The sequence below is a fragment of the Legionellales bacterium genome (assembly GCA_026125385.1).
Taxonomy (GTDB): Bacteria; Pseudomonadota; Gammaproteobacteria; order JAHCLG01; family JAHCLG01; genus JAHCLG01.
Genome location: JAHCLG010000006.1, coordinates 57,672 through 112,294, shown reverse-complemented (window position 1 = coordinate 112,294; position 54,623 = coordinate 57,672). Strand labels below are relative to the sequence as shown.

Sequence of the window (54,623 nt, the reverse complement as noted above, 5' to 3'; positions counted from 1 at the left end):
TATTACCATAACCAAAACACTCCCGATTAAAAAAGCCCCAAGGTGAATTGCTAGTGGTATCTTCAAATTGCGATAAATTTAAAGAATGCACTATGGCATTTTCTTTAAAAACAGGATTGGGTTTATTTATAGCTCCCTGAATACTCTCATTAATCATGTTGCAGCATTGATCTGAAATTACCCATTGATTTTCTCGGTACACTAATCCTAAAGCTACTTTGAGAAAATCTGGATACTTAAAAAGACCAGGGATAGCTTTTAAGATAACCACATCGGGATCTAGTTGAGATAGTGCTGATGTAACAATTGGATTATTATAGACATAATCGTGCGGAGTAGGATCGTGGACGTCTGGTGGATTTATGAAATAAGGTATAATCCTAATTTCGCGTGATGTATTGTCATCACCCAAAGTGAAATTAATCGTGCATTGCTGGCAATATTCGCGAATAAACGGATCAGCGGTAGTTTTTTTTGAGGAATTGTCAATTGAGTTTATGTTCTCTGGATTTTGTGGGTAGGCGTTTTCAAATTCATCTACACGTATTTCTGTTATTTTAGCGCCTAATACTTTTCTTAATCGTTGCACAACAACAGGAGCAATGCGTAGTCCATGTGGAAATGACTCACCCATCATAGCTAGATCTCGACTTTGATCATATCCTAAATTAAATGCTGCATAAATTTTATCAAGCTTCTCTAGAGTAACGTCTGGAGAAATTCCATTTTTAGTAATTCCAAAATGATTAGCTCCAGTTATGGTAAGTGTAGAACAGTTCGGAAATATTAATAGTGGAAGTAAAACATCGACACCTGCAAAAGGATAATATACATTTTTTATTGCGTTATACTCGCATCCTGCTTCAGCAAGTGTTTTCCATATTGCCTCAAAGGGTTTTTTTCGAGCTGCATTCTCTAAATTTTCATCATGTTGAAGATTATTTGCTAGAGTTACCAAAGAAATAGCAGATTGAAGTTTTTTATTATAGATTCAGAGGTGGCAGCCATAGTATTCTCATGATTATATTTATAATTTAGCAAAAGAGATTCAACAAAGTGATACCGCTCATCTTAAATTTAATTTAATCGATGAGCGGTATCATTAAATTTAATTTGCGCCTTCCACTTCTTGGATTTTACGCAATTCTTCACGCATCACTTTACGCATGACTTCTTCCATTGATTTCACGCCATTTTGCATGTATTCGCGCAATGCTTGATTAATACGCGATTGATAACCGCGAGCGTTAGGCGATAAACTGCGAAACCATTCTAAGACATCGCGATCGATGCGAATGGTGATGCGTTCTTTCGTGTGCTCCTGACGTTTTGCCGCATGAGCAGTAGAGTGTTGTTGCAATTGATTGTTTTCCATATTACATAAGTCCCCTTAAATTTTAAACAATATCCCTAGAGCGTTAACAACTTCATTCTGCTGGCCGTAGCTCATTGATTTTTGTGCTCCATTGCTCATTTACGCGGTGTAAACTGCGCGCTGGTGTGCAAAAATCAATGAGCTATGTCTCAGCATAGCGAATTATTGATACGCCGATGAATGCGTGGCTAGCAAATTCTAACAACGCAATTCAATTTTCGATTCAAAGACTATCTACAAATCAGTTTTGGCATTATCATTGCCCAGTGATGCAAAGTTTATTTGCCTCACAGCTTGCTAGTGTACTGACTTATTTTGCAAATGTCTCTAGTTTTTGTTAAAAAAAATGAAATTATTTGTAAAAAACGTCAGAATTGTACACTATCAAAACAACAATGTCATGCATTTTTATGCAGATAACACGATTGTTTTTTTATTATACAGTTTGAAGATAAGTGTAGGGGAAATATCATGAAGAAACTACTGAACATTGCTTTAATCAGTTTAGCTGGATTGGGTTTAGCGGGATGTGCTGGCATTACCAATCAGGACGTGGGAACACTTACTGGAGGTGCGTTAGGGGGTGTATTGGGTAATCAAATTGGTGGCGGAAGTGGTCGTGTGATTGCAACCATTGGTGGAACCTTATTAGGCGCCTATTTAGGAAATCGCGTGGGTGCAAGTATGGATGAAACGGATCGTTTAGCCATGGAACGCAACGTGCAAACTGCTATGAATAATAATCAAGCTGTCGCATGGCAGGGTGATAAAGGTAATCAGTATCGTGTGGTGCCGGGTAATAACGCTTACAATCAAGGCGAGCGTTGCCGCAATTACACCATGTTTGCAGATATGGGTGGACAACGCCAAAAAATCCATGGCGTGGCGTGTTATCGTCATGGCCGTTGGGAAAACGTATCTTGATGTTTGAGTCTAATAAATAAATGAAAACCCAGCATTGCTGGGTTTTCTTTGTGGTGAAGGTATGGCAAAAATTCAAACGGCGTATGTGTGCAATCACTGCGGTAGTAAACATTCAAAATGGCAAGGGCAATGCTCCGATTGCTCAACCTGGAATAGTTTAACCGAAGAAACCACGAGCAAACCAAATTCCACATCGCGTTTTAATCATTATGCAGGCAGTGAACACGCGGAATTAATGGCCGTGGCGGAAGTCGATATTACCGACGATCAAGTGCGTCTATCTACGGGATTAAGTGAGCTTGATCGGGTGTTAGGTGGTGGATTAGTTGCAGGATCGGTAGTCTTATTGGGCGGTGATCCTGGGATTGGAAAATCCACTTTATTATTACAAACGCTAGTGCAATTAAGCGCGCAGCATAAAGCCTTATACATCACCGGCGAAGAATCATTACAACAAGTCGCAATGCGTGCGAAACGCTTAGGGCTAAATGCCAATGCGCTAAAATTACTTACCGCTACCAATGTGGATGTGATGATAAGCTTAGCTCAAGAATTTCGACCTCAAGTAATGGTGGTCGACTCCATTCAAACGATTTATAGCGAACAATTATCCTCCGCTCCCGGTTCGGTTAGCCAAGTCCGAGAAACCGCCGCGAGCTTAGTGCGTTTTGCTAAACAATCGCAAACGGCGTTGTTTGTAATTGGCCATGTGACTAAAGAAGGAGCGTTGGCAGGTCCGCGGGTATTGGAACATATGGTGGACACGGTTTTATATTTTGAAGGCCAAGGTGATAGTCGTTATCGTGTGGTACGTGCCGTAAAAAATCGGTTCGGTGCGGTGAATGAATTAGGCGTATTTGCCATGACCGATGCTGGATTGCGCGAAGTGAATAATCCTTCCGCGATTTTTTTATCGCGTGGACAAAGTGAACGTTGTGGCAGTGTGGTGATGGCAACCTGGGAAGGTACGCGACCGTTATTAGTTGAAGTGCAAGCGTTAGTCGATCAAAGTCATATCGCCAATCCACGGCGAGTTTGCGTGGGCATAGAACATAATCGTCTGGCGATGTTGCTTGCAGTGTTACATCGCCATGCCGGTATTGCAACTTACGATCAAGACGTATTTGCAAATATTGTGGGTGGCATGCGTATTCAAGAAACGGGGATCGATTTAGCATTATTAATTGCCATTGTATCGAGCTTACGCAATAAACCATTACCCAAAGAATTAATTGTGTTTGGTGAAGTGGGTTTAACCGGAGAAATTCGTCCTGTGCAATGCGGACAAGAACGTTTAAAAGAAGCGCAAAAATTAGGTTTTACCCAAGCCATCATTCCACTCCAAAATGAAACTAAAAAAATGCTTCCCGGCTTAACCGTTCATGCCGTTGCCAATTTAAGTCAGGCATTATCGTTATGGAAAAATAACGAACTTGAGTCTCAAAATTGCAGCAGGGATGACGAAAGTTTTATAAAAGATTGAATATCTTAAGTGCTGCAACAGTTTGACAGTTGAGATTTATCGCACATTCGACCGATAATTTTTTCGCTGAACTCAGTATGATTCTACTCGCGTTACGCACTATTAAATCGCTCTACGCTGATTTTTAGCAATCGGTTATTCTGTGTTTACGACAATAAAAACGGAGAATAACCATGACCCACACTACCGTCTCTACTTCAACACCAGTAACTTCTAAGCAAACTCCTAGTTTTGATAAAAGCGAATTCGTTGAAATTTCTCTTGAGGAAGAAAATACTAAACAGCAAGATATTTTTCCAGATTCTGCTTGGTTTGAAAATGGTCGAATTGTTAGCTCGCTGAGCACAACCACCTTAGGGAGTTTAAATAACAGTTCGAGTTCATCGACAGCTTCGTTAGAATGCGGAAACTCGCAAGTAATTGGTGTGGATGTGAGTGGCAACGTTGAAGAAACCAGAAAAAATCCAATTTATTCTCAAGAAGATTTACGCTTTCATAAATTTATTCACCAAGTAAAATTGGTTCATTTGGATCAACTATTTGGAGATGGTTATTCGGCTGAAAAAGAATTAGTGAAACTAGCAGCAGAAATTTTTACTCATGCACCAAAAGACAATATTCCAAAACGATTTGCGAAAAAAAGCGAGCTTAAAAATAATTTAATCATTTTACATGGTTTTAATTATATTGCTGAAATTAGTGCCCATAGCAAAAATAAACCATTTTACTTAGAAGACCCTTACTTTCAATTATTAATCGCTAAAGCAAAATTAGCGGTTTGGCTAAATCAAGTAAAAACAAAATTTTGGCAGACTGACCATAATGTAAGGTGCATTGAAGAAGTTCAACAAGCGCTGCTAACATCGTATACGAATCAAGAGATACAAACCAATTTAGATACCCTAGCAACCAATTATCAATCACGTTTTCCCGTGCTCGATTCGATTGTGCAAACACTTAAACAATGGTGGAATAATTGGTTTGAATGCTTATATAAAGTTAATCCTGAAAAGCAAAAACCAGAATGTATTGTTGAACTTGAGCAAGAGAATTTTTTAACAAAATTTGGGTTCGCTGGTGTATAATCAACCAGTGACTTTTCACTAGGTAATTCTAACCATGCCGATTTTAACATTTGAATACACAGATAATTTAAAAATTGCGGGTAAAATACGATCGTTTATTCTTAGAAACGCATCGTATTTTAGTCGAAGAAATTAAAACCGATTTAATAACGTGTCGTTCAGCTATTGTAAAAACGTCCGATTATCTGATTGGTAATGGCGATATCAACAATGCCTATATTATGTTGCGTATTCAAATACTCCCCGGGCGATCGGATGAGGTTAAAAACCGTACGGGAAAACGATTACTAGAAAAAATATATCGAGATTTTGCTGATGAAATTAAGCTGTGCACGACGCAAGTTCGTGTCTATCTAACCGAGACCGAGAAACAGCATTATTATGGACTGGAATAGTCAATATCCAAGAATTAAATCCTGAGGCTGATCGGGAATGGATTTTAAAATAAAAAGCTAGAATTTTTGAATCACATACTCTACCCATCCCGATTCTTTTATAGCTGGATTGCCATAATCTAAAATTATATCTGATAAATGTAAATTCGTTCCTGTTAAATAGTAACTAAAATCTTCTGTTTTTCTGTATACTTTAGTAGGGTATTTATAAATAAAATGGTTTTCCTGGTCATTGTATTTATCTATCCATGTTGCAATTCCTTGCTCTATCTGATTTAAATCATAACTTGATTTATAGGTGAATTTTTTATCTTGATAAATAATTTCTGCTTCATCCGATGCTTCCCAAGCGTCAAGGTGATAATAGCTTAGTGAGGCTAGTCCATTTTTAGATAATAGTGATGAAAGCTTTTGAAAAAAGGTTTTTATTTGATCTTCTTGAGTAAGTAAGCAAAAAGAATTATAACCAGCTATAATTCTCGAAAAAGTTTTTCTGGATTTGAATTCTAGTACATCACAAACATGATTTTTTTTCTTTGGTAATAATATACTTTTTGCAAGGTTAGGCTCTAACTCTACTGTTTCAATATCAATACCATTCTTTTTTAAAAAATTCGATAACCTTCCATATCCTGCAAAAAGTTCTAAAGTTTGATGTCCTTTACAAAATTCCAAATAATAATTGAAATCTTCATCAAACTGTTGGCTATGAATTTTATATAATTCCCAGCTGTTTGCATAATGATTATCCATTAATACTACACCTTTTATATGAATTGATTACTAGGTGGTGTTGACAATTCTACTCTGCTGGCTGTTTCTCGTTACTTTTTTGTGTTCCTTTGCTCATTTACTTTGTGTAAATTGTGCTAGTACTCAAAATCAACGAGCTAAGTTAAGCTATAGCGAATCATCAACAAGCTCTAGTGTTCAAGTCTGTCATATTCTTTCAGCCACTAACCGCAATCCATCTAACGTCAACCATGTTTCAACACGATCGATGTATTTAGCATCTTGGGCAATTTTATTGGCAAGCCCTCCTGTGGCAATGGTAATGGCATTGGGTAATTCTGTTTTTAATTGTTCGATTAAAAAATCCACCATGCCTAAATGTCCTAGTACTAAACCGGTTTGCATGGCGCTGATGGTATCGTTGCCGATGATTTTTTTAGGTCTAGATAATTCAATGGTGGGCAGTTGTGATGTTTGCTGTGTGAGGGCAAAGCTCATGGTTTGCAATCCGGGCGTAATGGCGCCACCTAATAAAATGCCAGGTTTTTCTACGCACATTAAGGTCGTAGCGGTGCCAAAATCGACAACAATACAATTTTGCTGACACAGGTGATATGCTGCTACCGCATTGGCGATCAGATCGCTGCCAATAATCGACGGTGGATTAACTTTTATGGCAATTCCACTATCGCTTTCATGGGTAAGAACATGAGGTTGTCGCGAGGTGCGGGTTTCAATCATGTGTTTAATAATAGGAGTAACTGGCGGCACCACACTGCTGATAATAATTTGCTTGAATTGCTGGAAATGCAAATTGGCTTCATGAAATAATTGGATGAAGAGAACGGCATATTCATCTGGCATGTAATGATGATGCGTGGCAATTCGCCACTGACGCAACCACGTTTTTTGATCGTGCACGCCAAATACAATATTGCTATTACCAATATCAATCGCTAATAACATTTTTTTATCCTGGGTGAAACATGACAACTCAAACGAAACAGTATTGTAATTGGATTTTGATTTTAATTGCCAGTGGTTTAGTGGGATTTTTTTTTCAAGATTTTTTACCTAATGCTATTGGGAATTTTCGTGAAGTTTCTTTTGCCCACCCGCAAAGCTTAGTGATTGGTAAAACTTTGGGGATAGCACTGGGGTTATTTTTTACCAGTTTATTGCTATATTGGCTTACTTTAAAATTCTTTCACGGTTGGTATCAGCGTTTACACCAACAATATCCTTACTATATTCCTTGGCTACTTTGGGTATGTATTACCTTTATTGGACTGAGTCATCATTTTGGATTTTCTTAGCAGGCACATTCACTGTTAAAAAAGAATGGCCTATCCATTTTAAAGGGATACTCGCGGTAGGCTTGCAGCATTTTATTTATCAGGAGCTTCGCATTTTTAGCGCGAAACTTCTGTTTGCATTTCCCCAACTTTAGAACTATTACTAGTATAGGGGTGGATGAAATTAGGGAAAATAGCATGACCATCGGAAAATTTTGCCGTATAAGCTTAATTTGCTTACTCTTTCTATTTAGCATCAATCTCAGTTTTGCAGGATTCCTCGGCGCATTTGGCAAATGTACCTGGGTTATGCAGGGTGATGAAGATCCTCAAGGCTATTATTATTTATGTGAAAATGACACGCAATGGAACGCAGCTTCAGTATGGGCTACAGCAAGTGAATGCAGTGGCAATGCGGTCGTGAATGAAGGCACCTATAATCTTTATTTTTGCAACAATGGAAATTGGCAATACACGAAAAATACCTATCCGCCTTGTTCGTGTATTGCCGATTAGACCGTGTTGATCTGAATTTGATAATGTTAAATGTGTTTTAAGGCGTCATCCAAATCACGGCGCAAATCGTCGACATCTTCAATTCCCACGGATAAACGCACAAAATTATCAGCAATGCCTAATTGCTCGCGCGTGCTTTTGGGCACAGACGCGTGCGTCATGATAGCAGGGTGATCAATTAAACTTTCCACCCCACCCAAACTTTCCGCCAGGCTGAATAATTGACAATGTTCTAAAAAGCGTTTGCATTGAATGATATCCGCTTTTAAGGTGAATGAAATAATGCCACCTGGTGTTTTCATTTGTGATTTTGCCAATTGAAATTGCGGATGATGCTCTAATCCAGGATAAAACACTTGTTCAACTTTGGGATGATGTTGCAACCATTCAGCGAGTTGTATTGCATTTTCTGCGTGACGTTGCATGCGGATATGAAGTGTTTTAACACCCCGTAACGCTAAAAACGCATCAAAGGGTCCTGCGATCGCACCAATGGAATTTTGTAAAAATCCCATTTTTTCGATTAATTCTGCATTATTTCCAACCACAGCAATGCCACCGACCATATCAGAATGGCCATTAATAAATTTCGTGGCAGAATGCATGACAATATCAAAACCGTAATTTAAAGGTTGTTGATTATAGGGAGAGGCAAACGTATTATCCATGACAGAAATTAAGTGATGTTTTTTCGCAAATTCCGCTAAACGGGATAAATCAACAATTTTTAATAAGGGATTCGTGGGGGATTCTACCCACAGCATGCGGGTATTAGGTTTGATGAAATCATCAAAATTTTCATCAGATGTGAGATCGACAAAACTAAATTCCAAACCGCTAGAACGTTGACGAACTTTATCGAATAAGCGAAATGTACCACCATATAAATCATTCATCGCGATAATATGATCACCAGAATTTAATAATTCTAAAATCGTTGCCGTTGCCGCCATGCCCGAAGCAAAGGCAAAACCGGCTTTGCCATTTTCTAATTCGGCGATGCAACGTTCATAGGCCATGCGCGTGGGATTTTGGGTGCGTGAATATTCGTATCCTTGATGTTCACCTGGACTTTTTTGCACATAGGTTGAGGTCGCATAAATCGGTGGCATGATAGCCCCCGTGCTCGGATCCGGTGTTTGACCGGCATGAATGGTTTTGGTATTAAAATGAGTGGGCTTATTCATGAGTGTTTCCTATTAATTGTTGGCGGCGTAAATGATTAATTAAATCGATAGCGGTAATTAATCCTAAAAATTGATGATTATCCATAATCACAATGGCTTGATAATGATTAAACATCGGTAATAACACATCAATCGAAGTTGTATGAGGAGCAATACCAAAATCGCGCATCATAATTTCTTTAGCTGGTGTCGAAAATGGATGTCCGCTATATACAGCTTGCAAAATATCGGCTTCACAAATTAAACCTAAGAAATTTTTATTGTCCATAATCGGTAATTGTGAAATTCCATACGTCATCATGTGCTTGTGTGCGGTTAAAATGGGTTCTTCAGGACCAATGGTGGTGGTAGCATGTTTATGATAGGGGCGTGCAATAATATCGCGTAAATCACCATAACTATCGCGCTCAATAAATCCCTGATTCCATAACCATTCATCATCAAACATTTTTGATAAATATTTATTACCGGTATCACAGGCGAAGGTGACGACACGTTTGGGTTTTGTTTGTTCGCGACAATATTTTAATGCTGCGGCTAAATGCGTGCCGGTGGAGGAGCCGGCTAAGACCCCTTCTAGGCTTAATAATTCGCGACCGGCTAAAAAGGATTCCCGATCAGTAATCGTATAGGCTTTGGTAACTAAATTTAAATCGCAAATATCCGGCACAAAATCTTCACCGATACCTTCTACTAACCAACGTCCTGGTTGCGAAGCAATTCCTGAATTAACAAGACTTGCTAAGACAGAGCCTTCGGGATCGGCTAAAATCATTTCTGCTTTGGGGGCATGTTTTTTGAGAAAACGGGCAATACCCGTAAACGTGCCAGTAGATCCCATGCCATAAACCACCGCATCAACCCGATGATCCAATTGTTTCCATAATTCAGGTGCTGTGCTTTCTTCATGTGTTAACGGATTTTCAGGATTTGCAAATTGATTGATATAAAAACTATTAGGTGTTCTAGCGGCGATACTTGCAGCTAAATCTTGATAATAATCAGGGTGGCCTTTTTCCACATCCGAACGCGTCGTGATGACTTCAGCACCCATCGCGCGTAAATGAATAATTTTTTCTTTACCCATTTTGTCGGGCATAACGATTAATAATTTGTAACCTTTTAAGCGCGCCACTAAGGCTAAACCTAAACCGGTGTTGCCGGCGGTGGCTTCGATAATTGTTCCACCGGTTTTCAGTGCGCCGCTTTGTTCTGCTTTTTCGATCATACGTAAGGCAATGCGATCTTTGATTGAACCACCTGGGTTATAATATTCGAGTTTTAAAAATAATTCGCAGCAACCCGTGTTTAATTGATTTAATTTTAAAATGGGCGTATTGCCAATCATGTCTAAGGTATTCTGATATATTTTCATAATGATGTTTCCAGACCAGCGATTGAGATATCCGCATTTTAGCAAGATTTAAGAGAAAATGTATAAAATTGCAAGCGTCGTGAAATTGTCAGGATAGTTAGAGAAAAAATAGCAGCAAATCTTCCAATTCATGATAGGATATTGACACAATTTCTCAGTTACTCATTAGGAGTCTCACATGGATTTCGGGATTGTTGTCTTAATTCTAGTTGCTCTGGCGATTATTGTGGTCTTTATGGCTGTCAAAGTGGTACCACAAGGTTATCAATACACCATCGAACGATTTGGAAAATTCACTCATACTATTACCCCGGGTTTAAACATTATCGTGCCGTTTTTCGATCAGATTGGGGCGAAAATGAATATGATGGAAACGGTACTGGATATACCTTCTCAAGAAATCATCAGTAGCGATAATGCTCAAGTTCGTGTCGATGCCGTGATATTTTTTCAAGTAGTGGATGCCAAAAGTGCCGCATATCGTGTCAATAATTTAACCTATGCTATGCGTAATTTAGTCATGACTAATATTCGTACGGTACTGGGGGCAATGGAAGTCGATGCTATGTTGTCACAGCGCGATAATATTAATTCTCGTTTGATTGTGGTGGTGGATGAAGCCACAACTCCTTGGGGCGTCAAAGTAAATCGCATCGAAATTAAAGAAATTAGTCCCCCACAGGATTTAATCGATGCCATGGCCAGACAAATGAAAGCAGAGCGCGAAAAACGTGCGCGTATTCTGGAAGCCGAGGGCGAACGCCAATCCGCTATTTTAAAAGCAGAAGGTTTGAAACAATCGGTTATTTTAGAAGCTGAGGCTGCCAAAGAAAAAGCTTATCGCGAAGCAGAAGCGAGAGAACGAACAGCGCAAGCCGAAGCAAAAGCTACTAGCATGGTGTCCGAAGCCATTGCCCAAGGCAATGTGCAAGCGATTAATTATTTCGTCGCACAAAAATACGTGGAAGCAATAAAAGCTGTTGCTACCGCAGATAACCAAAAATTAATTATGTTGCCCTTAGAAGCAACCCACGTATTAGGTTCATTGACTGGCATTGCTGAAATAGCCAAAGCCACTTTTGCTAAATAAGGATAATCATCATGCTTTGGCAAGTGATCGATCAATTTTTACAAATCTTATCGTACTGGCATTGGTCAGGGCTCGGTGCAGTATTACTGGTGTTAGAATTAGTCACAGGGAGTGGATTTCTATTTTGGATTGCGTTATCTGCTCTCAGTACGGCGATTTTAACCTGGCTTATTCCGAGCATGACTTGGCCGCTACAATTATTATTTTTTGCCATTTTTAGTATTGTGGTTGCGGTGGGATGGTGGCGTTATTTAAAATCAAATCCATCCTATACAGAAGATCCCACGTTAAATCAGCGCAATCTCCAATTTATTGGTAGAACGTTTATTCTGGAAAATCCAGTGATCAACGGCATGGGTAGTATTCGAGTAGACGATAGTCAATGGCGTTTTCGTTGTAACCAAGATTTACCTGCAGGATCAAAAATTTTAATCGTTGGGGTAGATGGAGTATTTCTGATTGCCGAAGCAGAACACCACTGAGACTATGTTACTGACTGCGAAAATAAAGTGGCCTACAGTCACTTTATTTTTTTGTGGCACCTTAGTCTGTTTATTAGGCTTTGCAGGATTGGTTTCTTGGTATATTTTATTTTTTAATCAACCTGATTCCACCTTTAATTTTTTGGCACTCTACGATGGCACGTCACTCGGCTTCATCATTAGCGGTTTGGCAATTTTAAGCAGTGCTTGGCAACAATGGCGGATCAGTAATTTACTAGCACTCATTTTATTAACATTAAACATACTGGCATTATTTCGTTATTTTTTAAGTTTATCTCCCCATATTAATATGCTCTTCGCCTTAATTACCACCGGCGCATTACATGAAGCGATTCTGGGGCCTGTGACTACTTTGCCTTTTATTTTTACGGCTTTTGGCTTGCTTTATTTACCTTTAATCAGTAAACGCCAAGAAAATTCTATTTTTCTGGGTATTTTGGGCGCATTAATTATCGCCTTAGGATTAATTAAATTTTTGGGCAGTAATAATAATATTTTAACATTTTATGGTTGGGCGCATATTCAATTCACCGAAATTGCTACTACCATTGGATTTATTATCTTAGGGGTGGCGACGATTAGTTGTGCTTGGCATCGTGCACTGATTGGTGAAAGTCCAATTATTCGTTATTTACCGATGATGATTGTCAGTGTTGTTATTTTTTTAACGTTATTACTTTGGCAAGCCTTGATTAGTCAGCGAGGCAGTAATATTCAGCGCATGATTAAAATCCAAAGCGAAGGTGTTCATAATGAAATTATTGCGCGCATGCAAGCGCGAGTTCATGCCTTAGAGCGCATGGGACAACGTTGGGAAATTCGCAGCTATATTCCAAAAAGTGAGTGGCAAGCCGATGCGCGTTCGGTGATGGCAGATTATCCAGGGTTTCATGCGATTGAATGGGTGGATAGTAATTTTGTCGTGCGCTGGATTGTGCCTGAAAAAGAAAATCAAAAAATTATTGGCTTGAATGCCACGTTTGAAAAAGAGCGCGGTAATGCGTTATTGAATGCACGCACCCGTCAAAAAATCATGATGACGCGTCTGGTTGATTTACTCCAAGGTGGCAAAGGTTTTATTATTTATGTGCCCATTTATCGCAATCAGCAGTTTGACGGTTTTATGTTAAGCGTGATTAAACCCCAACCGTTATTCGATGATTTATTACCGCCAACGATTGCATCAGGTTATAACCTTGCGGTTTTTGAAGGGCAGCAAAAATTGTATCAGCGGGGCGACTCCGATCAAAAATTACAAAGACGATGGTCGCAATGGGTTAATTTACAACTCTATGGCGTCGAATGGCGCATTGAAATTTGGCCAACCCCTAATTTACTCGAATTAGAAAGTTCCGTCTTACCTTCTATAACCTTAATTATGGGATTAATGATGGCATTATTGTTAGGGCTTGCAATTCGATTTGCACAATTAGCTCAAAGTCGTGCACGACAGTTAGAATTATTATATGGCGATTTAAAACGAGAAATTAAAATTCGCGAACAAGCAGAAGAAGCCAAACAAGCCATGGAAGCCGTATTATTACAAAGCCAAAAATTACAAGCAGTCGGAACCTTGGCTGGTGGAATTGCGCATGATTTTAATAATATTTTATATTCCATTTTAGGCTACGTGGGTTTAGCACGAGAAGATGTTCCTAAAGATTCAATGACCTTTCGTAATTTAGGTAAAGTTTTAGAAGTGGGTAAACGCGGACAAAAATTGGTGGATCAAATTCTTTCTTTTTCTCGCCGGCAAAGTTATGAATTCAGTGTTATTTCATTAAATACGGTACTTGAAGATGTGATGACCCTAATCAAACCCACTTTACCTGCCACCATTAGTTTGCATATGGAAATTGATCCAAAGCCTCATTATATTTTTGGCAACTCCAATCAGCTAGAACAAGTATTTGTGAATATAATTAATAATGCCGTCGATGCGATGAATCGCAGCGGTGCAATTTCAATTCGTTTAACCCTAGTCCAAGCCAATGAATATTTTTTATCGGCGCACCCCGATTTGGATGCCACGCAATATTATTTATTAGAATTTAAGGATGATGGCTGTGGCATGGATTTGCCGACACAACAGCGGATTTTTGAACCATTTTTTACAACCAAAGAAGTCCATAAAGGAACCGGTTTAGGAATGGCACTCGCTCATGGTATTATTCGGGATCATAAAGGTGATATCATAGTCGAAAGCGAAGTGGGGGCAGGGACCACTTTTTATCTTTATTTACCCTGTTATGAAAAAAATGGAGATCATCAAGATGGCATTGATTCTATTAGTTGAAGATGATGAGTTTGTAAAAGATATGTTAAGCCAAGTGTTAGCTCGCGATGGCCATGAAATTAAAACCGCCAGCGATGGCGAAGAAGCCTTAAGCATTTTGCAAACCTGTAAACCAGATGTCTTAGTCACCGACATCATTATGCCGAAAAAAAGCGGTACGGCCTTAATCAAAGAAGTCAAAGAAAGTCATCCCGATTTAAAAATTGTGGCTATTTCTGGCGGCGGACGTTCCGATCCAATTGGTTATTTAGATTTATCGGAAGAATTGGGCGCCGATATTTCCTTTGCTAAACCCGTCGAACCTAAAGCGTTATTAATGACGATTACGTTGCTGACGATGAATTAACATGCGCCCTGCGACAATCATTCATTGGTTCCGCCAAGATTTGCGTTTAGCCGATAATCCGGCGTGGGTAGCGGCAACGCAAACGAAGCTTCCCATCTTGCCCATCTATATTCTAGATGATATGAATAGTGGCGATCATGCCATGGGTGCCGCAAGTCGCTGTTGGTTACATGAATCGTTACATGCATTAAATCGATCGTTAAATAATCACTTAAGTGTGTTTCGAGGTGATCCACTCACTATTTTTTTAGAATTATTGCCAAGCTATGATGTAAAAAAAATTGTCTGGAATCGTTGTTACGAACCCTGGCAAATCGCGCGTGATAAGTTGCTTAAAAAAAAATTATTAGAATTAGATATCATAGTGGAAAGTTATAATGGTTCTTTATTATGGGAGCCTTGGGAAATTGTTAAAGCGGATGGCACACCTTATAAAGTCTTTACACCCTTTTTTCAACGAGGCTGTTTAAATGCCATTCCACCACGCAACCCTTTACCCGCCATTCAGCCACCACAAATTTTAACTGCGCCAACTGCAGCGACGACGATTGCTGATTTAAAGTTATTACCGAGTAAACAGTGGCATAAAACCCTATTATCGCACTGGCAAATTGGCGAAACTGCGGCCTATCAAAAACTCCATGAATTTTTAACGTATCGCGTGCAAAATTATAAAGAAGGGAGAGATTTTCCGGCGTTAGAAAGTGTTTCTGGATTATCTCCGCACATTCATTTCGGAGAAATTTCACCTCAACAAATTTGGTATGCAGTTAAAGCGCAAAAAACCAATGAAAATACCCAGCATTTTTTACGAGAATTGGCTTGGCGCGAATTTTCTTATTCCTTATTATATTATTTCCCAAATTTACCTACCGAAAATTGGCAAAAAAAATTTAATGATTTTCCTTGGGAAAGCGATCCTCACAAGCTTAGAGCATGGCAAAAAGGCTTAACCGGTTATCCTTTTGTCGATGCGGGAATGCGGCAATTATGGCAAACAGGATATTTGCATAATCGTGTGCGGATGGTGGTGGGATCATTTTTAGTGAAAAACTTATTACAGCCTTGGCAAGCTGGTGAACGTTGGTTTTGGGATTGTTTAGTAGATGCCGATCTTGCCAATAATAGCGCGAGTTGGCAGTGGGTCGCTGGCAGTGGTGCGGATGCTGCACCTTATTTTCGAATTTTTAATCCCGTCACTCAAGGACAAAAGTTTGATCCTAATGGTGTTTATACCCGACATTATCTTCCCGAATTAACGCATTTACCCGATCGCTATTTATTTAATCCGTGGGAAGCACCTCAGAGTGTGTTAACACAAGCTGGAATTATTCTCGGAAAAAATTATCCTTACCCCCTTGTCGATTTAAAATCTTCCCGCGAAAAAGCCTTACAAGCTTACCAAAAAATTAAGTAGCCTGGAACGGAGCGTAGCGGAGATCCAGGAACCCCCAAAGTTAAAATCCCATATCTCAACATAAAATCAAAATTATATTATATTTTTATGTTTAATATAAACGCGGAGCAGGTAGCTTGGATCGAAGTTTTAAAATTTCATCGATCCTGGATCTCCGCTACGCTCCGTTCCAGGCTACGGCTACGCTCCGTTCCAGGCTACGGCTGCGCTCTGTTCCAGCCTACGTGGAATAATTCAGCCAGATGGGAATGACTCTTTGTAAATACTCCATGAATTTCCAGAGTCCCACGCGATATTCGCTATTGCCAAATTTATCGATGCATTTCTCAGGATAAGCAATGCCAACGCCAAATAATCCTGGAGCAAGAATTCCGCACGTTTCGTGATAGCGTAATGCGGGAAAGCCTGTAATTTCAAGCTGACGCGGTTTAAAACCCACGGCATAAATCACTTTGTCACACGGTGGTAAATGCTGTTGAATAGTTTGCGGAGAAGAATAGATTCGTTGAATATTTTCAGGTAGCTTGCCATCAATATGGGTGCGTGCCCACTCGGCGGTATCGCCTTTTAATCCGGTGTTGTCGAATAAAACACTGCCATTTAAGTTTACGGCATAACGCAATGGACTTTGATAAAAATTAATAATTTTTTTAACAGCAAATTCATGCAAAATTCTCAAGGCTAAAATGGCGGAATGTGATGAACCAAATACTGCCACAGTATCTGTTTTTTGCAGTTGTTGTGATAATTGTTGCTGATTAAATAAGGTTACCAAAGAAATTTCTGGAATAGCAGGATTATCTAACGAAATCGGATCAGCCCCCAGACTTAAAATAACATTTTTTGCTAAAAGCGTGGTATTGTCTAACTGAATATGCCAAAGACGATTTTCTAGAGCTAATCTTTTGACAAACGCATAATGATGAGGAATTGTTTTTAATAATGATTGAGTAATCGCCTGTAAGGGTGGATAGGCATCTCGTAAATGACAGGTCTGTTGTGGATTTAATGAAAATAAAGAATAATTTTTATCGAGATTATTAAATTCAAAGTGACGAGCAGCTTTTAAAAAATCAATAAATAAAGATACTTTGGTATTGCTTGGCACCTCACCCCACAAACGCCCAAAATCTCCTACTTGAAAATACGGATCTATCCACAGAATTTTTTCGGGATGAATATTATGATCCAATAATTGACCTACTGCCGCGATTCCCGCAGGTCCTGCACCAACAATCGCCCATTCGTATTCTGTCATTTAAATTTATTCCCTCATGCGAGCGTAAACTAGACATTAAAGCGAAAATGAACAATATCGCCGTCTTGCATAATATAATCCTTACCTTCTAAACGCCATTTGCCAGCCTCTTTAGCACCTTGTTCGCCTTGATATTGAATAAAATCCGCATAGGCAATGACTTCGGCACGAATAAACCCTTTCTCAAAATCTGTGTGAATTTTTCCTGCTGCATTGGGAGCGGTATTACCGATATTGATAGTCCAGGCACGGACTTCTTTAACGCCCGCCGTAAAAAATGTTTGTAAATTGAGTAAACGGTAAGCCGCACGGATCACGCGATCTAAACCAGGTTCAGTTAAATTCAAATCGCTTAGAAATATTTTTTTATCTTCCTCATTCAATTCGGCAATTTCGGCCTCAATTGCCGCACATACGCTCACCACTTCAGCTTGTTCAGTTTCTGCAATGTTTTTAACGATGTCTAGATAGGGATTATTTTCAAAACCGTCTTCATTAACATTGGCAATATATAAGGTGGGTTTTGTGGTTAATAAATGTAGAGGTTTTAATAAGGCGATTTCTTCTTCATTTAATTTTAGTGAGCGTAATGGTTGTGCGTTATTTAAATGATGTTTAGCTTTTTCTAAACAAGCCTTGAGCGCTAATTGTTCTTTATTTCCACTTTTGGCATGTTTAGCCGCTTTTAATAAAGATTTTTCAATCGAATCTAAATCCGCAAGACATAATTCAGTTTGAATAATTTCAATATCACGTTTAGGATCGACATGACCACTGACGTGAATAATATCGTCATTTTCAAAACAGCGAACGACATGGGCAATCGCATCGGTTTCGCGAATATTCGCTAAAAACTGATTGCCTAAGCCTTCGCCTTTGGAAGCGCCGGCGACTAATCCTGCAATATCAACAAATTCCATACTCGTTGGAATAATTTGTTGTGGTTTGACCAGTGCGCTAATTTTTTCTAAACGCGGATCGGGTACAGCCACCACCCCCACATTAGGATCAATGGTGCAAAAGGGATAGTTAGCCGCTTCAATGCCTGCTTGAGTTAATGCATTAAATAACGTGGATTTACCGACGTTCGGTAATCCGACAATGCCACATTGAATGCCCATGATAATAGCCCTTCTTAAATTTTAGAATGTAATTGTTGCATCGCGTGTTCGTGTTTACCTTGCACGAGTAATGGAATTAAGGGTTGTGCTAAGCTCATCGCGTCATAAATTTTTTCTTCTTCTGCTTTACTGGGTCGGCTTAAGACATAATCGATACCTGAATTTTTTTGAGTGGGTTTGCCAATGCCGATCCGCAGGCGATAAAAATGTGTTGAATGAAGTAAATCAATAATGTGGCGTAAACCATTATGTCCACCATGACCCCCATTGGGTTTAAAACGAATGATGCCGGGATCTAAATCTAATTCATCATGAACCACTAAAATGGCTTCAGGAGGAATTTTATAATAATGCGCAACAGCCAATACCGCTTGACCACTTAAATTCATAAAGGTATTTGGCATTAAGAGTAAACATTCTTGTTCTGCGATGATAGTTTTTGCGAGGAGCCCAAAAAATTTTTTTTCAGCATGGAAGGTGGTATGGTATTGATGAGCTAAATTATTTAAAAACCACCAACCTACATTGTGGCGTGTTGCTTCGTATTGAGGGCCTGGATTTCCCAAGCCCACAATTAAACGTGTTGGCGCCGACACTGAGCACCTTAAGCGTTAGGATCAGAAGGGGCAGCCGCTGCATCCGTAGATTCAGCTTTTTCAGCACGTGGTTTATGAATGGTTACCACAGGTAAATCGTTACCTTGATTGAGTGCTATAAACTCAACGCCTTTAGGTAAAGTTAAATCAGATAAATGCAGAATACGATCGAGTTCGAGGTTAGAGATATCGACTTCAATATATTCTGGTAAATCTGTTGCCAGACAGATGACATCGGCACTTGAAAGCATGTGCGAGACAATTCCGCCACCTTGCTTTACACCGGGTGCTACGTCTTCACCAGTGAAGTGCAAGGGTACTTGCATGGAAATTTTTTCTGTTGCTGAAATGCGTTGAAAATCCATGTGTAAAATACGAGGTTCGCTAGGATGACGCTGCAATGCTTTGAGCACAACTTTTTCTGCTTTACCATCGACGTGTAAATGCAAAATGCTGGAATATACCGCTTCACTTTCTAAGGCCTTAACCACTTTATTGTGTTCGAGGGTAATGTTATGTGGATTTTCAGTCCCACCATAAATAATTGCCGGCACTAAATTATTTAAACGACGCAGACGGCGGCTCGCACCTTTCCCCACATCTTGCCGGCTAGTTGCATGAAATTCGAATGCCTTTGCCATAATGTTTCTCCAAAATTAAGATTAATATTACTGCCAGCGCGACCACTGACAAAGCGCGCTATTATAACACCCGCAAAAGGCTAATCAAGAAACATTTCACTGACGGATTCTTCTTCGTTTACTCGACGAATGGTTTTAGCTAGCATCGTGCTTAAAGAGAGACAACGAATTTTAGGATGTTGCAGTGCCGCTTCCGATAGAGGAATGGTATCGGTTACCACTAATTCGTCTAAAGTTGATTGGCTTAAATTTTCGAGCGCTTTCCCTGATAATACTGGATGAGTAACATAAGCGGCGACACTGGCAGCGCCATGTTTTTTTAAGGCATCAGCAGCATGACACAAGGTTCCTGCCGTATCGACAATATCGTCGACCAATAAACAATTACGTCCTGCAACATCTCCGATAATATTCATGACAACGCTTTCATTGGCACGCGGACGACGTTTATCGATAATGGCAAGTTCGGTATTGTTTAACCGTTTAGCGATGGCTCGGGCACGCACGACGCCGCCAACATCGGGTGATACCACCAGTAAATCTTGATAATTTTTTTGCTTGATATCTTCAAACATCACCGGTGTGCCGTAAACGTTATCGACTGGCATATAAAAAAAACCTTGGATTTGATCGGCGTGTAAATCAACGGTGACCATGCGACTAATGCCTACCGATGCCATTAAATCTGCCACAATTTTTGCGCTAATTGGAACACGCGCTGAACGAATGCGGCGATCTTGCCGCGCATAGCCATAATAGGGAACCACGGCAGTGATGCGAGCAGCAGACGAGCGGCGTAATGCATCGGCCAATAACACGAGTTCCATTAAATTATCATTCGTGGGAGTACAGGTGGGTTGAATAATAAAAATGTCGTGTCCACGCACATTCACTAAAATTTCTATATCGATTTCACCATCACAAAAGCGATCAACGCGTGCTTTACCAACAGGGATTTGCAAATGATTTGCAATGGCTTGAGTGAGTTGTGGGTGGGCGTTGCCACCAAATACCATCATTTCTGGCACGGTATACCTCGTTTTTTTAATGGTGGCTGGGGTGCCAGGATTCGAACCTGGGTATGCAGGGATCAAAACCCTGTGCCTTACCGCTTGGCGACACCCCAATATTGAGACTTCACATTATAATGATTTCTTGCCATAAGCAAAGTCAAAAATTGGCGAAATTTGCAAACTTTCGACGATGACCGTTTTTAATGTTGCTGGTGCTTGCTTGACAACCTGTGTTGCTAAATCCAAATCCGTTGTGTGAGCAAATACCGTTGCACCAGAACCACTTAACATTGCATTCGGAATATGCGTAGTTAACCAGGTTAGTGCTTGCGCGACTGCTGGAAAATGTTGGCATACGACCTGTTGCATGTCGTTACGACCCTGCTTCGGCAGAGCGCGTATTTTGCAAGCAGTTGAGTCACGTGTCAATGAGGGATCGCGATAAATTTTTTGAGTTGAGATTTCTACGGCGGGGATCGCCAAAACAAAATAACGATGTGGCGTGGTAAACGCCGTTAATTTTTCCCCAATGCCTTCGACCCAAGCGGTTTGCGCGAAAATGAAAAATGGTACATCAGCGCCGAGTTCTAAACCTATTTTTTGTAATTCATCATGGGTTAATTTTAATTGCCACAGTTGGTTTAAGGCCACTAATGTGGTTGCAGCATTCGAACTGCCGCCACCCATACCACCACCAATGGGAATATTTTTAGTGAGGCGAATAAAAATTCCGCCGGTGATGTGAAAGCGTTGTTTTAATAATGCCGCAGCACGATAGATTAAATTTTGCGGATTCACCAAACTTGCAACATTCGACTCCACAATAATTTCATCGCTATCCCGTTTTTCAAAGTGCAAATCGTCGCATAAATTCACTAATTGAAAAACCGATTCCAGTAGATGATAGCCATCGGGTCGTTGCCCGAGAATATGTAAAAATAAATTTAATTTTGCCGGTGATTTTAATTCGATCATTAACTCATTGCCCATTGATGAATAATGAGTTTTACCCGGACATTACCATTATTTAAATTTATGCGACTGGGTAAATCCAAGCCTTTGACATGCGTGTAAGCTAAATATTGAATCATCCATCCATCTTGTTGCAAGGTTTGCAAATGACCAAATCGATCAAACTGTTGATCACCTGGATTTAACGGGGCTGGAATACCGCGCACCCAATACACTAAATTTGAAATGGGTAAATGCCAACCCATTTGTTCCGCTAATAATACTTCGGGTGAATCGGCGCGAAATGTTCCGCGATTATCTTTTAAATAAATTGCGCCGGGTTGGCCTTGGAGTAATACCGAATTTGCCCCTAAAGGACCTGCTAATTCAATGGTAAAACGGTTGTTTTGTTGTAACCAGGCGTAATTTGCATTAAATCCTTTATTATTCGGAGCCACCACACCCAATGCACCATTAATTCGCCAGGCTGTTAGCATTTGTAATTGGGCTTCGCGGGTAGCCCAGTCCATTGGTTGCTGAGTTTTTTCGGAAGAGGCGGGAATAATCGCACAAGCACTTAAACACAATGCCAGAATTAACGCTAAACCTAAACGCATGGTAATTTTCCTTTGCTGAATTATCGAGGATATTTTATTAGAGAAACATGCAGGCACACTTTAGTCAAGTTAAATTATTGTGTTATGCTGCGCTTTTTTTATCATGGGTAAAAGGTAGTAAGATTTTGTCATTAGCAATATTTGATTTGGATGATACCTTGATTCAAGGGTCATCTGATTTTTGGTGGGAACAATTTTTAGTAGAGCGCGGTGTACTAAACGCGAACGATTACAACGAAGCTCACGCTTATTTTCAACAAGAATATCTGGCGGGGCGGTTGGATATTTTTCAGCGCCAAGCGTATTTTTTAAATTCGCTGAAAGGGGTGGAGTACTCGCACTTAATCGCTTGGCGTGATGAATTTATGCAAGAGTATTTGCCTCGTATCACTTTGAAAAAAGCGCATGATTTATTAAATTATCACCGCGAACAAAATCATACCTTGTTGATTATTACGGCCGCCAATCGATTTATTACCGAGCCCATTGCTCAGCATTATCACGTTGAACATTTAATTGCAGTAGATGCTGTGGTGAATCATCAAGGGTTCAGTGGAGAAATTATCGGTGTTCCGAGTTTTCGTGAAGGTAAAGTCACGCGCTTGCAGAAATGGTTAACGGAGTATCCGCACCTCACACTGACGAATAGCTATTTTTATTCCGATTCGATTAACGATTTACCTTTATTGGAATTAGTAACCCATCCTGTGGTAGTCGATCCGGAGGAAAAATTGGATTTAATTGCGCAGTTGCGGGAATGGAAAAAAATCAGTTTGCGAGGGGTATAATCTTCGTTTCTGGAAAAATGGGGGAGTTTTATCTTAGTGCGAAACTCCTATTGTAGTTAATTCGAACATACAATCCTACAACTTTTCTAGATAATTGCCAGTTTCTTTGTGCGAGATATCTCAAAGAAGTATCAGAAGTAGTGGGAAAAAATTTTCAGGATATCGAGTTGTTTGGCTGGCAAAATACCATAACCTACTAATATTTTATCAATATTCCTTTTTGAATGGCTTCAAGACCTATATAGGGGCGGCAAAAATTGCTCAGCAGTTGCTATTTTTATTGAAGGGAGTTTGTTAAAGTTACCTTGCCACTTCAAGGAAGGGTAAGGAAACACCTCCAGCAATGGAGAGCGATACAAGGATTGTGAGGCAAGGAAGCGATTTTGGAATAAGGATGTTCTAAAATCAATTGTAATAAAGCACTCTTGCTGTAAAAACCCGCTCACACACAGAGCGGGTTTTTTTATGAGTAATATTTTTCGTTTATTTGATCCTCATTTTTGTATACACTTGCCTCGTTATTGGCTGATTAACAGGTATCATGAATGAGTTTTTGGGTTATTGGCTTAAGTCATAAAACTGCGCCCGTGGCGATTCGCGAACGTGCTGCTATTTTGCCTCACGTTTGCCATAGCGCACTCCAGGAATTCATGTCGATCCCCACTGTCGAAGAAGCCATAATTTTATCGACCTGCAATCGCACCGAATTTTATTTTTATACAGCAGGTCATGTTACCCAAGTTATTACTTGGTTGCAGCATTATCTCCAATTACCTCATCAATTTTTAAGTACCTATTGTTATCAATATCAAGATGCAGAAGCCATCGAGCATCTGATTGCAGTGGCCAGTGGTTTAGATTCAATGGTAATGGGTGAACCGCAAGTACTAGGACAATTCAAAGAGGCCTATCAATGCGCAGTTGAGACCGGCACAGTAGGTTCGCAATTAAATCATTTAATGCAATTTATTTTCAGCGTGAGTAAACATATTCGTTCGGAAACAGATATTGGAAAACGTTCAGTGTCCGTGGCTTCTGTGGCGATGGATGTGATTAAAGAGTGGTATTCTGATCTGAGTGAACTCGAAGTCTTATTAATCGGCTCTGGAAATACGATTGCCACAACAGCCCGTTATTTTCATGATCATCAGGTAAAAGCGCTCACGATTGCTAATCGCACCACCGATCATGCGCATGTCTTGGCAAATGCGGTAAACGCACGGGTGATCAGTATTAACGAAATTCCCTGGCAAGTAAAACAGCATGATTTAATTGTCAGTGCTACTGCGTGTCCGTATCCTATTTTAACCCACGACATCATGGCAACTGTGGGTGCTACTTCTCAACGTCAACAGGTTTTAATGGATTTAGCGGTGCCGCGCGATATTGAAGAATCAGTAGCGCAATTACCCAATATCAAATTATTCTGCTTAGATGATTTACAACAACGTATCCAAGAAAATAAACTTTCTCGCGAACACGCCGCCAATATTGCCAAAGAAATTATTCAACAGCGTGTGCAAGAATATCTGGAGTGGAATCGCTCTCTAGAAACAGTGGCCACCATCCGTGCTTATCGTCAACGCTTAGAAACTCTACGCGATCGTGAGATTGAACAAGCCTTGCGTCTAATTGCGCAGGGTAAAAATTCAGAAAATATTATTCGTAATCTGGCGTATAATTTAACGAATAAATTTTTACACACTCCCACAACACGTTTGCGGGATTCGGAACAATTAGGCGAAATGAATTTACTGGCTGCCGCCAGTCATTTATTTGATTTAGACACCACCACTCATTAGTTACATTATCATGAAACCCAGTATCCAATTACGTTTAGAACAATTACTCGATCGTCATCAAGAACTCAGTGCACATTTAAGTGATGCCGAGGTTATTCAAGATCAACAGCGTTTTCGTGAACTCTCGAAAGAATACGCGCAACTTGATCCCATCGTTGATACTTTCCAACGTTATCAACGCACGCAAGTAATAATCAGCGAAAATAAATTGCTGGGAGAAGAAGCCGAGCCAGAAATTCAGCAATTAGCAGCCGAAGAATTACCTGTTTTAGAGGCCGAACTGGAAAAATTAGAAATTCAATTACAATATTTTTTATTACCCAAAGATCCTAACGATGAACGCGGGGTGTTTTTAGAAATACGTGCCGGGGCCGGTGGCGATGAAGCATCGATTTTTGTCGGCGATTTATTTCGCATGTATTCGCGTTATGCGGAAAGCCAACGTTGGCAAGTGGAAATTTTGAGTAGTAGTGCAGGTGAGCATGGTGGTTATAAAGAAATTATCGCACGCGTAGAAGGTAAAGGAGTTTATTCGCATTTAAAATTTGAATCTGGCGCGCATCGCGTGCAACGTGTGCCGGCCACGGAATCTCAAGGACGTATTCATACCTCAACTTGTACGGTGGCCGTGTTACCTGAAATTGAAGAAATCGAAGCAATTGATCTAAATCCTAAAGATCTACGAATTGATACGTATCGTGCTTCGGGTGCAGGCGGTCAGCACGTTAATAAAACAGACTCCGCCATTCGCATCACTCATTTACCCACTGGAATTGTGGTAGAGTGCCAAGACGAACGCTCTCAACACAAAAACCGTGCGCGAGCGATGTCTTTGTTACAAGCGAAATTACTCAATCAAGAACAAACGAAGCAACGCCAAGAGCAAGCAGAAAAACGCCGCGATTTAGTGGGCACTGGCGATCGTTCAGAACGCATTCGAACCTATAATTATCCGCAAGGTCGCGTGACTGATCATCGCATTAATTTAACCTTATACAAATTACCTGCAATTGTTGAAGGCGATTTAGATGCGATTATTGAACCCTTAATGCACGAACATCAAGCTGATTTACTGGCTGAATTTGATAACGAATGAGTAACACCATCCAAATCCTATTAACTAAACTTACGCAACAATTTTTAGCCATCTCAACCTCACCCCAACTCGATGCCGAATTGTTACTGAGTGCAGCTTGTCAAAGTGATCGGCTTTTTTTATATCGTTCACCTGAATATGAATTAACGGCGTTGCAATATGAAATGTTGATGCGATTAGCAACACAACGTAGTCAGGGTATACCTATTGCTTATTTATTAAAAAAACAAGAATTTTGGTCAATGCCATTGATGGTTAACCCTCAGGTACTCATTCCTCGCGCCGATACAGAAGTTTTAGTAGAAACAGTATTAGCAACCTTAGAAAAAAATCAAGCGCTCACCCTCTTAGATGCGGGGACAGGCAGTGGTGCTATAGCCCTCAGTTTAGCAAAAGAATGTAAAGAATGGACGGTTTTCGCCAGCGATAAATATCGTGCGGCCATCAACATTGCGAAATTCAATGCCACACAGCAAGCATTATCCAATAGTTATTTTTTGGCGATGGATTGGTTAACCGCATTGGCTTTGAATTCATTGGATGCTTTAATCAGTAATCCTCCTTATATCGCTGCTGATGATCCTCATTTAGCCCAATTAACGCATGAGCCTTTGCAAGCTTTAGTCGCTGAAAATCATGGGTATGCCGATTTAATCACTTTAATCAATAGCGCAAAATATTATTTAAAAAACTCCGCTTGGATATTTCTCGAACATGGCTATAATCAAGCACAACAGGTATATGAGTTATTAAAGGCAGCAGGTTATCAACACATTCAACAGCAAGTTGATTTGCAAGGTATCGTGCGAGTTACTTATGGGCAATGGCTAGGATAAATTATTGCAATGAAAGAACAATCACGCACTGTTCAATTACCGCGTCATCTCGTGCAAGCAATATTTACTGATATTCAAACTCGGGCTAATGCCTATGGTTATCTGACTGTTGCCAATCATCATTGGCAACGCGTGATGCCACTCGCAATCCCTTCATTAGAAAAAATTACCCGAGAATTATGGCTTAATACACTGGCACCCGAAGAAAAAACACGAGCAATTTATTTTGCTAGGCAACATCACGAAACACTTTCTCCCAACCTCATCTCGCAGTTATTGGCGCTGGACTTAAGCTATATTTTTATGGTCGATGTTTCTATGCGAGGTGTGTTAGAGCTGTATGGATTTGAATTAGCTACCCAAGAATGGTGTGCTTGTTCCTTAGTCGAAGAATGAAATTTTGCCCGCAATTTTTTTTCTAAGCAAAATGGTGCAAATTAAATGATTTTAGTATAAATTAGCTTTTTATCAATCAGGACTGTAATGATTACGTCTTAACCTGGTGGGAGAAACCAAATGCCTGCGAAACCAAAATCCGCAACGAAAACTAAGACGAATAAAAAAACTGCAAGCGTAAAAGCCAAAAAAGCCACTCCAACCGTTAAAAAAACGGCTGCTAAAAAAGTGGTAAGCAAGAAAACCACGGCAAGCGCAAAAAAAACCGTTAAGAAAGCCACGGCGCCAAAAAAATCGACAGTTACTAAAAAAGCAACTTCGTCAAAAGTAACCAAAGTAGCTGCAAAAAAATCCGCTAAACCTGCTGTGAAAAAAACAACGCCATCAACGGCTAAAGCCGCGACAACTCAGTCGACAAAAGTCGCTGCCAAAGCAAAAGCAAAACCAACCCCTGTTACTGCAAAAAAGGCGCCCGCAAAAAAAGCGCCAGCAAAAAAAGTAGTCACCACCGTTACGAGTAAAAAAGCAGCCGTAAAACCTGCTAAACCTCAGGCGGTGACCACCAAAGCTGCTGCGGTAACAACGATGAAAAAAGGGAAAAGTCCATTGAAAAACGAAACTCAAGCACATGATGAAAAAGTCAATAATGTTACTAATCTTTCTACCTCAGCGCGTGGCTCGGCGGTAGGACCCATTGATTTTGATCCTTATCCGTTACAGGACGGGGAAGAATATATGAACGAAGCGCAATTATTGCATTTTCAAAATATTTTACGCCGTTGGAAACAAGAACTTTTAGAAGAAGTCGATCGCACTGTGCTGCATTTGAAAGACGATGCTGCCAATTATCCCGATCCTAACGATCGCGCTACCCAAGAAGAAGAGTTTAGTCTCGAATTGCGTACGCGCGATCGCGAACGTAAACTCATCAAAAAAATTGATGAGACGCTCGGTTTAATTGAGCGTGAAGAATATGGTTATTGCGAAATGTGTGGAGTAGAAATTGGTATTCGCCGTTTAGAAGCGCGTCCTACTGCTACATTATGTATTGATTGTAAAACCCTAGAAGAAATTCGCGAAAAGCAATTAGCGAGTTAAGCGATGAATATTCTTGAAGCCATAAAAGGGCGCGCCTCATGTCGCGCCTTTTTAGCAAAGCCTGTTGATCGAGAAATTATTCACGCCATTTTGGAGGCTGCGCGTTTTGCACCTTCAGGTACGAATACTCAACCTTGGCAAGTAGCGGTTGTAACCGAGGGCGCTTTGCAGCGAGTGAGTGCCGCCATCTTGCAAGCGCATCAACAGCAAACCATGAACCCCGATTATCAATATTATCCTCGTGAATGGTTCGACCCTTACAAATCGCGACGTTTTGCTTGCGGAATGGCGCTGTATGGCGCGCTTAATATCCAACGTGACGATAAACTGCGTCGTCAACAAGTTTGGGAATTAAACTATCAATTTTTTGGTGCGCCCGTCGGATTATTTATTTTTATCGATAAACGTTTAGCCACCGGATCGTTTATGGATACTGGCATGTTTATTCAAACGATTATGTTAGCCGCGCGAGAATTTGGTTTGGAAACGTGTCCGCAAGCGGCATTGGCTGAATATCCAGATGTTGTTCGTCAACAATTGCAATTAGACGATAACACGATTATTTTATGTGGAATGGCGTTGGGATATCCTGATCGTGCGCATGCTATTAATCAATATCGTACCCAACGCGAAGAAGTTGATCATTTCACGCTCTGGTATAGCGAATAATTTTATTGTAATAACGCTAATGATTCTTCACACCATTTTAAGCGCGCTTCAAATTGTGCTTCACTGGCATTTAAGGTAATTAACCAATAGGTTAATTCGCTTTGATTATTTTGTTCCTTTTGGGCTTGTTGTTTAATGGCATGTAAACGTCTTAATAACTGTTGTAATCGCTCACGTTCTTGTAAAAGATGTTGAGTATTTAAATTTTGCTGAGCATGATGCCCAAAAAATAATTTTAATAACAACTCGTCACGTTGCGGGCTGATCTCGCTGTGCGTGGATAACCAATGGTGTAATTCTGCTTTGCCAAATTCAGTAATGGTATACACTTTACGTTGACGTTTACCACTGGATTGATCTAATTCGCAGGTGACCATTTTTTCTGTGATTAGTTGATTTAAAATGGGATAGAGCTGGCCATTACTTTCAGACCAAAAAAAACTATTGTATTTTTCGATCATTTTTTTTATGTCATAACCAGACATCGGCTGATGGGATAGTAATCCTAAAATTGCATAACGCGTTTTATTGACACGTGCCATGGATACAACCTTATTTTTTTTTATGAAGTCTTTAGAATAAAGCGATTATCAGTAACTGTCAAAAATTTAAGCATGTATTATTAAAAAAAACCGTGTTATTTTTAATTTAAAGCATAAATTTTACTAAACGCTCGCTTGTTTTTGAGTGAATTAAAAAAAACTAAAAAATAAAATGGAAAACCAATAGGTTTTCTAGAGTGTTGTTAACGCTAACTTATTTTTATTTTCAATTACGATTTTGCAGGAAAAAAATTTTATTTCTCTGGTAATGACTCCAAAAAAAGTACTTGTAGTCAGTTTTAATGACAGGATCTCATTCATCAATGTATCGCGTGGGATCGGGTTGATTGGCTTGTTGAAATCCATTGCGGCGTAGTACGCAAGAATCGCAACGACCACAGGCGCGTCCCTGATCATCCGCACGATAACAACTGACAGTTAAACTATAATCTACTTGATGTTGTAAACCTAATAAAATAGTTTGTGCTTTTGTGAGATGAATTAATGGGGTGTGAATCGTTAGTTTATTTCCTTCGATAGCATTTTTTGTGGCAAGGTTTGCCATGTTTTGCACGGCTGCAATATATTCAGGGCGACAATCGGGATAGCCAGAATAATCGATAGCGCTCACTCCAATAAAAATATCATTCGCGCCAATAACTTCTGCATAAGCCAGCGCAATACTAAAAAAAATGGTGTTGCGAGCGGGAACATAAGTGTTGGGAATGGTTTGACTGCCGCTAAAATCCTCTACCTTGATGGTTTGATCGGTTAAGGCTGAGCCGCCAAATTGTCCTAAATCTAATTTGAATACGCGATGTTCATTAATTTTATAAGCGGCCGCAATACGTTCTGCTGCAAGAAATTCACTGCGATGGCGCTGATTATAATCAAAGGTTAAGGTATAACAATCAAAACCCTGATGATTTGCTAGAGCTAAGCACGTTGTGGAATCAAGACCACCAGAAAAAATAATTACCGCTTTTTTATTTATCATGGTTTTACCTCAATCAAAGAGTTTAAACAGGCGCTTAGACTAAGGTGTTTACAGCAAAAATGCAAAAATTCTATAACACTTTCTAATGAATATATGGGATAACAAGATTGGAGACTTTGAACAGGCTCTTAATCAGGAGTTTCGCACTGGTGCGAAACTCCTGTTAATGATGAGTAGCCTTTCAAGATGCTTATCGCATCTTGAAAGGCCCTAGATATATGATGACTGAGATCTTTCATGAAAACCAAAATATCAACTCGCTCGGGATTTGGCATCCCAAGAGAGCAAGAACTGTTTTTAGCACACCGCAGGTTCTTCAGCAGTGGATAAGTCTAAGGCTTGATTGAAATGATAGCGAGGATATTCCTGCTTAATTTCTTGCAAATATTGACGAAAATCATGCAGGCTTTGCGAATAATGATCATCAAACATTAATAGAAGATCGCCCGGAATAAAAATATCATCATCACCAATCGCTTGATATAAACGTGTAATTTTATCGCGGATCATCGAGTGAAACATTTCATACCATCCTACTTTTGGTAATTGCGTGTCATGTTCGAAAGCACCGCTCATGTAATGTTTGACTGCGTTATTAATTACCTCTTGTTGGCTCATCGGCATAATCGGAGGACGTTCGCAGGGAAAGGGATTATTAAATAATTCTTGTTGAGTTAATGCGAGTTGCGCAATATACCCAGCAATTAAAGGTGATAATAAAATACCGTCGCGATACGTTCCAGAGGCTAATATTAAATTTTCCATGCTGGTGGCGCCAAAAGTTGGAAACGTATCAAAAGGAACAGGACGATTGCCGACTTGAATTTTCACAATCTGACTTAAATGATAATCCTGATTAATTTGTTGGAGTAGACATTGTAATAAGAAATGTAATTGCGCGGGTTTGGGTAAAAACGCCGGGCAACTGGCAACATTATTGGTACTGCCTAAATATAACAAAGTATCACTGCGCGGTACCACATGCAGTCCACAAGCAAATGATCGGTTAGGCGTGCGGATCACGTGTTGAATATCGACTTTGGGTAATGATAATAATAATGAAATTCCTACACCGTAAAATAAACGTGGCACTCGTGATTTTAATACAGGAATTTGATCGATTAATGTTTGAGTAAATGCACCCGCCGCAAAAATATATTGATTACCGCTATAACGATTACCTTGAAAATCTTCTACCGCAGTGATCTGATAATGTTGATGATGAACTTTAGCGATTTTTTGATTGAAATAATGAATGTTAGGATGTTGGCTAATAATTGTGTGTAAATTATTCATTAACTCATGCGCATCGATCGAATTTTCATTGGGGAGATAAACTGCATTAAAAGGTCGGCTATCAGTAACCGGATTTATTCCCGGGATCGCATCAGCTTTCATAGTTTGATAAGGTTCTCGATACTGATTTAGTAGTTGGATCATCGCATCGTAATTGTCGTTATCGAGTAAACCTGATTTAGCATTTAGCATTACAAACGTACCATGGCGTACGGTTTGAGGCTGAGCTAAATGATGGTTGAGACGATCGAGCCATTTTCCCCAGAGACGTTGGGCTTGTAAGGAAAGTTGAAATTTTTCATGTTGTGGGCGATAGCGCGTACACAGCGCGCTGACTTCACCAAAACATCCGAGCATAGCACCCGCAGCTTGCGTGGCGGAGCCTTCGTAATTGTCGGGGCCAATCATCGCAATGTGCAAATTCGAGTTTTGCGAAATTAATTCAAACGCAATCGAATGTGCGATAACGCCATTTCCCACGATAATAAAGTCAAAATGATTCATCTTAGCCATCCTTTAAAGATAAATTGGCTAACATGGTTTGGCAATCTGTTGCAGACTCTTGGGGATGTAGTCTTGCCAACAGTATACCCAAAATTTGTGCTTAAGCGAAAGCTTAATCCGATTTTTTTTCGGGGGATTCGTAATCCGGTTGCGACTCGGGTTGTGCCAGGATAAATGGTTCTAAAGATAAACAATGTTGATAAATGGCTTGAATGCGTGGATAGGGGGTCATGTCCACCTTAAATCGCTCGGCATTGTACACTTGAGGAATGAGGCAAATATCGGCAACCGTGGGTTCATCGCCATAGCAACAGTATCCAGCAGGGTGTTTGTTCAATAGTGTTTCTAAACTGCTGAAACCAAGCTCAATCCAATGGTGATACCAGGTATTTTTTTGTGCTGGGGATAAGGTTAATTCTTCACTGAGATAATTTAATACACGAAGATTATTTAAAGGATGAATATCGCAGGCAATAAGCTGGCTATAATTGCGCACGAGGGCGCGTGCAGCAGGAGTGTTGGGGTAGAGTGAAGGTTTAGGATAGCATTCTTCTAAATATTCAATAATCGCAAGCGATTGACTAATCACAGTACCTTCATCCACCAGCGTTGGGATCAAGGCCTGCGGATTTAACTCGATAAACGCCTGAGTATGTTGCTGGCCGCCGTTTTTAGTCAAATGAATGCACCGCAATTCATACGGAATTTTTTTCAACTCGAGCGAAATTCGCACACGATAACTAGCACTTGAGCGATAGTAACTATAGAGTTTTAACATAGCCAAGCCCCTCTCTTTTCCGCTTTAATAGCAGTTTAAATGGTTGATTTTAGTGACGTAATTAAGAATCAGGAAAACATAAGCGGTGAGAATGATAACAAAATTATTGCAAATGAGCGCAAAATTTTTGTGCCTACTAGATAAGCGTACAGAAGAGTTTGGTGCGCAAATGGTTACGTTTGGCATCTTTGGCGTAATTAATTATCCCTTGTTTTACATTTTATGGCCTCATCTGGCACCGCATGACTACACTAATTTTCTAATTCGCATTGTGGCAGCCTTGGTTTGCGTGCCTTTAATTTTTAAAGATTATTGGCCTCTTGCTCTCAAGCGTTATCAATCTTTGTATTGGTACTTGGTATTATTGTACTGTTTACCTTTTTTCATAACATTTATGCTCCTAAAAAATTTCACGTCAGCCACTTGGCTTACGAATGTTATGGTGGGTTTATTTATTTTAATCATGTTGGTTGATTGGGTAAGCGCCATTGTATTACTCGCAATAGGCGTGATCCTAGGCGTTTTTGCCTATCATCTTACGCAAAATCCTCATTTTTATTCTTGGGATGATTATATCGGACCAGTGTCGAGTTATTTATTTGCTATTTTAATCGGGGTTATTTTTTCGCGAAATAAAGAAAAACTACAGCGCGAAAAATTACAAGCGATGTCCGCTTTAGGCAGTCGAGTTGCGCATGAGTTAAGAACACCGTTATTAGCAATTAAAGCAAATTCTGTTGGCGGAGCGCGCTATTTGCCTAAATTATATCAAGGGTATTTAAAAGCAAAAGAAGCACAGCTCATTGTGCCTGAGATACGTGAAGATCGTTTGCAATTATTAGATGGCTTGTTGAATAACATTACCGATGAAGTGAATTATGCAAACACGATTATCGATATGCTCCTAGTGAATGTGCAAAGTCGTCACCCTACACGTGTTGACACAAACACTGAAAATTCTATTCAAGATTGCTTACAAGAAGCCTTAAGGCGTTTTCCATTTGTGAGCGAAGCGGAACGTAAGAAAGTGGTTTTGCGAACAGATTACGATTTTAACTTTAATGGCTCTAGAATTTTATTTGTTCACGTTATTTTTAATTTATTAAAAAATGCTATTTATTTCCTTACCAAAGCAGGTAAGGGTGAAATCTTGATTTGGGCACAAGCAGGCAAACGCGCCGATGAACTACATTTTAAAGATACTTCCGTTGGAATTGCACCGGAAGAATTATCGAAACTTTTTAGTTTATTTTATTCAACTACACCCAATGGTACTGGCATCGGTTTATCCTTTTGTAAAACCGCCATGCATTCTTTGGGCGGAGGTATTCAATGTCGTTCAGAGTTAGGAGAATATACTGAGTTTATTTTATCGTTTCCACGTAAAACTCGCGATCTTAACTTAGGGCGAATTGAAAATTATCAGCCACAGCAGGTGTAAAGTTTTTAAAAATAATTCTTCTTGATTTATTTTTAGAATAAGCTTGCAATAGCAATAAACTCGGTTTATGGTAACTCAGTTTAGATGCGGCGATAATGAAAATAACGTTCGATTATTTACATTTAATTTATAAAAGGGATTGTAACTCTATGAAAAACACCTATATACCAGCTTGTTATTTTCCGTCAACCATTGTCTTTGTTGATGATAACCAAGGATATTTAAACAGCTTAAGCTTAATCTTGGAAGATAATTTATCCTATAGCATGTTTGAATCGCCCAAGTTGGCATTGGCGGCTATTCAAGCGCGCCAAGGTTCTAGTCATATTGCAGAAAAAGTATTAAAACGCGATGAAACGGAATTTGATTGCCCAATCAGCGGACATACTTTGCATTTAAATTTAAATGCCATTTACCAAGAGGTCTATAATCCTAAACGTTTTGCTGAAATTTCGGTAGTGGTTGCTGACTATGCCATGCCACAAATGAATGGTTTGGAGTATTTCAAAGAAATTCATCATTTACCGGTGCAAAAAATCATGCTAACCGGGCAAGCAGATGAATCGATTGCTGTCCAAGCCTTTAACGATGGCATTATCGATAAATTTATTTTGAAAAGTCATCCAGAAGTTGGCGAGTTATTAAATCACACGATTAGTGAATTACAATATAAATATTTCCAACTTTTCACGGAAAGTGTCGTGAATTCATTAACAGCAGAAGCGGCGTGCTGCTTAAACGATCCGTTCTTTGCCGAATTTTTTCAACGTATCATCCGCGATCGTAAAATCGTTGAATATTATCTCGCTCAAGCACCTGGTACTTTTTTATTATTAGACTCTCAAGGCCATGTTTCTTGGTTAATTGTAAAAACTGCTGCCGATCTACAAATGTATAAAGAATTAGCCACGGAATACAGTGCACCGAGCAGCGTTATCGAAGATTTAAATCATGCCCGTAAATTCCCTCATTTTTGGAATCCACGCCATTTTTATAATGTGACAGGTCATGCCTGGGAAACTTTTATGATCGATGCCACTAAATTGCAAGGTCAAAAACAAGATTATTATTACGCGATTGTAAACGATCAACCGGCAAGCGATGTCGATCCTAGCCGCATCACTTCTTACGCCGAATTTTTAACGAACTATTAATGGCGTGGTGGCAAAAATCGCTCTGCCAATTGCTATTTTGGCTGGGAGCAGGAATTAATATCGTACAGGCATCACCGCAACAAACGGTTGCTGAAATAGTGGATCACTATCAGCAACCGTTTTTAGGTGTTGTTGTTCAAGATATTACTTCAAAACAAACGTTGGTTAATTTGAATGGCTTTCATTTATTTCAACCTGCCAGTAATTTAAAAATTTTAACCGCTACAGCGGCATTAATCAGCCTTGGCGATCACTATCGATTCCATACTCAATTATTATCCAGTATTGCTATTAATGCTCAGAGTCTTAAGCAGTCTGTTTTTAGCGGTGACATTATTTTAAAATTCGATGGCGATCCGTCGTTAACTCGCGAAAATATTTATCAACTCTTGGTTGAATTAAAAAATCATACTATTCAAGGTAATTTTTATATTCAGACCGATCGTTTTGGCTCAAAGGGCTATGGTCCCGGTTGGATGTGGGATGATGAAAACAGTTGCTTTTCTGCTCCTGTTTCTAGTGTGATTATCGATCGAAATTGTTTTCCACTCACGTTAAAAGCTGGCGTAAACGCACCTACCATTAATGAATTTCGTTATCAATCGTATTTTAAATTTAGTAATCAGGTACAAATGGTTTCCACTCACGATGCGCTCTGTCCTTTGGATCTATCAGCAACCCGCAATAATGAATATACTCTTAGCGGTTGTATGTCTCCAAAGCCCAACGAAATGGGTTTAGATATCGCGATAAAAAATCCTGCATTATTTGCAACCCAATTGGTGCGTGATGATTTAATTAAATTACATATTAATTTAACTGGAAAAATCATTAATCAATCTGTTAATCGCCCACTCTATTTATTCAAAGAACATGATTCTGCGCCATTAATGGATTTAATTACCACAATGCTAAAAAAGTCCGATAATTTATACGCCGATAGTTTATTAAAAACCTTAGGGGCAAATTATTTTCATACCTCGGGTACTTGGGAAAATGGCGTGCTTGCAGTTAAGAAAATCTTAAGCAAAAATATCGGCTTGGATTTCAAACACATTGCAATGTATGATGGCGCAGGTGGTTCACGTTACGATTTAATTTCGCCCGCCGATTTAATTCGAGTATTGGAATTTGCTTATCATAATTTAAATCAACATAATGAATTTATCGATGCCTTACCCATCAGTGGCATGGATGGCACTTTGCGAGGGCGCATGCAATCTCCCGAAATTCGTTCGCGGGTAAAGGCCAAAACCGGAACGATGAAAGGGGTGTCAAATTTATCGGGTTATGTTTTCACTCACAATAATCATGTCTTAGTATTTTCTATTATGATTAATAATTTTGTCGGTAAAACTGCTCCCATGCGTGCGCTGGAAGATCGTTTATGTCGCTTAATGGTACAGTGGTAACAGTATCAATTTTGAAAATGACTTACTAACAAACTCCCCAGCGTTTGACAGCAGGAGAGCAATGATTATTTCCGCTGAAAAGATATATCATTTTAGCTGTTGATGTTGGCACTGCCATGATAGCGATATTTATTCATGTGTTGTTGTAAATTTTGAATTTCTTCAGCATTTAAGCGGGGTCCAAATTTCATGACGACTTTACTTGCCGCAAGCGAGGCAATATCACCGGCTTGTTCACAAGTAAAACCACTATTTATCGCATATAAAAATGCTCCCGCATACACATCGCCAGCGCCGGTGGTATCGATAGGGGTTGTTTGATAAGCAGCCACCTCAATAAATGCTTGACCATCAAAAACAATCGATCCTTTATAACTATTGGTGATGACAAATTGCTGCGAAAAATCCAGTAAGACTTTTTTAGCAAGATCAATCGAGGATTGATGAGTAAAAATCATGGCTTCATCGGCATTACAAAATAATAAATCCACACCAATTTCAAATAATTGATTAAATTGATCGCGAAAATAACGACACATATTAGGATCGGATAAGGTTAAGGCAATGCGAGTATGATGCTGTTTAGCAATTAATGCCGCTTCAATGACGGCTTCCCAAGCACTGGGTGAAGCCGTTAAATATCCTTCGATATATAAATAATTGGCATTTTTAATGGCGTCTCTATTTAAATCTTCTCGAGAGAATTGTTCGGTAATTCCAAGAAAAGTACTCATGCTGCGTTCAGCATCGGGAGTAATTAATGCTAAACATTTTCCAGTCACGCCTTTGGGTCGAGTATGATCTTGCCAATTGTGATGGACACCTTTTTCTTGTAAATCTTGAATATAAAAATTACCCGCATCATCATTGGCCACGCGGCAAGAATAAAAAACTCGATTGCCTAATTGTTGAATTAATACTGCAGTGTTGGCAGCTGAGCCTCCACAAGCTTTAACATGCTTAATCCCATCTAATTCTTCTAACAAATAGCGCTCGCGATCGCTATCGATTAATGTCATCACGCCTTTTTCAATTTGCGCGCGCTCTAAGGTGAGATCGGTAATTTCAAATTCTAAATCGAGTAGAGCATTACCTAATACACAAGCATCATATTGATTCATGAAATTAGTTCCTTATAGTTTTGCCATTTCAGCAAAAGTCGTCTCAGCAGCATCGAGGGTATCTAAAATATTTTGTTCGCTATGAATACAAGACATAAAACCCACCTCAAAAGCCGATGGTGCAAAATAAAAACCCTTTTTAATCATGCTGTGAAAGAAATAGCGGTAATGATTAATATTACAGGCCTGCACATGATCAAACGTATTAATCACAGAGTTATCTGTGAAAAATAAACCAAACATACTGCCGATTTGCGTGCATTGAAAAGGGATATCAAAATATTGCGCGCGTTGCATTAAACCATCGGTTAACTGAATGGTTTTATTTTCTAACTCGGTAAAGAAACCGTTGCGGCTGATTATTTCCAAGGTTTTTAAACCTGCCGTCATCGCCAAGGGATTACCGGATAAGGTACCGGCTTGATAAACAGCACCCAGTGGGGCAAGAGAATCCATGATTTCGCGACGACCACCCACCGCACCCACGGGCATCCCTCCACCAATGACTTTGGCAAATAAGGATAAATCAGGTCGCACATTAAAACGGTGTTGTGCGCCGCCTAATCCTACGCGAAAACCAGTCATCACTTCATCAAAAACGAGTACGCTGGAATAGTGATCACATAATTCGCGCAAGCCTTCTAAAAATCCAGGAACAGGTAAAACACAATTCATATTGCCTGCCACGGGTTCAACTAATACAGCCGCAATATCGTTGCCATAGTGTTCAAATAATTTAGTCACCGTGGTTAAATCATTAAAATTAGCCAGCAACGTGTCTTCGGTAACACCGTTTGGAACGCCGGCAGAATTCGGCACGCCAAAGGTTAATGCTCCTGAACCCGCTTTTACTAATAAAGCATCGGCATGTCCGTGATAACAGCCAATAAACTTAATAATTTTATTACGCCCCGTATAACCACGTGCTAAACGAATGGCAGTCATTGCAGCTTCGGTACCCGAATTAATCATGCGAATTTTTTCAACGCTTGGGATCAACTCAACGATTTTTTCAGCCAAGCGAATTTCAAGTTCAGTGGGAGCGCCAAAACTGGTACCTGAATGAATGGTGGTAATCATAGCATCGACTACTTCAGGGTGAGCATGACCTAAAATTAACGGGCCCCACGAAGCCACATAATCGAGATAACGGTTATTATCTACGTCGACTAAAAAAGCGCCTTCACCATGGTTGATGAAAATAGGATTGCCGCCTACACCGCCAAATGCACGCACGGGCGAATTGACGCCAGCAGGGATAACTTCACAGGCTTTTCGATATAATTCGATAGATTTTTCAAACACGATGGTCTTGCCTCTTACTTACAAAAAGCCAACTATAGGCTAAAAAAGTAGAGAGTCCAAGTGCTTTTTTGACCCAGAATTAATAGACAAACGCGCTTAGAGTCTGTTCAAAAACGCCCATCTAGGTCATAAATTACTGATATTCTCTACTCCGGTGCGCAAAAATCAACGTTTTCTAACCCAAGTTTGGAGATTTTGCACAGGCTCTTAGCGGGCGTTGAGGTGCGGCTACCTCGCTAAAACCAGACAAGGTTTCCTAATAATGGTTTCCATGATTTAATTTCCAAAAAACGGAAGCTTAACATTGGAAATCGGTAGTAAGTAATTCACTGAAAAAGGAAACTTGCCATGACTAAACTTTTCCCGGCGGGCATTGCTTTTGGCGATGCGTTTTATGATCGCTTGCGTGAATGCAAAGCATTAATCGCGGCGATGGAAGAGGGACAGCATACGGTGTTAGTGGCTCCGCGTTGATTCGGCAAAACGTCATTAATAAAAAAAGTTATCGACGATAAAAAATATCCTTAAATATTGTGTTTCAATCCCACCGATAAACCCTTTAGTAAGCATTTTTTAATGAGGGTGAACTTACCCCAAAGCACGGTAAACGTGCGCTTGATCTATTACAAGAAAAAGATTGGGTCTGTTATTTACACGATCACTATGGTGTGCTTGACTCAACTTATAAATATTATTTGGATAGGTTGGGTTGGGGTATGTTTATAATTATTCTATGCTGAAGTTTAATAACCTAGTTAAATATAATTACTAAAGAATGTTGCAAGAGAGTTTTTTAGAGGATTCTTGAGCAGCATTATTATTCAAATTATTAGCAATATGGCTCGCCAAGGTATTAAACCCATCAGGAGTTAAATAATAATTAAACGGAATGTGTCAGCGGAAATGAGACAAAATTTGACTTGAGATAAGAGCAAAAATTACACCATAAATTCCCCCTGTTGTAAATAAGATTTTTCATAACCATCGCTGGGCGGATTAATATAAACGGGCTTTAATTTTTTTAATGTGGGTATTTTGTTATTAAAGCGAGCAGGATTATTTTCATAAGCTTGTAATAATACCTTATATCGATTTTGCAAAATAGGCTCAGCTTGTCCACGGTGCACGCTGATCGGTTTTAAAAATAAAATACCAGAATGATAATGTTCATTGTTATACCATTGGAAAAAATCCCTACAAAATTTTTCTGCGTGCGCTAATGACTCAAAACGCTCAGGAAATTGAGGGCAATATTTTAATGTTTTAAACTGTGACTCTGAAAAAGGATTATCATTACTGGTATAAGGCCTGTTATGTGTTTTTGAAACACCGATTTTATCGAGTAATGTAGCGACGGTCTGTGAACGCATGCTAGGGCCATTATCAGAATGGATCGTTAATTGTCCTGGTTGTATCCCGTATTTTAAGGTGGTTTTTTGGATTAATATTTTTGCAAGATGTTGGCACTCGCGTTCAGCCAACATCCAACCGACAACATAACGGCTAAAAATATCGAGAATGACGTATAAATGATAATATTCCAGTCGATTAACGCTTAAACATTTGGTGATGTCCCACGACCAAACTTCATTAGGCCGTGTGGCAATCAGCTCGGGTTTCACAGCATCTCGATGGCGCCGCTGTTGACGTCGGTCGTTGGACCCACCGGCTTGCAATAAAACCCGATACAGGCTGCGGATTGAGCCAATATATTGCCCCTCATCCAGCAAGGTATAAAAAACATCGTAGGGGGTACAATCCATAAATCGTTCGCTATGCAATACATCCAAGATCGTTTGCCGCTCTTCATCACTCATCGCATTATGTGGTTTTAGCGGTGCGTTTGTTAGCGGTTGCAAATTGTTTTCTTGATTTCGATAAAGCGTTGCCCGTGATATTTGCAAGCTATCGCATAATGTTGTCAGTGCAATCTCTTTTTGTGTTGAAAGTTGTTTAATGTAACTCATGATTTCGTCTCGCTCTCTTCGTGATTGAGGACGTTCAGTGAAAGCAATTGCGAGACTTTTTTTTGAATATCAATGATCGCTTCTGCTTGCGCCAATTTCTTTTTAAGTGCCGCAATTTCACGCTCTTGTTGCTGGTGTAACAAAATTGATTTGGGTGTTTTTTTAGTCACGGATCGCCCATTGTGTAATTGCTTTTTCCAAGTGCTGATCCTAGAGGAATATAAGGCCTCTTTGCGCAGTAATGCACCTCGGGCTAAAGCGTTATCACACGCATCATAAGCTTCTAATATTTTTAATTTATAGTCCGTACTAAATTTGCGGCGGGATGAACGTCGCGGCACTTTTACTTGCACATCAGCAATGTCAGTCGGTGTAGTTTGTGGCGCCGCCGCTGATGTTTCGCCTTGCGGCCTACGGCCTTCAGGCAAAACATCAGCAGTTTGAGGAAAGTCCTCTTCTTGTGCCAGTGTTCGTTTTTTTGTGGTCATTTTTCATTGTTCCTTACCACCCTACAAAGTTCTTATAATCTTAACGGATTTTTGTCTCACTGGCGCTGGCACAGAGGGAAATGCGAAATTTTTTTTCTTTAATTGGGGTCTTATAGTTAATGAATTAAATAGTGATACCATATGATCTCTAACATTGTTTCTTTCAATATCCTCTAGAGAGCCAGAGACAGAAATGCAGTATTTGTGTTCCGTTCTAGTGCTATTAATTTTTTCAATCGAAATGTAATTGATGTGATTAGGAAAAATAATTCTATTTTCATCCGTATATTGTTCCTGCATTGACTGACAAATAAAAGCACATAATTGATCTTGGATTTTTTTTAAGTTGGTATTCATTGTTTCTCTCATCTACTCATACTAAAAAAATTAGACAGCCTCAATATGCTGGGCAATTTGGCGTTGGGAAAATTGGAGAATTTTTTGTTTGATCGTTTCAGGATGCAAACCATTTTCTGCTAAGAGTTCGTGAGGATCGCCATGTTCAATAAATTCATCGGTTAAGCCGATATTTAATACGGGAACTAAACATTTTGTTTTAGCCAGCACTTCATTTACTCCACTGCCAGCGCCTCCCATCACGGAGTTTTCTTCAATGGTGACGATTAAATCGTGAGTTTTGGCAAGATGAATAATTAATAATTGATCGAGTGGTTTAACAAATCGCATATTAATTAACGTGGCATTTAATTCTTCTGCGATGGGAATTAAGGGATAAACCATCGAGCCAAAGGCGAGTAGGGCAATTTTTTTACCTTGACGTTTAATTTCGGCTTTGCCAATGGGGAGTTCACGCATATTTTTTTCGATGGCAATACCAGGCCCCGTTCCGCGCGGATAACGCACGCAGACGGGTGATGATTGTTTATAGGCTGTATAAAGCATTTGTCGCATTTCATTTTCATCGGCAGGTGCCATGATCATAATATTGGGAATACAGCGTAAAAATGCTAAATCAAATGCGCCGTTATGGGTGCTACCATCGCCCCCCACAATTCCTGCTCTATCCAGTGCAAAGACCACCGGTAAATTTTGCAAAGCAACGTCGTGAATGAGTTGATCGTAGGCGCGTTGTAAAAAGGTTGAGTAAATCGCCACAATCGGCTTTTTGCCTTGACAGGCTAAGCCCGCTGCTAAAGTTACACTATGTTGTTCAGCAATGGCGACATCCATATAGCGCTCGGGATACTCTTGGGAAAATTGAATTAAATCGGAACCTTCGCGCATGGCAGGTGTGATTCCCACAATCCGTTCATCAAGCGCAGCAATATCACACAACCATTGTCCAAAAATATTAGAATACGTAGGTGCAGAAGGTTTGCTGGATTTTTTTTCGCGCTGATAAAATCCAGGTTTTACCGCATGATATTCAATTGGATCGCATTCAGCCGGATAATAGCCTTTACCTTTTTGAGTAATCACGTGCAATAAGCGTGGGCCTTTTTTATGTTTTAAGGAACTGAGTACGGTTAAGAGTAAATCAACATCATGTCCATCAATGGGACCGCTATAATCAAACCCTAAGGCTTCGAATAAATTACCCACGCCTTCGGTCATTAATTCTTTTACTTGAGACTCCGTGTGTTTCACTAAGTCACGCATGGGGCTTGGCATGAGGTTTAATATCTTTTTGCCATGCTCGCGCAATTTCGCATAAGTGGAGCCACTGAGCATTTTAGTAAAATGTTGTGAAAGCGCACCGACATTATTGGAAATAGACATATCATTATCGTTTAAAATCACGATTAAATTCGCATCGGTGTGGCCTGCATGATTTAAGGCTTCGAAGGCCATGCCGGCGGTCATGGCGCCATCGCCAATCACGGCAATAGAGTGGCGTTCACTTTTATCGAGTTTAGCGGCAATGGCCATGCCTAAGGCGGCACTAATTGACGTACTAGAATGCCCAACGCCAAACGCATCAAACTGACTTTCTTCGCGTTTAGGAAACGGCGCAAGGCCGTGCGTTTGGCGAATGGTCGAGAGTAATTCTTTGCGCCCCGTTAAAATTTTATGAACATAAGCTTGATGACCCACATCCCAAATTAATTGATCAACGGGCGTGTTAAACACCGTGTGCAGAGCCACCGTTAATTCAACGACGCCCAAACTTGCCGCAAAATGCCCACCGCATTGATTTAAACTGGTATAAATCCATTCGCGAATTTCAGCGCATAAGGCGGGTAGATCGGCACGCGAAAGGGTACGCAAATCGGCTGGGGTGTTAATAGTATGTAATAATTTAAATTGCTTAGGGTCCATGATAATTAACGGTCATTACTATAATAAGTTGCACATGATCGATGATTTATTTAGCGCTTGCAAGTATTAATTATCGCGCTCAATAATAAACCGACTTAATTCTCGCAAACGATCAGCTTGTTCATCGAATAAGTTTAATGCGTTTAAGGCCAGATCGATCGCCTGTTGCGCTTTATTTTTCGCCTGTTCTAATCCCAGTAAAGCAGGATAAGTCGCTTTATGTTGAGCTTGATCTTGCCCAATGTGTTTGCCTAATAATTCGGTATTACCAATCACATCGAGAATATCATCTTGAATTTGAAACGCTAAGCCAATGTATTGGCCAAATTGCAAGAGCGTGTGTTGTTGTCGCGGATTTAACGTGCTGGTGGCTAGCACCATTTCGACACAGGCCGATAATAACGCGCCCGTTTTACGGCGGTGCATGTCTTCTAATTCGCTTAGGGATAAAATTTTCCCAGTAGCGGCAATATCAATTGCTTGTCCACCTACCATGCCAGTCGTATCACAGGCGCGGGTTAAAATTTTTAATAACCGCAAATGAGTTTCTGGTGTAATACTGGGATGCTCGAGATTCGTTAAGACTTGAAACGCTAAGTTTTGGAGAGCATCGCCGACTAAAATGGCGGTGGCTTCGTCGAATGCTTTGTGACACGTCGGTTGGCCGCGACGCAAATCATCGTTGTCGATGGCAGGCAAATCATCATGAACCAGCGAATAACTGTGGATCAATTCGATGGTTGCAGCAATCGTGTCCAGGATATCATCATTGGTGTGAGTCACTATGCCTGTGCAATAGACCAGAATAGGGCGTATGCGTTTGCCATTATTTAATACCGCGTAACGCATGGCATTATGTAAACGGGAAGGGCTGGAGTGAATAGAGGGCAAAAAGCGATCGAGGATCTGATCAACCCGTTGGATCAGGTTATGGCGAAATTGCTGAAAATCACTCACTCGGGGTTATCCTCATCGGTAATAAATTCTTCCAGGAGTAATTCGCTATTTTCTTCCATTAAAATTTGAACTTTTTGTTCCGCTTTCGTGAGCGCATCTTGGCATTGGCGGATAAGTTTTACGCCCTGCTCAAAATTTTTGAGCGATTGCTCCAACGATAAATCACCCGCTTCCATGGTTTCAACAATATTTTCGAGTTTTTTCAAACTGGCTTCAAGGTTAAGGCTTGTGCTCATGGCTGCGAATGAGTCCTTCAACTAAAAAAGATAGCCACCAGTGTAACGCAGGATGAGGGAAGATGCTATTTTTAATAAAACCTTAAGCTTATAATGATACAATTCGAACAATATTAATAAAAATCGTTGTAGAATTTTCAAGGATTTCTTCACGCTCAGATGGAATATGCTTCAACTTAAGGAGTTGATTTATGGCTTATGAATTTTATCCATCGTTCTTTCACGATATCAAACTCACCCAACAACAACAGCTTTGGTGGCTAAAATACCTTGAATTATTACGCACTCAATCGAGCCAGCAGCAAGCCGTCCGCGAGTTAACGGCTGCAATTTTGCGTGAAAATCTTTATATTCAAGAACGTAATTCCAAATTGGCCATCGTGGTTGCCGGTCGCTGTTTGCGAGAATTCAATTCTCAACACGAATTAAATCAATATATTCATAACCTAACACGCCAAGGTCATTCGGGAGATGATGCCGCGTTGAATGTGGTTACACATGCTTTAGGCTATCAAACCATCACTCACCTCATGAATGAAGCACTCCCACCTTATGCAGGTTTCACCCAAGAAAATTATCACGGATTACGTATTGATGTGGGTTGTTTTGGGACACAAAGCCGTAATGTGCAAGAAGGTATTGGCCGGCATTGGGAATTAGTCGTCCACAATGATCAAGGTCAACGTACTACACTTCCAAATGCAGGTGGCGGCGATTGCATGTTTCATATGCTAGCGCAACAATTTCAACAGGATGAAATGCGGGTGATGCAAGGATTACAACAAGTAGCCGCGCCTGTCGCAACGGTTCCTTCTCAAAACTCTATCCGTAATGCTAGCAATGCGGTGCTAGAAGAAATTGAAGAAGCGCAGACAACGAATCCGGTCGTGAGTAGTTTAGTCGATACGTGGCTTAAAACTGTCGAAAATAATCCCGTGGATCGCTTTGCCTATTTATTATTTTATGCGGCTACTGGCGATTTAAATCTCAATAATCCAGAACATTGGCATTTAGTGACCGATACGATTGATCAGATGAATTCCACTCAAGCCTATGAAACGTTTATTCGCGCACTACAATCGAATAGCAGTATTATTCATACGGACGAAGGTATTCAGTTGGGTCAACAACTACTCGGTAAAATGACGAAATCCCAACAATTAGTGTGCTATGAATATATGGGCATGCTTAACAGCCGCACCCAATCGCAATTCAATAAATACACTTCTTGCTCGCTTGAGAGTGGGGTTAATAATCATTCACCTTCAATGACAGCGGCAGCAGGGTGAACATCGTTTTTGGACAGTAGAGTTTGCTCTCCATACAGTTTGTTATAACCTTGTAACATGAGAATCTATCCAAAATCATTCTTTGTAATAGAGAGCCAAAATAGTTTTAATCATTGGGTTTAGTATTATATAACTGTTATCGCAGTGCTTTTCTATGAATTCTCCGTCTATTAATCCGCTTAAGGCCTGAGAGATATGAGAGCCCCCTAACTTCAAATCAGCGATTGCCTTTTTGCCAGTGAGTGCTTGATTATTACCTGATGCAATATAGATAAGCACGCGGATTTGTGTCTGATTTAATGCATTAAGGCTTCCAAGAATCACCGCGCGGGAGTTTATCACCATAGAACGCCAAGTATCTTCGATCTGCTCTATAGAGGGAATAGTATTATGACGCCATATTCTATAACACAGTAAATTCATATAATAAGGGTGCCTTTCTGTCAGAGAAAAAATTACGGCCAATAACTTATCTGATAATCTTTTCTTCCATCTCTTCATGGCCAACTGATTGAGATGATTGGTATAGGCCATTTCATCAATTCGTTCTAAATGCAGTTGTTCACACAAATGATAGAGCGGTCTATCTTCATTATTAAACATGTCATGAACTAAATGATGCCGACTTCCAGCGAAAATAAAACATAAATTTTTAGCTTTTTGTGCGACATGTCTAATGGCACCTTCAATTGCTCTACCGGTTTTCATTTGCCCGATAATTTGGATCTCATCAATAAATAAAACCGCTTTTTTATTCTTTTTATTAAGAAGTAACTCGAGCGCAGTAAGGGCATTCAATATATTTGCCGCTGGATCGGTATCATCCTGTAGCGCGATCTCTATTCCAACCCCAACCAATGACACCTTAAGTGCGCTTGTTCTTTTTCGTAATGATTCATAGAACACCTCGAGCTTCGACGTGGCGGATCCTTGAATTCGGTTAATTATTTCTTGTATCCCCGAAAATATTCTAGATTGAACATGGCGTTCATCTGTGGCAACAAACAAGTCAGCGTTGCCATAAATAAACTGATTTTCGTTAACGACCCAATGAACGAGACTGGATTTTCCGTATCTGCGAGGTGCGACAATAAGCGTGTGCCTTATGTGAGCGATGCTTTGCTTAAGCTCACTCCTTTCCTCATCTCGGTTACAAAAGCCTTCCTCTTCCACTAGGCCTGAGGGGAACCATTTTTCAAAATTAAGGATATTCATAAGATTATAATATCAATAAATTAGATTCATTTCAATATGATTCATAAAATAGTAATTCATAAATAAGTGAATCGCCGGTGTTGCGCAGCACTAGTGGTTAAGCTCGAGCTTCTTTAACCGTTCTGTCGCCCCGCAATCAATCCAGGAAGGAGTAGCGCACTGAAAGTGCGAAACTCCTGTTCAAGTCACACCCGCCATTTTAGCTAACTGGGCTTGCAATTGCAGGATAGCTTGTTCCATTTCGCTTACTCGTTGTTGTTCTTTAGCCACCACATCTGGGGGAGCGTTATCCACAAAATTTTTATTGTTTAATTTTGCGCGCGATTTTTCTAAATCTTTTTCAATTTTTTGAATGGATTTTTGGAGCCGTTCAATTTCCGCTTGCGTATCAATCAGACCAGCTAATGGAATTAAAATTTCCATTTTTCCCGCTAATGCCGTAGCAGACGGTGGTGGAGTTTGATTTTTTTCTAAAGGGGAAATATCAGTTAATTTAGCCAGACTTGCTAAAAAGGTTTGATAGTGTTGTAAACGGCGAAGATCTTCTTCGCTGCATTGATTCAATAACACCGTTATGGGCTTGGCGGGTGAAATATTCATTTCGCCACGAATATTACGAATGCCTAAAATAATAGCTTGGCACCAGGTAATATCACCTTCTGCAGCTTCATCGAACAAATCCTCAGAAGTTGTTGGGAAAGATTCCAACATTATGGTTTCACCTGTTGCTTGTGTGAGATTTTTCACTTTTTGCCAAATTTCTTCGCTAATAAAAGGCATGATAGGATGAATTAATTTTAAGATTTGATCGAGTACGGTAAGCAAGGTGTGACGAGTTCCGCGCTTTTCTGCAAAAGAAATATCGGCATGAGTTAATACCGGTTTTGATAATTCTAAATACCAGTCACAAAATTCGTTCCAAATAAATTCATACAAGGTTTGCGTGAGCAAATCAAACCGATAACTTTGAAAATAATCATGCACGTTTGCAATGGTGTGTTGTAAACGCGATAAAATCCAGCGATCTGCCACGGAGAGAATTTTTGCTTGATCATTAAATCCATTATCTTGATTTTCACAATTCATGAACACATAACGCGCAGCATTCCATATTTTATTACAGAAATTTCGATAGCCTGCTAAACGCTGAATATCAAAACGAATTTCACGACCAGGTGTGGCTAGTGCGCAAAAGGTGAAGCGTAAGGCATCAGTGCCGTAGGCGGGAATGCCTTCGGGAAATTCTTTACGGGTTTGTTTTTTTATTTTTTCGGCTAAATGAGGTTGCATCATATTGGCAGTGCGTTTAGCGAGTAAACTTTCTAAATCTATGCCATCAATTAAATCAATGGGATCTAAAATATTTCCTTTGGATTTAGACATTTTTTGGCCTTCGCTATCGCGAATAAGTCCGGTGATATACACTTCATGAAAAGGTACTTCATCGGTAAAAGTCAGACCAAGCATAATCATTCTCGCGACCCAAAAGAAAATAATGTCAAAACCCGTAACTAATAAGGACGTGGGATAAAATGTTTTTAAATCGAGAGTTTCATGCGGCCAACCTAAGGTAGAAAAAGGCCATAATGCTGAAGAAAACCAGGTGTCTAACACATCATTATCTTGAGTTAATTTCATATCCTCGGTTAACTGGTATTTTTGGCGTATGGTTTGTTCATCGCGTCCGACATAAATATTATTATGTTCATCATACCAAGCAGGAATGCGATGTCCCCACCATAGTTGACGAGAAATACACCAATCTTCAATATTGTTTAACCACTGATTATAAGTTTTGGTCCAGTTTTCAGGAATAAATTTAATTTTACCCGTTTCAACCACATGCAGAGCGCGTTCCGCCATTTTTTCCATGCGCATAAACCATTGCTGGGTTAGCATCGGTTCTAAAATGGCATTAGATTTTTCACCGCGGGGTAAATTTAATTTATGATCGTCGATTTTTACGATTAACCCCAGTTGTTCTAAATCAGCAAGGATTTTTTTGCGAGCATCGAAGCGATCCATACCTTGATAAACTGCAGGCACTTCCTGATTCATTTTTCCATCGAGGGTTAAGACATTAATCATTGGTAATTGATGTCTTAGTCCTACGGCATAATCATTAAAATCATGCGCCGGTGTGATTTTCACACAGCCACTACCAAATGTCGGATCGACATAGTCATCGGCAATAATAGGAATTTCACGATCCGTTAAGGGAAGTCGCAGAGTTTTGCCAATTAAATGTTGGTAGCGTTGATCGTCAGGATGAACCGCGACGGCGGTATCACCTAATAATGTTTCTGGTCGGGTTGTGGCAATCACCAGATAGTCGTTACTTTCTGACAACGGATAGCGGATATGCCACAAATGACCAGCTTCTTCATGAGCAATGGCTTCTAAATCGGATACGGCAGTTTGTAAAACCGGATCCCAATTCACTAATTTTGTGCCGCGATAGATTAAACCTTCATCGTATAAACGTACGAAGACTTCGAGCACGGCATTGGATAGTCCAGCGTCGAGGGTAAATCGCTCACGTGTCCAGTCGACAGAATCCCCGAGCCGACGAATTTGTCCGGTAATGGTATTACCCGAGTGTTCTTTCCATTGCCAAATGCGCTCAACAAATTTTTCGCGCCCTAATTCGCGGCGTGTTAATCCTTCATTCATCAATTGCCGTTCCACCACCATTTGAGTGGAAATTCCCGCGTGATCGGTGCCTGGTTGCCAGAGCGTTTTAAAGCCGCGCATCCGGTGATAGCGGATTAATGCGTCCATCAAACTATGTTGAAAGCCATGTCCCATATGCAATGAACCGGTAACGTTAGGAGGAGGGATCATGATGCAATAGGGTTTGCCTTCGCCACGTGGGGCAAAATAATTATTTTTTTCCCAAGTTTGATACCAAGTTCTTTCAATTTGGCTAGGATCGTAGGTTTTTTCCATCGTCAATGCTCATTATTCTCGAATGCTTGCATTGTGCCAGATGTAGGCGCAGGGTCAAGAGTGATGAGTTGAGAATTTTATGTTATGTTTGCGCAATAGCGCGCGTAATTGGTGATAGGTGAGTCCTAAAGCGTGTGCCGCTTTTCCTTGATGAAAATGATGTTGTGCAAGTGCATTGATAATGATTTCAGCTTCTATTTGCTGTAAATGATTTTTTAATGAGCTGGGTAATACGGTTGGTTGTGCTGGTATCGTTGCTGAAGGAGTAACGGTTGCTTGAGGTCGAAAAGGAGAATCAAATGGATCAAAAATAATGGTTTGAATAATTTTCTGGGAATTCTCTGCGTAAAACACCGCACGCTCAATCACATTTTTTAATTCACGCACATTACCAGGCCAAGAATATTCTAATAATTGTTGTTTTACAGTTTCAGAAAATCCTGGGAAAAATTCCCAGCCTAAATTTGTTGCCATATTAATCGCAAAGTGTTCACTGAGTAATAGAATATCTTCCTCACGTGCGCGTAAAGGAGGAAGCGTGATCACAGCAAAGGCTAAGCGATCGAGCAGATCGGCGCGAAATTTATTTTCTAAACATAAATTCGGTAAATCAACATTCGTTGCAGCAATAATTCGAGTATCAGTAGTTAATGTTTCGGTGCCACCCACGCGCTCGAATTCGCCATATTCAATGACACGTAATAATTTTTCTTGTAAACGGGGTGACATGGTTGCAATTTCATCTAAAAAAATACTGCCGTGATGCGCTAATTCAAAACGTCCGTGGTGGCGTTTGCTAGCTCCTGTAAAACTTCCTGCTTCGTGACCAAATAATTCCGACTCTAACAATGTGTCAACTAATGTGGCGCAATTTAATTTGATGAAGGGTGCTTGCCAACGCGAGGATAAATAATGCAAACGTTCTGCAATCATTTCTTTACCGCTGCCACGTTCTCCAATGAGTAACACCGGTTTATCCAGTGGGGCGAGCTTGGAAATATCGTCGAGCATTGCTTGAAAATATTTAGAAACGCCAATTAATTGTTTGTCTTGATTAGTCATTTTAATTAAAGTTTAGTTTAAATCACTAATATTTGGTTAATTATACTATTTTTTATTCTAATACGCTAGGTCTAAAATTGAATCATTGTTTTTAAATCAATAAGTTATAGCTATTTTCAAAAGTTGGCATAGTAATTGCTTTATTCAATACAGTAAACACAACAAAAGGGGATAACAATATGGGTATATTTTCACGGATTAGCGATATTATTAACGCTAATATTAATGCATTATTGGATCGGGCTGAAAATCCAGAAAAAATGATACGCAATATTATTCAAGAAATGGAGGATACTTTGGTGGAAGTGCGATCAAATGCTGCCAAAGGTATTGCTGAACAAAAACAATTGCAACGCGAATTAAAATTATTGGAAACCAAACAGGCCGACTGGCAAAGTAAAGCAGAATTAGCGTTAAATAAACAACGCGAGGATTTAGCTAAGGCAGCATTATTAGAAAAAAATAAATTGGTGGAACGGGTAAATGCTTTACACGATCATGCCCAGTTTATTGCAGCAGATTTAGAAAAATATCATGAAGATATTGCGCACTTGCAAGAAAAAATCAAAGATGCGCGGGCGAAGCAACAACAATTATTGCGTCGTCAATTGACCGCACAAACGCAATTAAAAGTACGCGATAAAACTCAGGTAAAACAAACTAAAGTTTTAGATAAAATGCACCAATTTGAACGTAAAATTGATCACTTAGAAAGCCAAGTTGAAGCGTACCATTTGGGTTCAAAAAACTTGGAAGATGAATTTAAATCTTTAGCCGTAGAAGAAAAAATTAACCAAGAGTTAAATCAATTAAAAAAACAACTCGATAATACCAAAGGAGATGCTTAATGTTTGTAATTTCGCTATTGTTTGTCACTGTCGTATTACCTATTTGGTTAATTTTACATTATTTAACTAAATGGCGAACCTCCCGTTCATTTTCACGTGACGATGCACGCTTATTAGAAGAAATTTGGGAAAGCTTAACCAAAATGGAAAATCGAGTTGGCAATTTAGAAACAATTTTAAATAAAGAAAATAGTGATTGGAGTAAACAGTTATGAACACCTATGATCATGAGCCACAACCAAGATGTTGTGATTATCCACGCCATAAAATTTTTGGTGTGTGCGCCCGTATCGCACACATTTTAGAATGCGATGTGAGTTTAGTGCGCTTAGCAACGGTGGTGCTTGCTTTTTTACTACCAGGATTTACCATTCTTGTGTATTGTATTTTAGGTTTGATTCTATAAGGAATTATTATGCAAAAAGAAATGAACCCTAATCGTTTATATCGTGCACGTAAAAATGGGCGATTTTTCGGTGTTTGTGCAGGAATAGCTGAATATTTTGATTTCAATGTCGCCATGGTAAGACTATTTACCGTGATAGCGTGTGTAGTCTTTCCCGGCACAGGAATATTAACGTATTTAATTTTAGCTTTTGTGTTAGATAAAAAACCCAAAGATTTATATCGCGATGAAAAGCACGATCAATTTTGGCGTGATGTGCGAGTATCACCACAAAAAACGTTGCATGATATTAAATACCGTTTTATGGATATTGAAAAAAGAGTTCAGAAGATGGAATCCTATATCACATCAGCCGCTTACCGTTTTAATCAGGAGTTAGGAGAATAACGATGAAAAAAATTATTTTGATTGCCGCGATATTTATTTCAGGGATTACCTTATTGTCCTATAGTTTATCGAATGCTTCAATCTTTGCGTCAGAAATTACTGGCAATAATAAAATTGTGACACAATCCAGAGAAATTCATCAGATAACACAAATTAATATGAGAGGCAAAGTGGATGTCATATTGCATCGAGGAAAATCAGAAAAAATGCGAGTAATTGCAGAAAGCAACTTGCAGAAATATGTTAAAACTTCCAGTAATAAAGGAATTTTAAATATTGATATTCAGCCAGATGTTGATATTAAGCCCAACCAGGATTTAATCGTGGATATAACCTTACCAAAATTAGAGAAATTGAATCATTCAGGAAGTGGTAATCTAAATGGGAAAAATATATACGCAAAAAATTTAATGATAACCTCTGAGGGGATGGGCAAGATGAATCTATCTGGGAAGATTGATTTACAGCAATTAACTTCCTCAGGATCAGAAAAGATTAATATCAACGGAATTAATGCTAAAAATGTTGTATTAAAATTGAGTGGCAGTGGCGAGGTCTATTTAGCAGGAAAAGTAGGGTTAACCGGACTCATCAATGAAGGTTCTAAAAATATCACGATTAAAAATATTGAAGGTCAAGATATTAATATTAATACCCAAGGCAGTGGCCAATTAATCTTGAGTGGAAAGGCTCAAAAAATGATATTACAAACCGCGGGTGATAGCGCTGTTCATGCCAATGATTTGGTGGTAAATCACATTACGGTACGTTCTTACGGTTCTGCACTGATTCAGGTCAATCCACAGAAAAGTTTAACTGCCTCAGTTGCCGGCAGCGGTAAAGTGGTTTATAAAACGAAACCGCAAAAATTGAATCAGCAAATATTTGGGAGTGGAGAAGTGGTACATGCAGGTTAACAATACAGCAAAAATAGTTTTTATTAAACTAATGATAATGAGTGTAATTCTATTATTGCCACAAATATTGTTTGCGCAAATAAAAATAATGGATAAAACAGAACATTATTCTATTCAGGGCAAAACCATTGAAGACGTACGCCAAGCAATGAACATTGCGCGATTAAATCA

At 39.7% G+C, this 54,623-nt stretch carries 56 protein-coding genes and 1 tRNA gene (1 of these 57 only partly in view); 28 read left to right on the top strand and 29 right to left on the bottom strand.

The features are described from left to right. Positions 1–958 (bottom strand): hypothetical protein (locus KIT27_04000; GenBank protein ID MCW5588807.1); only part of this gene is annotated, 958 nt, incomplete at its 3' end. A gap of 150 nt (positions 959–1,108) precedes the next feature. Next, a complete protein-coding gene (locus KIT27_03995; GenBank protein MCW5588806.1) occupies positions 1,109–1,375 on the bottom strand; it encodes a BrnA antitoxin family protein in 267 nt (88 codons plus the stop codon). Between the two features lie 471 nt (positions 1,376–1,846). Here KIT27_03995 and KIT27_03990 point away from each other — a divergent pair, with 471 nt between their 5' ends. The 4 genes from KIT27_03990 to KIT27_03975 all read left to right on the top strand — a co-directional run bounded on the left by KIT27_03990 (position 1,847) and on the right by KIT27_03975 (position 5,262). Beyond that, on the top strand, positions 1,847–2,299 hold the full coding sequence (locus KIT27_03990; GenBank protein MCW5588805.1) for a glycine zipper 2TM domain-containing protein: 453 nt from the start codon (positions 1,847–1,849) through the stop codon (positions 2,297–2,299). Between the two features lie 61 nt (positions 2,300–2,360). Further along, a complete protein-coding gene (gene radA / locus KIT27_03985; GenBank protein MCW5588804.1) occupies positions 2,361–3,782 on the top strand; it encodes a DNA repair protein RadA in 1,422 nt (473 codons plus the stop codon). 173 nt (positions 3,783–3,955) lie between these two features. Beyond that, positions 3,956–4,867 carry a hypothetical protein gene (locus tag KIT27_03980; protein MCW5588803.1) on the top strand — a complete coding sequence of 304 codons (912 nt, stop codon included), beginning with the start codon at positions 3,956–3,958 and terminating at the stop codon, positions 4,865–4,867. A 74-nt stretch (positions 4,868–4,941) separates the two neighbouring features. Next, positions 4,942–5,262, top strand: coding sequence for a hypothetical protein (locus KIT27_03975; protein ID MCW5588802.1), 321 nt, complete (start codon positions 4,942–4,944; stop codon positions 5,260–5,262). Between the two features lie 57 nt (positions 5,263–5,319). Here the strand turns inward: KIT27_03975 and KIT27_03970 are convergent, their stop codons facing one another. Continuing rightward, positions 5,320–6,015, bottom strand: a complete 696-nt coding sequence (locus KIT27_03970) for a hypothetical protein (GenBank protein MCW5588801.1) — start codon at positions 6,013–6,015, stop codon at positions 5,320–5,322. A gap of 186 nt (positions 6,016–6,201) precedes the next feature. Continuing rightward, positions 6,202–6,960, bottom strand: coding sequence for a type III pantothenate kinase (locus KIT27_03965; GenBank protein MCW5588800.1), 759 nt, complete (start codon positions 6,958–6,960; stop codon positions 6,202–6,204). 20 nt (positions 6,961–6,980) lie between these two features. Between KIT27_03965 and KIT27_03960 the strand changes: the two genes are divergently transcribed. Continuing rightward, positions 6,981–7,310: a hypothetical protein gene (locus KIT27_03960; GenBank protein ID MCW5588799.1), complete on the top strand. Its 330-nt coding sequence runs from the start codon at positions 6,981–6,983 to the stop codon at positions 7,308–7,310. Positions 7,311–7,487: 177 nt separating this feature from the next. Continuing rightward, positions 7,488–7,805 (top strand): hypothetical protein, encoded by a 318-nt coding sequence (locus KIT27_03955; protein MCW5588798.1) that lies wholly within the window; start codon positions 7,488–7,490, stop codon positions 7,803–7,805. Between the two features lie 26 nt (positions 7,806–7,831). Here KIT27_03955 and KIT27_03950 read toward each other — a convergent pair whose 3' ends face one another. Both KIT27_03950 and KIT27_03945 read right to left on the bottom strand, forming a co-directional pair. Further along, positions 7,832–8,992 (bottom strand): PLP-dependent transferase, encoded by a 1,161-nt coding sequence (locus KIT27_03950; protein ID MCW5588797.1) that lies wholly within the window; start codon positions 8,990–8,992, stop codon positions 7,832–7,834. Then, positions 8,985–10,367 carry a pyridoxal-phosphate dependent enzyme gene (locus tag KIT27_03945; GenBank protein MCW5588796.1) on the bottom strand — a complete coding sequence of 461 codons (1,383 nt, stop codon included), beginning with the start codon at positions 10,365–10,367 and terminating at the stop codon, positions 8,985–8,987. The genes KIT27_03950 and KIT27_03945 overlap by 8 nt, the downstream gene beginning before the upstream one ends. 178 nt (positions 10,368–10,545) lie before the next feature. Here KIT27_03945 and KIT27_03940 point away from each other — a divergent pair, with 178 nt between their 5' ends. The 5 genes from KIT27_03940 to KIT27_03920 are packed head-to-tail and all read left to right on the top strand — an operon-like array spanning position 10,546 to position 16,019. After that, positions 10,546–11,457 (top strand): SPFH/Band 7/PHB domain protein, encoded by a 912-nt coding sequence (locus KIT27_03940; protein ID MCW5588795.1) that lies wholly within the window; start codon positions 10,546–10,548, stop codon positions 11,455–11,457. Positions 11,458–11,468: 11 nt separating this feature from the next. Continuing rightward, positions 11,469–11,939 carry an NfeD family protein gene (locus tag KIT27_03935; protein MCW5588794.1) on the top strand — a complete coding sequence of 157 codons (471 nt, stop codon included), beginning with the start codon at positions 11,469–11,471 and terminating at the stop codon, positions 11,937–11,939. After that, positions 11,917–14,256: a CHASE domain-containing protein gene (locus KIT27_03930; GenBank protein ID MCW5588793.1), complete on the top strand. Its 2,340-nt coding sequence runs from the start codon at positions 11,917–11,919 to the stop codon at positions 14,254–14,256. Before KIT27_03935 ends, KIT27_03930 begins: the two co-directional genes overlap by 23 nt. After that, entirely contained in the window at positions 14,234–14,602 is a 369-nt protein-coding gene (locus KIT27_03925) for a response regulator (protein MCW5588792.1), read from the top strand. Before KIT27_03930 ends, KIT27_03925 begins: the two co-directional genes overlap by 23 nt. A gap of 1 nt (position 14,603) precedes the next feature. Beyond that, positions 14,604–16,019, top strand: a complete 1,416-nt coding sequence (locus KIT27_03920; GenBank protein MCW5588791.1) for a deoxyribodipyrimidine photo-lyase — start codon at positions 14,604–14,606, stop codon at positions 16,017–16,019. 220 nt (positions 16,020–16,239) lie between these two features. Here the strand turns inward: KIT27_03920 and KIT27_03915 are convergent, their stop codons facing one another. The 8 genes from KIT27_03915 to lolB form a co-directional block, all read right to left on the bottom strand. Further along, positions 16,240–17,277: a pyridine nucleotide-disulfide oxidoreductase gene (locus tag KIT27_03915; GenBank protein MCW5588790.1), complete on the bottom strand. Its 1,038-nt coding sequence runs from the start codon at positions 17,275–17,277 to the stop codon at positions 16,240–16,242. Positions 17,278–17,306: 29 nt separating this feature from the next. After that, entirely contained in the window at positions 17,307–18,398 is a 1,092-nt protein-coding gene (ychF, locus tag KIT27_03910) for a redox-regulated ATPase YchF (GenBank protein MCW5588789.1), read from the bottom strand. A gap of 14 nt (positions 18,399–18,412) precedes the next feature. Further along, a complete protein-coding gene (gene pth, locus KIT27_03905) occupies positions 18,413–18,994 on the bottom strand; it encodes an aminoacyl-tRNA hydrolase (protein MCW5588788.1) in 582 nt (193 codons plus the stop codon). Positions 18,995–19,002: 8 nt separating this feature from the next. Then, positions 19,003–19,635 carry a 50S ribosomal protein L25/general stress protein Ctc gene (locus tag KIT27_03900; GenBank protein MCW5588787.1) on the bottom strand — a complete coding sequence of 211 codons (633 nt, stop codon included), beginning with the start codon at positions 19,633–19,635 and terminating at the stop codon, positions 19,003–19,005. 80 nt (positions 19,636–19,715) lie between these two features. After that, entirely contained in the window at positions 19,716–20,663 is a 948-nt protein-coding gene (locus KIT27_03895; protein MCW5588786.1) for a ribose-phosphate pyrophosphokinase, read from the bottom strand. Positions 20,664–20,686: 23 nt separating this feature from the next. Then, positions 20,687–20,761, bottom strand: a tRNA-Gln gene (locus KIT27_03890). Positions 20,762–20,777: 16 nt separating this feature from the next. Then, the gene (gene ispE / locus KIT27_03885; GenBank protein MCW5588785.1) at positions 20,778–21,623 is read right to left on the bottom strand and encodes a 4-(cytidine 5'-diphospho)-2-C-methyl-D-erythritol kinase; all 846 of its coding nucleotides are present in this window, start codon (positions 21,621–21,623) and stop codon (positions 20,778–20,780) included. Continuing rightward, entirely contained in the window at positions 21,623–22,216 is a 594-nt protein-coding gene (lolB, locus tag KIT27_03880) for a lipoprotein insertase outer membrane protein LolB (GenBank protein ID MCW5588784.1), read from the bottom strand. Before lolB ends, ispE begins: the two co-directional genes overlap by 1 nt. A 125-nt stretch (positions 22,217–22,341) precedes the next feature. On the opposite strand from lolB, the gene KIT27_03875 reads away from it, so the two are divergent. The 7 genes from KIT27_03875 (at position 22,342) to KIT27_03845 (ending at position 28,901) form a co-directional block, all read left to right on the top strand. After that, positions 22,342–23,004 carry an HAD family hydrolase gene (locus KIT27_03875; protein ID MCW5588783.1) on the top strand — a complete coding sequence of 221 codons (663 nt, stop codon included), beginning with the start codon at positions 22,342–22,344 and terminating at the stop codon, positions 23,002–23,004. 545 nt (positions 23,005–23,549) lie between these two features. After that, positions 23,550–24,806 carry a glutamyl-tRNA reductase gene (gene hemA, locus KIT27_03870; protein ID MCW5588782.1) on the top strand — a complete coding sequence of 419 codons (1,257 nt, stop codon included), beginning with the start codon at positions 23,550–23,552 and terminating at the stop codon, positions 24,804–24,806. A 10-nt stretch (positions 24,807–24,816) separates the two neighbouring features. After that, complete coding sequence (gene prfA / locus KIT27_03865; protein ID MCW5588781.1) at positions 24,817–25,902, top strand: peptide chain release factor 1; 1,086 nt, start codon at positions 24,817–24,819, stop codon at positions 25,900–25,902. Beyond that, positions 25,899–26,738: a peptide chain release factor N(5)-glutamine methyltransferase gene (prmC, locus tag KIT27_03860; protein MCW5588780.1), complete on the top strand. Its 840-nt coding sequence runs from the start codon at positions 25,899–25,901 to the stop codon at positions 26,736–26,738. Before prfA ends, prmC begins: the two co-directional genes overlap by 4 nt. Positions 26,739–26,747: 9 nt before the next feature. Further along, positions 26,748–27,134 carry a hypothetical protein gene (locus KIT27_03855; GenBank protein MCW5588779.1) on the top strand — a complete coding sequence of 129 codons (387 nt, stop codon included), beginning with the start codon at positions 26,748–26,750 and terminating at the stop codon, positions 27,132–27,134. 585 nt (positions 27,135–27,719) lie between these two features. Next, positions 27,720–28,232: an RNA polymerase-binding protein DksA gene (gene dksA, locus KIT27_03850; protein ID MCW5588778.1), complete on the top strand. Its 513-nt coding sequence runs from the start codon at positions 27,720–27,722 to the stop codon at positions 28,230–28,232. A 3-nt stretch (positions 28,233–28,235) separates the two neighbouring features. Continuing rightward, positions 28,236–28,901, top strand: a complete 666-nt coding sequence (locus KIT27_03845) for a nitroreductase (GenBank protein MCW5588777.1) — start codon at positions 28,236–28,238, stop codon at positions 28,899–28,901. 2 nt (positions 28,902–28,903) lie between these two features. Here the strand turns inward: KIT27_03845 and KIT27_03840 are convergent, their stop codons facing one another. The 4 genes from KIT27_03840 to maiA all read right to left on the bottom strand — a co-directional run bounded on the left by KIT27_03840 (position 28,904) and on the right by maiA (position 33,018). Continuing rightward, positions 28,904–29,443, bottom strand: a complete 540-nt coding sequence (locus tag KIT27_03840; protein ID MCW5588776.1) for a PadR family transcriptional regulator — start codon at positions 29,441–29,443, stop codon at positions 28,904–28,906. A 313-nt stretch (positions 29,444–29,756) separates the two neighbouring features. Next, positions 29,757–30,440, bottom strand: a complete 684-nt coding sequence (queC, locus tag KIT27_03835) for a 7-cyano-7-deazaguanine synthase QueC (GenBank protein ID MCW5588775.1) — start codon at positions 30,438–30,440, stop codon at positions 29,757–29,759. Positions 30,441–30,737: 297 nt separating this feature from the next. Beyond that, complete coding sequence (locus tag KIT27_03830) at positions 30,738–32,240, bottom strand: FAD-binding oxidoreductase (GenBank protein MCW5588774.1); 1,503 nt, start codon at positions 32,238–32,240, stop codon at positions 30,738–30,740. 112 nt (positions 32,241–32,352) lie between these two features. Further along, the gene (gene maiA, locus KIT27_03825; protein ID MCW5588773.1) at positions 32,353–33,018 is read right to left on the bottom strand and encodes a maleylacetoacetate isomerase; all 666 of its coding nucleotides are present in this window, start codon (positions 33,016–33,018) and stop codon (positions 32,353–32,355) included. An 898-nt stretch (positions 33,019–33,916) separates the two neighbouring features. On the opposite strand from maiA, the gene KIT27_03820 reads away from it, so the two are divergent. From KIT27_03820 to dacB, 3 genes are all read left to right on the top strand, one after another. Next, a complete protein-coding gene (locus tag KIT27_03820) occupies positions 33,917–34,459 on the top strand; it encodes an ATP-binding protein (protein MCW5588772.1) in 543 nt (180 codons plus the stop codon). A 149-nt stretch (positions 34,460–34,608) separates the two neighbouring features. Further along, the gene (locus KIT27_03815) at positions 34,609–35,613 is read left to right on the top strand and encodes a response regulator (protein ID MCW5588771.1); all 1,005 of its coding nucleotides are present in this window, start codon (positions 34,609–34,611) and stop codon (positions 35,611–35,613) included. Beyond that, on the top strand, positions 35,613–37,025 hold the full coding sequence (dacB, locus tag KIT27_03810) for a D-alanyl-D-alanine carboxypeptidase/D-alanyl-D-alanine-endopeptidase (GenBank protein ID MCW5588770.1): 1,413 nt from the start codon (positions 35,613–35,615) through the stop codon (positions 37,023–37,025). The genes KIT27_03815 and dacB overlap by 1 nt, the downstream gene beginning before the upstream one ends. A 92-nt stretch (positions 37,026–37,117) precedes the next feature. Here dacB and KIT27_03805 read toward each other — a convergent pair whose 3' ends face one another. The 8 genes from KIT27_03805 to KIT27_03770 all read right to left on the bottom strand — a co-directional run bounded on the left by KIT27_03805 (position 37,118) and on the right by KIT27_03770 (position 45,379). Next, the gene (locus KIT27_03805) at positions 37,118–38,146 is read right to left on the bottom strand and encodes an adenosine kinase (protein MCW5588769.1); all 1,029 of its coding nucleotides are present in this window, start codon (positions 38,144–38,146) and stop codon (positions 37,118–37,120) included. Positions 38,147–38,158: 12 nt separating this feature from the next. Next, complete coding sequence (hemL, locus tag KIT27_03800) at positions 38,159–39,451, bottom strand: glutamate-1-semialdehyde 2,1-aminomutase (protein ID MCW5588768.1); 1,293 nt, start codon at positions 39,449–39,451, stop codon at positions 38,159–38,161. A gap of 938 nt (positions 39,452–40,389) precedes the next feature. Continuing rightward, positions 40,390–41,418 carry an IS3 family transposase gene (locus KIT27_03795; protein ID MCW5588767.1) on the bottom strand — a complete coding sequence of 343 codons (1,029 nt, stop codon included), beginning with the start codon at positions 41,416–41,418 and terminating at the stop codon, positions 40,390–40,392. Further along, positions 41,415–41,906 carry a hypothetical protein gene (locus KIT27_03790; GenBank protein ID MCW5588766.1) on the bottom strand — a complete coding sequence of 164 codons (492 nt, stop codon included), beginning with the start codon at positions 41,904–41,906 and terminating at the stop codon, positions 41,415–41,417. Before KIT27_03790 ends, KIT27_03795 begins: the two co-directional genes overlap by 4 nt. A gap of 21 nt (positions 41,907–41,927) precedes the next feature. Continuing rightward, positions 41,928–42,263, bottom strand: a complete 336-nt coding sequence (locus KIT27_03785) for a hypothetical protein (protein ID MCW5588765.1) — start codon at positions 42,261–42,263, stop codon at positions 41,928–41,930. A 30-nt stretch (positions 42,264–42,293) separates the two neighbouring features. Further along, positions 42,294–44,186, bottom strand: a complete 1,893-nt coding sequence (gene dxs, locus KIT27_03780) for a 1-deoxy-D-xylulose-5-phosphate synthase (GenBank protein MCW5588764.1) — start codon at positions 44,184–44,186, stop codon at positions 42,294–42,296. 66 nt (positions 44,187–44,252) lie between these two features. Then, complete coding sequence (locus KIT27_03775) at positions 44,253–45,143, bottom strand: polyprenyl synthetase family protein (protein ID MCW5588763.1); 891 nt, start codon at positions 45,141–45,143, stop codon at positions 44,253–44,255. Continuing rightward, on the bottom strand, positions 45,140–45,379 hold the full coding sequence (locus KIT27_03770) for an exodeoxyribonuclease VII small subunit (protein ID MCW5588762.1): 240 nt from the start codon (positions 45,377–45,379) through the stop codon (positions 45,140–45,142). Before KIT27_03770 ends, KIT27_03775 begins: the two co-directional genes overlap by 4 nt. Before the next feature lie 191 nt (positions 45,380–45,570). On the opposite strand from KIT27_03770, the gene KIT27_03765 reads away from it, so the two are divergent. Beyond that, a complete protein-coding gene (locus tag KIT27_03765) occupies positions 45,571–46,668 on the top strand; it encodes a hypothetical protein (protein ID MCW5588761.1) in 1,098 nt (365 codons plus the stop codon). A gap of 75 nt (positions 46,669–46,743) precedes the next feature. Here the strand turns inward: KIT27_03765 and KIT27_03760 are convergent, their stop codons facing one another. The 3 genes from KIT27_03760 to pspF all read right to left on the bottom strand — a co-directional run bounded on the left by KIT27_03760 (position 46,744) and on the right by pspF (position 51,894). Further along, positions 46,744–47,883 carry an ATP-binding protein gene (locus KIT27_03760; GenBank protein ID MCW5588760.1) on the bottom strand — a complete coding sequence of 380 codons (1,140 nt, stop codon included), beginning with the start codon at positions 47,881–47,883 and terminating at the stop codon, positions 46,744–46,746. A 180-nt stretch (positions 47,884–48,063) separates the two neighbouring features. Beyond that, a complete protein-coding gene (locus KIT27_03755) occupies positions 48,064–50,832 on the bottom strand; it encodes a valine--tRNA ligase (protein ID MCW5588759.1) in 2,769 nt (922 codons plus the stop codon). A 54-nt stretch (positions 50,833–50,886) separates the two neighbouring features. Beyond that, on the bottom strand, positions 50,887–51,894 hold the full coding sequence (pspF, locus tag KIT27_03750) for a phage shock protein operon transcriptional activator (protein ID MCW5588758.1): 1,008 nt from the start codon (positions 51,892–51,894) through the stop codon (positions 50,887–50,889). Positions 51,895–52,073: 179 nt separating this feature from the next. On the opposite strand from pspF, the gene pspA reads away from it, so the two are divergent. The 6 genes in view from pspA to KIT27_03720 are tightly spaced (at most 21 nt apart) and all read left to right on the top strand, a layout consistent with a single transcriptional unit that may run on beyond the window. Beyond that, positions 52,074–52,742 (top strand): phage shock protein PspA, encoded by a 669-nt coding sequence (gene pspA / locus KIT27_03745; GenBank protein ID MCW5588757.1) that lies wholly within the window; start codon positions 52,074–52,076, stop codon positions 52,740–52,742. After that, positions 52,742–52,957, top strand: coding sequence for an envelope stress response membrane protein PspB (pspB, locus tag KIT27_03740; GenBank protein ID MCW5588756.1), 216 nt, complete (start codon positions 52,742–52,744; stop codon positions 52,955–52,957). Before pspA ends, pspB begins: the two co-directional genes overlap by 1 nt. Continuing rightward, positions 52,954–53,148: a PspC domain-containing protein gene (locus tag KIT27_03735; protein ID MCW5588755.1), complete on the top strand. Its 195-nt coding sequence runs from the start codon at positions 52,954–52,956 to the stop codon at positions 53,146–53,148. The genes pspB and KIT27_03735 overlap by 4 nt, the downstream gene beginning before the upstream one ends. Positions 53,149–53,169: 21 nt before the next feature. Further along, positions 53,170–53,535: an envelope stress response membrane protein PspC gene (gene pspC, locus KIT27_03730; GenBank protein ID MCW5588754.1), complete on the top strand. Its 366-nt coding sequence runs from the start codon at positions 53,170–53,172 to the stop codon at positions 53,533–53,535. 2 nt (positions 53,536–53,537) lie between these two features. Then, positions 53,538–54,452, top strand: a complete 915-nt coding sequence (locus KIT27_03725; GenBank protein MCW5588753.1) for a DUF2807 domain-containing protein — start codon at positions 53,538–53,540, stop codon at positions 54,450–54,452. Continuing rightward, on the top strand, positions 54,442–54,623 hold the 5' end (the start) of the coding sequence (locus KIT27_03720) for a DUF922 domain-containing protein (protein ID MCW5588752.1). The gene runs 418 nt beyond the window's last position; the window shows 182 of its 600 coding nt (coding positions 1–182); its start codon is at positions 54,442–54,444; its stop codon lies off the right edge, out of view. The genes KIT27_03725 and KIT27_03720 overlap by 11 nt, the downstream gene beginning before the upstream one ends.

What these genes read in the sequence shown, in the direction of transcription:
- KIT27_03960 (MCW5588799.1), top strand. Translation starts at nt 6,981, where the DNA reads ATGACAACTCAAACGAAACAGTATTGTAATTGGATTTTGATTTTAATT.
- KIT27_03785 (MCW5588765.1), bottom strand. Translation starts at nt 42,263, where the DNA reads ATGAATACCAACTTAAAAAAAATCCAAGATCAATTATGTGCTTTTATT.
- KIT27_03790 (MCW5588766.1), bottom strand. Translation starts at nt 41,906, where the DNA reads ATGACCACAAAAAAACGAACACTGGCACAAGAAGAGGACTTTCCTCAA.
- pspB (MCW5588756.1), top strand. Translation starts at nt 52,742, where the DNA reads ATGTTTGTAATTTCGCTATTGTTTGTCACTGTCGTATTACCTATTTGG.
- KIT27_03940 (MCW5588795.1), top strand. Translation starts at nt 10,546, where the DNA reads ATGGATTTCGGGATTGTTGTCTTAATTCTAGTTGCTCTGGCGATTATT.
- pspC (MCW5588754.1), top strand. Translation starts at nt 53,170, where the DNA reads ATGAACCCTAATCGTTTATATCGTGCACGTAAAAATGGGCGATTTTTC.
- pspF (MCW5588758.1), bottom strand. Translation starts at nt 51,894, where the DNA reads ATGACTAATCAAGACAAACAATTAATTGGCGTTTCTAAATATTTTCAA.
- KIT27_03840 (MCW5588776.1), bottom strand. Translation starts at nt 29,443, where the DNA reads ATGGCACGTGTCAATAAAACGCGTTATGCAATTTTAGGATTACTATCC.
- KIT27_03915 (MCW5588790.1), bottom strand. Translation starts at nt 17,277, where the DNA reads ATGACAGAATACGAATGGGCGATTGTTGGTGCAGGACCTGCGGGAATC.
- KIT27_03980 (MCW5588803.1), top strand. Translation starts at nt 3,956, where the DNA reads ATGACCCACACTACCGTCTCTACTTCAACACCAGTAACTTCTAAGCAA.
- KIT27_03820 (MCW5588772.1), top strand. Translation starts at nt 33,917, where the DNA reads ATGCTCCTAGTGAATGTGCAAAGTCGTCACCCTACACGTGTTGACACA.
- dacB (MCW5588770.1), top strand. Translation starts at nt 35,613, where the DNA reads ATGGCGTGGTGGCAAAAATCGCTCTGCCAATTGCTATTTTGGCTGGGA.
- KIT27_03995 (MCW5588806.1), bottom strand. Translation starts at nt 1,375, where the DNA reads ATGGAAAACAATCAATTGCAACAACACTCTACTGCTCATGCGGCAAAA.
- hemA (MCW5588782.1), top strand. Translation starts at nt 23,550, where the DNA reads ATGAGTTTTTGGGTTATTGGCTTAAGTCATAAAACTGCGCCCGTGGCG.
- KIT27_03965 (MCW5588800.1), bottom strand. Translation starts at nt 6,960, where the DNA reads ATGTTATTAGCGATTGATATTGGTAATAGCAATATTGTATTTGGCGTG.
- KIT27_03805 (MCW5588769.1), bottom strand. Translation starts at nt 38,146, where the DNA reads ATGAATCAATATGATGCTTGTGTATTAGGTAATGCTCTACTCGATTTA.
- KIT27_03815 (MCW5588771.1), top strand. Translation starts at nt 34,609, where the DNA reads ATGAAAAACACCTATATACCAGCTTGTTATTTTCCGTCAACCATTGTC.
- KIT27_03935 (MCW5588794.1), top strand. Translation starts at nt 11,469, where the DNA reads ATGCTTTGGCAAGTGATCGATCAATTTTTACAAATCTTATCGTACTGG.
- KIT27_03920 (MCW5588791.1), top strand. Translation starts at nt 14,604, where the DNA reads ATGCGCCCTGCGACAATCATTCATTGGTTCCGCCAAGATTTGCGTTTA.
- KIT27_03950 (MCW5588797.1), bottom strand. Translation starts at nt 8,992, where the DNA reads ATGAATAAGCCCACTCATTTTAATACCAAAACCATTCATGCCGGTCAA.
- KIT27_03830 (MCW5588774.1), bottom strand. Translation starts at nt 32,240, where the DNA reads ATGAATCATTTTGACTTTATTATCGTGGGAAATGGCGTTATCGCACAT.
- KIT27_03990 (MCW5588805.1), top strand. Translation starts at nt 1,847, where the DNA reads ATGAAGAAACTACTGAACATTGCTTTAATCAGTTTAGCTGGATTGGGT.
- radA (MCW5588804.1), top strand. Translation starts at nt 2,361, where the DNA reads ATGGCAAAAATTCAAACGGCGTATGTGTGCAATCACTGCGGTAGTAAA.
- queC (MCW5588775.1), bottom strand. Translation starts at nt 30,440, where the DNA reads ATGATAAATAAAAAAGCGGTAATTATTTTTTCTGGTGGTCTTGATTCC.
- KIT27_03755 (MCW5588759.1), bottom strand. Translation starts at nt 50,832, where the DNA reads ATGGAAAAAACCTACGATCCTAGCCAAATTGAAAGAACTTGGTATCAA.
- KIT27_03735 (MCW5588755.1), top strand. Translation starts at nt 52,954, where the DNA reads ATGAACACCTATGATCATGAGCCACAACCAAGATGTTGTGATTATCCA.
- KIT27_03770 (MCW5588762.1), bottom strand. Translation starts at nt 45,379, where the DNA reads ATGAGCACAAGCCTTAACCTTGAAGCCAGTTTGAAAAAACTCGAAAAT.
- dksA (MCW5588778.1), top strand. Translation starts at nt 27,720, where the DNA reads ATGAAAAAAGGGAAAAGTCCATTGAAAAACGAAACTCAAGCACATGAT.
- lolB (MCW5588784.1), bottom strand. Translation starts at nt 22,216, where the DNA reads ATGCGTTTAGGTTTAGCGTTAATTCTGGCATTGTGTTTAAGTGCTTGT.
- KIT27_03795 (MCW5588767.1), bottom strand. Translation starts at nt 41,418, where the DNA reads ATGAGTTACATTAAACAACTTTCAACACAAAAAGAGATTGCACTGACA.
- KIT27_03945 (MCW5588796.1), bottom strand. Translation starts at nt 10,367, where the DNA reads ATGAAAATATATCAGAATACCTTAGACATGATTGGCAATACGCCCATT.
- KIT27_03765 (MCW5588761.1), top strand. Translation starts at nt 45,571, where the DNA reads ATGGCTTATGAATTTTATCCATCGTTCTTTCACGATATCAAACTCACC.
- ispE (MCW5588785.1), bottom strand. Translation starts at nt 21,623, where the DNA reads ATGATCGAATTAAAATCACCGGCAAAATTAAATTTATTTTTACATATT.
- dxs (MCW5588764.1), bottom strand. Translation starts at nt 44,186, where the DNA reads ATGGACCCTAAGCAATTTAAATTATTACATACTATTAACACCCCAGCC.
- KIT27_03955 (MCW5588798.1), top strand. Translation starts at nt 7,488, where the DNA reads ATGACCATCGGAAAATTTTGCCGTATAAGCTTAATTTGCTTACTCTTT.
- pspA (MCW5588757.1), top strand. Translation starts at nt 52,074, where the DNA reads ATGGGTATATTTTCACGGATTAGCGATATTATTAACGCTAATATTAAT.
- ychF (MCW5588789.1), bottom strand. Translation starts at nt 18,398, where the DNA reads ATGGGCATTCAATGTGGCATTGTCGGATTACCGAACGTCGGTAAATCC.
- prfA (MCW5588781.1), top strand. Translation starts at nt 24,817, where the DNA reads ATGAAACCCAGTATCCAATTACGTTTAGAACAATTACTCGATCGTCAT.
- prmC (MCW5588780.1), top strand. Translation starts at nt 25,899, where the DNA reads ATGAGTAACACCATCCAAATCCTATTAACTAAACTTACGCAACAATTT.
- KIT27_03725 (MCW5588753.1), top strand. Translation starts at nt 53,538, where the DNA reads ATGAAAAAAATTATTTTGATTGCCGCGATATTTATTTCAGGGATTACC.
- KIT27_03855 (MCW5588779.1), top strand. Translation starts at nt 26,748, where the DNA reads ATGAAAGAACAATCACGCACTGTTCAATTACCGCGTCATCTCGTGCAA.
- maiA (MCW5588773.1), bottom strand. Translation starts at nt 33,018, where the DNA reads ATGTTAAAACTCTATAGTTACTATCGCTCAAGTGCTAGTTATCGTGTG.
- KIT27_03760 (MCW5588760.1), bottom strand. Translation starts at nt 47,883, where the DNA reads ATGAATATCCTTAATTTTGAAAAATGGTTCCCCTCAGGCCTAGTGGAA.
- KIT27_03925 (MCW5588792.1), top strand. Translation starts at nt 14,234, where the DNA reads ATGGCATTGATTCTATTAGTTGAAGATGATGAGTTTGTAAAAGATATG.
- KIT27_03900 (MCW5588787.1), bottom strand. Translation starts at nt 19,635, where the DNA reads ATGGCAAAGGCATTCGAATTTCATGCAACTAGCCGGCAAGATGTGGGG.
- KIT27_03845 (MCW5588777.1), top strand. Translation starts at nt 28,236, where the DNA reads ATGAATATTCTTGAAGCCATAAAAGGGCGCGCCTCATGTCGCGCCTTT.
- KIT27_03970 (MCW5588801.1), bottom strand. Translation starts at nt 6,015, where the DNA reads ATGGATAATCATTATGCAAACAGCTGGGAATTATATAAAATTCATAGC.